This is a genomic window from Variovorax davisae, from assembly GCF_030316845.1.
Classification (GTDB): Bacteria; Pseudomonadota; Gammaproteobacteria; order Burkholderiales; family Burkholderiaceae_C; genus Variovorax; species Variovorax davisae.
Genome location: NZ_JASZYS010000021.1, coordinates 56,867 through 111,808 on the forward strand (window position 1 = coordinate 56,867; position 54,942 = coordinate 111,808).

The 54,942-nt window shown below is 67.2% G+C and carries 58 protein-coding genes (2 of these 58 only partly in view); 28 read left to right on the forward strand and 30 right to left on the reverse strand.

Annotated features, from left to right (window positions below; genetic code table 11):
• The 4 genes in view from QTI33_RS32540 to QTI33_RS32555 are tightly spaced (at most 22 nt apart) and all read left to right on the forward strand, a layout consistent with a single transcriptional unit that may run on beyond the window.
• On the forward strand, positions 1-576 hold the 3' portion of the coding sequence (locus tag QTI33_RS32540) for a maleate cis-trans isomerase family protein (RefSeq protein WP_286510713.1). The gene continues 204 nt to the left of window position 1, outside the view; 576 of the gene's 780 nt are visible here — the last part of the coding sequence; the start codon falls outside the window, past its left edge; its stop codon occupies positions 574-576.
• On the forward strand, positions 573-1,403 hold the full coding sequence (locus tag QTI33_RS32545; protein WP_286510714.1) for an alpha/beta fold hydrolase: 831 nt from the start codon (positions 573-575) through the stop codon (positions 1,401-1,403). The genes QTI33_RS32540 and QTI33_RS32545 overlap by 4 nt, the downstream gene beginning before the upstream one ends.
• A 22-nt stretch (positions 1,404-1,425) precedes the next feature.
• Complete coding sequence (locus tag QTI33_RS32550; protein ID WP_286510716.1) at positions 1,426-2,493, forward strand: 2,5-dihydroxypyridine 5,6-dioxygenase NicX family protein; 1,068 nt, start codon at positions 1,426-1,428, stop codon at positions 2,491-2,493.
• Complete coding sequence (locus QTI33_RS32555) at positions 2,486-3,103, forward strand: isochorismatase family protein (protein ID WP_286510718.1); 618 nt, start codon at positions 2,486-2,488, stop codon at positions 3,101-3,103. The genes QTI33_RS32550 and QTI33_RS32555 overlap by 8 nt, the downstream gene beginning before the upstream one ends.
• Positions 3,104-3,115: 12 nt before the next feature.
• On the opposite strand, the gene QTI33_RS32560 is transcribed toward QTI33_RS32555, so the two are convergent.
• Complete coding sequence (locus QTI33_RS32560; protein ID WP_286510719.1) at positions 3,116-3,802, reverse strand: TetR/AcrR family transcriptional regulator; 687 nt, start codon at positions 3,800-3,802, stop codon at positions 3,116-3,118.
• A 322-nt stretch (positions 3,803-4,124) separates the two neighbouring features.
• Between QTI33_RS32560 and QTI33_RS32565 the strand changes: the two genes are divergently transcribed.
• The 4 genes from QTI33_RS32565 (at position 4,125) to QTI33_RS32580 (ending at position 5,738) form a co-directional block, all read left to right on the forward strand.
• Positions 4,125-4,463, forward strand: coding sequence for a hypothetical protein (locus QTI33_RS32565; protein WP_286510720.1), 339 nt, complete (start codon positions 4,125-4,127; stop codon positions 4,461-4,463).
• Between the two features lie 62 nt (positions 4,464-4,525).
• Entirely contained in the window at positions 4,526-4,840 is a 315-nt protein-coding gene (locus QTI33_RS32570; RefSeq protein ID WP_286510721.1) for an ArsR/SmtB family transcription factor, read from the forward strand.
• A 2-nt stretch (positions 4,841-4,842) separates the two neighbouring features.
• The gene (locus tag QTI33_RS32575; RefSeq protein ID WP_286510722.1) at positions 4,843-5,307 is read left to right on the forward strand and encodes an SRPBCC family protein; all 465 of its coding nucleotides are present in this window, start codon (positions 4,843-4,845) and stop codon (positions 5,305-5,307) included.
• Positions 5,308-5,321: 14 nt separating this feature from the next.
• Positions 5,322-5,738, forward strand: a complete 417-nt coding sequence (locus QTI33_RS32580) for a GFA family protein (RefSeq protein ID WP_286510723.1) — start codon at positions 5,322-5,324, stop codon at positions 5,736-5,738.
• 68 nt (positions 5,739-5,806) lie between these two features.
• On the opposite strand, the gene QTI33_RS32585 is transcribed toward QTI33_RS32580, so the two are convergent.
• Positions 5,807-6,628 carry an alpha/beta fold hydrolase gene (locus QTI33_RS32585; protein ID WP_286510724.1) on the reverse strand — a complete coding sequence of 274 codons (822 nt, stop codon included), beginning with the start codon at positions 6,626-6,628 and terminating at the stop codon, positions 5,807-5,809.
• A 223-nt stretch (positions 6,629-6,851) separates the two neighbouring features.
• Between QTI33_RS32585 and QTI33_RS32590 the strand changes: the two genes are divergently transcribed.
• Positions 6,852-7,487 (forward strand): FABP family protein, encoded by a 636-nt coding sequence (locus QTI33_RS32590; RefSeq protein WP_286510726.1) that lies wholly within the window; start codon positions 6,852-6,854, stop codon positions 7,485-7,487.
• Between the two features lie 91 nt (positions 7,488-7,578).
• Positions 7,579-9,039, forward strand: a complete 1,461-nt coding sequence (locus QTI33_RS32595) for a flavin-containing monooxygenase (protein ID WP_286510727.1) — start codon at positions 7,579-7,581, stop codon at positions 9,037-9,039.
• 15 nt (positions 9,040-9,054) lie between these two features.
• Here QTI33_RS32595 and QTI33_RS32600 read toward each other — a convergent pair whose 3' ends face one another.
• Positions 9,055-9,318, reverse strand: a complete 264-nt coding sequence (locus tag QTI33_RS32600) for a hypothetical protein (RefSeq protein WP_286510728.1) — start codon at positions 9,316-9,318, stop codon at positions 9,055-9,057.
• Between the two features lie 149 nt (positions 9,319-9,467).
• On the opposite strand from QTI33_RS32600, the gene QTI33_RS32605 reads away from it, so the two are divergent.
• Positions 9,468-10,787, forward strand: coding sequence for a lytic murein transglycosylase (locus QTI33_RS32605; RefSeq protein WP_286510729.1), 1,320 nt, complete (start codon positions 9,468-9,470; stop codon positions 10,785-10,787).
• Between the two features lie 26 nt (positions 10,788-10,813).
• Here the strand turns inward: QTI33_RS32605 and QTI33_RS32610 are convergent, their stop codons facing one another.
• Entirely contained in the window at positions 10,814-12,259 is a 1,446-nt protein-coding gene (locus tag QTI33_RS32610) for a trypsin-like peptidase domain-containing protein (protein ID WP_286510730.1), read from the reverse strand.
• Between the two features lie 562 nt (positions 12,260-12,821).
• Between QTI33_RS32610 and QTI33_RS32615 the strand changes: the two genes are divergently transcribed.
• The 3 genes from QTI33_RS32615 to QTI33_RS32625 all read left to right on the forward strand — a co-directional run bounded on the left by QTI33_RS32615 (position 12,822) and on the right by QTI33_RS32625 (position 14,195).
• Complete coding sequence (locus QTI33_RS32615; protein WP_286510731.1) at positions 12,822-13,022, forward strand: hypothetical protein; 201 nt, start codon at positions 12,822-12,824, stop codon at positions 13,020-13,022.
• A gap of 241 nt (positions 13,023-13,263) precedes the next feature.
• Positions 13,264-13,791: a helix-turn-helix domain-containing protein gene (locus QTI33_RS32620; protein WP_286510732.1), complete on the forward strand. Its 528-nt coding sequence runs from the start codon at positions 13,264-13,266 to the stop codon at positions 13,789-13,791.
• Entirely contained in the window at positions 13,788-14,195 is a 408-nt protein-coding gene (locus QTI33_RS32625) for a VOC family protein (protein ID WP_286510734.1), read from the forward strand. The genes QTI33_RS32620 and QTI33_RS32625 overlap by 4 nt, the downstream gene beginning before the upstream one ends.
• A gap of 89 nt (positions 14,196-14,284) precedes the next feature.
• Here the strand turns inward: QTI33_RS32625 and QTI33_RS32630 are convergent, their stop codons facing one another.
• The 4 genes from QTI33_RS32630 to QTI33_RS32645 form a co-directional block, all read right to left on the reverse strand.
• The gene (locus QTI33_RS32630; RefSeq protein WP_286510735.1) at positions 14,285-14,845 is read right to left on the reverse strand and encodes a hypothetical protein; all 561 of its coding nucleotides are present in this window, start codon (positions 14,843-14,845) and stop codon (positions 14,285-14,287) included.
• A 211-nt stretch (positions 14,846-15,056) separates the two neighbouring features.
• A complete protein-coding gene (locus tag QTI33_RS32635; RefSeq protein ID WP_286510736.1) occupies positions 15,057-16,091 on the reverse strand; it encodes an NAD(P)H-quinone oxidoreductase in 1,035 nt (344 codons plus the stop codon).
• 10 nt (positions 16,092-16,101) lie between these two features.
• Complete coding sequence (locus QTI33_RS32640; RefSeq protein ID WP_286510737.1) at positions 16,102-17,091, reverse strand: Bug family tripartite tricarboxylate transporter substrate binding protein; 990 nt, start codon at positions 17,089-17,091, stop codon at positions 16,102-16,104.
• A 36-nt stretch (positions 17,092-17,127) separates the two neighbouring features.
• Complete coding sequence (locus QTI33_RS32645; protein ID WP_286510738.1) at positions 17,128-18,564, reverse strand: NAD-dependent succinate-semialdehyde dehydrogenase; 1,437 nt, start codon at positions 18,562-18,564, stop codon at positions 17,128-17,130.
• Between the two features lie 112 nt (positions 18,565-18,676).
• On the opposite strand from QTI33_RS32645, the gene QTI33_RS32650 reads away from it, so the two are divergent.
• A complete protein-coding gene (locus QTI33_RS32650; protein WP_286510739.1) occupies positions 18,677-19,648 on the forward strand; it encodes a LysR family transcriptional regulator in 972 nt (323 codons plus the stop codon).
• Positions 19,649-19,769: 121 nt separating this feature from the next.
• On the opposite strand, the gene QTI33_RS32655 is transcribed toward QTI33_RS32650, so the two are convergent.
• From QTI33_RS32655 to QTI33_RS32710, 12 genes are all read right to left on the reverse strand, one after another.
• Entirely contained in the window at positions 19,770-21,881 is a 2,112-nt protein-coding gene (locus QTI33_RS32655; protein ID WP_286510740.1) for an ATP-binding protein, read from the reverse strand.
• Positions 21,878-22,255, reverse strand: coding sequence for a response regulator (locus tag QTI33_RS32660; protein WP_286510741.1), 378 nt, complete (start codon positions 22,253-22,255; stop codon positions 21,878-21,880). Before QTI33_RS32660 ends, QTI33_RS32655 begins: the two co-directional genes overlap by 4 nt.
• A gap of 249 nt (positions 22,256-22,504) precedes the next feature.
• The gene (locus tag QTI33_RS32665) at positions 22,505-23,086 is read right to left on the reverse strand and encodes a DUF5990 family protein (RefSeq protein ID WP_286510742.1); all 582 of its coding nucleotides are present in this window, start codon (positions 23,084-23,086) and stop codon (positions 22,505-22,507) included.
• Positions 23,087-23,099: 13 nt separating this feature from the next.
• Complete coding sequence (locus QTI33_RS32670; RefSeq protein WP_286510744.1) at positions 23,100-23,819, reverse strand: ABC transporter ATP-binding protein; 720 nt, start codon at positions 23,817-23,819, stop codon at positions 23,100-23,102.
• Positions 23,812-24,567 (reverse strand): ABC transporter ATP-binding protein, encoded by a 756-nt coding sequence (locus QTI33_RS32675; protein WP_286510745.1) that lies wholly within the window; start codon positions 24,565-24,567, stop codon positions 23,812-23,814. Before QTI33_RS32675 ends, QTI33_RS32670 begins: the two co-directional genes overlap by 8 nt.
• Complete coding sequence (locus QTI33_RS32680) at positions 24,564-25,526, reverse strand: branched-chain amino acid ABC transporter permease (RefSeq protein WP_286510746.1); 963 nt, start codon at positions 25,524-25,526, stop codon at positions 24,564-24,566. Before QTI33_RS32680 ends, QTI33_RS32675 begins: the two co-directional genes overlap by 4 nt.
• Entirely contained in the window at positions 25,523-26,383 is an 861-nt protein-coding gene (locus tag QTI33_RS32685; protein WP_286510747.1) for a branched-chain amino acid ABC transporter permease, read from the reverse strand. The genes QTI33_RS32680 and QTI33_RS32685 overlap by 4 nt, the downstream gene beginning before the upstream one ends.
• Positions 26,384-26,420: 37 nt before the next feature.
• Complete coding sequence (locus QTI33_RS32690) at positions 26,421-27,614, reverse strand: ABC transporter substrate-binding protein (protein ID WP_286510749.1); 1,194 nt, start codon at positions 27,612-27,614, stop codon at positions 26,421-26,423.
• A gap of 49 nt (positions 27,615-27,663) precedes the next feature.
• A complete protein-coding gene (locus tag QTI33_RS32695) occupies positions 27,664-28,896 on the reverse strand; it encodes an NAD(P)/FAD-dependent oxidoreductase (protein ID WP_286510750.1) in 1,233 nt (410 codons plus the stop codon).
• On the reverse strand, positions 28,896-29,219 hold the full coding sequence (locus tag QTI33_RS32700; RefSeq protein ID WP_286510751.1) for a 2Fe-2S iron-sulfur cluster-binding protein: 324 nt from the start codon (positions 29,217-29,219) through the stop codon (positions 28,896-28,898). Before QTI33_RS32700 ends, QTI33_RS32695 begins: the two co-directional genes overlap by 1 nt.
• 11 nt (positions 29,220-29,230) lie before the next feature.
• Positions 29,231-30,670, reverse strand: a complete 1,440-nt coding sequence (locus QTI33_RS32705) for a glutamine synthetase family protein (protein ID WP_286510752.1) — start codon at positions 30,668-30,670, stop codon at positions 29,231-29,233.
• A gap of 13 nt (positions 30,671-30,683) precedes the next feature.
• Complete coding sequence (locus tag QTI33_RS32710) at positions 30,684-32,009, reverse strand: aromatic ring-hydroxylating dioxygenase subunit alpha (protein ID WP_286510753.1); 1,326 nt, start codon at positions 32,007-32,009, stop codon at positions 30,684-30,686.
• Positions 32,010-32,295: 286 nt separating this feature from the next.
• On the opposite strand from QTI33_RS32710, the gene QTI33_RS32715 reads away from it, so the two are divergent.
• Both QTI33_RS32715 and QTI33_RS32720 read left to right on the forward strand, forming a co-directional pair.
• Entirely contained in the window at positions 32,296-33,030 is a 735-nt protein-coding gene (locus tag QTI33_RS32715) for a GntR family transcriptional regulator (protein WP_286510754.1), read from the forward strand.
• A 118-nt stretch (positions 33,031-33,148) separates the two neighbouring features.
• On the forward strand, positions 33,149-34,144 hold the full coding sequence (locus QTI33_RS32720; RefSeq protein WP_286510755.1) for a 2-hydroxyacid dehydrogenase: 996 nt from the start codon (positions 33,149-33,151) through the stop codon (positions 34,142-34,144).
• A gap of 118 nt (positions 34,145-34,262) precedes the next feature.
• On the opposite strand, the gene QTI33_RS32725 is transcribed toward QTI33_RS32720, so the two are convergent.
• From QTI33_RS32725 to QTI33_RS32740, 4 genes are all read right to left on the reverse strand, one after another.
• Positions 34,263-35,231: a quinone oxidoreductase family protein gene (locus tag QTI33_RS32725; RefSeq protein WP_286510756.1), complete on the reverse strand. Its 969-nt coding sequence runs from the start codon at positions 35,229-35,231 to the stop codon at positions 34,263-34,265.
• 54 nt (positions 35,232-35,285) lie between these two features.
• On the reverse strand, positions 35,286-35,852 hold the full coding sequence (locus tag QTI33_RS32730) for a TetR/AcrR family transcriptional regulator (RefSeq protein ID WP_286510757.1): 567 nt from the start codon (positions 35,850-35,852) through the stop codon (positions 35,286-35,288).
• 137 nt (positions 35,853-35,989) lie between these two features.
• Positions 35,990-36,601, reverse strand: a complete 612-nt coding sequence (locus tag QTI33_RS32735; protein WP_286510758.1) for a LysE family translocator — start codon at positions 36,599-36,601, stop codon at positions 35,990-35,992.
• Between the two features lie 4 nt (positions 36,602-36,605).
• Entirely contained in the window at positions 36,606-37,199 is a 594-nt protein-coding gene (locus QTI33_RS32740; RefSeq protein ID WP_286510783.1) for an NUDIX hydrolase, read from the reverse strand.
• Between the two features lie 91 nt (positions 37,200-37,290).
• On the opposite strand from QTI33_RS32740, the gene QTI33_RS32745 reads away from it, so the two are divergent.
• Positions 37,291-38,061: a DeoR/GlpR family DNA-binding transcription regulator gene (locus QTI33_RS32745; protein WP_286510759.1), complete on the forward strand. Its 771-nt coding sequence runs from the start codon at positions 37,291-37,293 to the stop codon at positions 38,059-38,061.
• 56 nt (positions 38,062-38,117) lie between these two features.
• On the opposite strand, the gene QTI33_RS32750 is transcribed toward QTI33_RS32745, so the two are convergent.
• The gene (locus QTI33_RS32750) at positions 38,118-39,173 is read right to left on the reverse strand and encodes an AraC family transcriptional regulator (protein WP_286510760.1); all 1,056 of its coding nucleotides are present in this window, start codon (positions 39,171-39,173) and stop codon (positions 38,118-38,120) included.
• 174 nt (positions 39,174-39,347) lie between these two features.
• Here QTI33_RS32750 and QTI33_RS32755 point away from each other — a divergent pair, with 174 nt between their 5' ends.
• On the forward strand, positions 39,348-40,889 hold the full coding sequence (locus QTI33_RS32755; RefSeq protein ID WP_286510761.1) for an arylsulfatase: 1,542 nt from the start codon (positions 39,348-39,350) through the stop codon (positions 40,887-40,889).
• A gap of 129 nt (positions 40,890-41,018) precedes the next feature.
• On the opposite strand, the gene QTI33_RS32760 is transcribed toward QTI33_RS32755, so the two are convergent.
• Positions 41,019-41,468 (reverse strand): VOC family protein, encoded by a 450-nt coding sequence (locus QTI33_RS32760; protein WP_286510762.1) that lies wholly within the window; start codon positions 41,466-41,468, stop codon positions 41,019-41,021.
• A 206-nt stretch (positions 41,469-41,674) separates the two neighbouring features.
• Here QTI33_RS32760 and pdxR point away from each other — a divergent pair, with 206 nt between their 5' ends.
• Together pdxR and QTI33_RS32770 are read left to right on the forward strand one after the other, a co-directional pair.
• A complete protein-coding gene (pdxR, locus tag QTI33_RS32765; protein ID WP_286510763.1) occupies positions 41,675-43,117 on the forward strand; it encodes a MocR-like pyridoxine biosynthesis transcription factor PdxR in 1,443 nt (480 codons plus the stop codon).
• 366 nt (positions 43,118-43,483) lie between these two features.
• Positions 43,484-43,732, forward strand: coding sequence for a hypothetical protein (locus tag QTI33_RS32770; protein WP_286510765.1), 249 nt, complete (start codon positions 43,484-43,486; stop codon positions 43,730-43,732).
• A gap of 202 nt (positions 43,733-43,934) precedes the next feature.
• Here QTI33_RS32770 and QTI33_RS32775 read toward each other — a convergent pair whose 3' ends face one another.
• From QTI33_RS32775 to QTI33_RS32785, 3 genes are all read right to left on the reverse strand, one after another.
• Complete coding sequence (locus tag QTI33_RS32775) at positions 43,935-45,725, reverse strand: arylsulfatase (protein ID WP_286510766.1); 1,791 nt, start codon at positions 45,723-45,725, stop codon at positions 43,935-43,937.
• 441 nt (positions 45,726-46,166) lie between these two features.
• On the reverse strand, positions 46,167-46,727 hold the full coding sequence (locus QTI33_RS32780) for a GNAT family N-acetyltransferase (protein ID WP_286510767.1): 561 nt from the start codon (positions 46,725-46,727) through the stop codon (positions 46,167-46,169).
• Positions 46,728-46,810: 83 nt separating this feature from the next.
• Positions 46,811-47,035 carry a hypothetical protein gene (locus QTI33_RS32785; RefSeq protein WP_286510768.1) on the reverse strand — a complete coding sequence of 75 codons (225 nt, stop codon included), beginning with the start codon at positions 47,033-47,035 and terminating at the stop codon, positions 46,811-46,813.
• Between the two features lie 488 nt (positions 47,036-47,523).
• On the opposite strand from QTI33_RS32785, the gene QTI33_RS32790 reads away from it, so the two are divergent.
• Positions 47,524-49,515, forward strand: a complete 1,992-nt coding sequence (locus QTI33_RS32790) for a Kelch repeat-containing protein (RefSeq protein WP_286510769.1) — start codon at positions 47,524-47,526, stop codon at positions 49,513-49,515.
• A 69-nt stretch (positions 49,516-49,584) separates the two neighbouring features.
• On the opposite strand, the gene QTI33_RS32795 is transcribed toward QTI33_RS32790, so the two are convergent.
• On the reverse strand, positions 49,585-50,100 hold the full coding sequence (locus QTI33_RS32795; RefSeq protein WP_286510770.1) for a YidB family protein: 516 nt from the start codon (positions 50,098-50,100) through the stop codon (positions 49,585-49,587).
• A 278-nt stretch (positions 50,101-50,378) separates the two neighbouring features.
• On the opposite strand from QTI33_RS32795, the gene QTI33_RS32800 reads away from it, so the two are divergent.
• The 6 genes from QTI33_RS32800 to QTI33_RS32825 form a co-directional block, all read left to right on the forward strand.
• Positions 50,379-50,588 carry a hypothetical protein gene (locus QTI33_RS32800; RefSeq protein ID WP_286510771.1) on the forward strand — a complete coding sequence of 70 codons (210 nt, stop codon included), beginning with the start codon at positions 50,379-50,381 and terminating at the stop codon, positions 50,586-50,588.
• Positions 50,589-50,714: 126 nt separating this feature from the next.
• Complete coding sequence (locus tag QTI33_RS32805) at positions 50,715-51,608, forward strand: LysR family transcriptional regulator (protein ID WP_286510784.1); 894 nt, start codon at positions 50,715-50,717, stop codon at positions 51,606-51,608.
• 128 nt (positions 51,609-51,736) lie between these two features.
• Positions 51,737-52,753, forward strand: coding sequence for a Bug family tripartite tricarboxylate transporter substrate binding protein (locus QTI33_RS32810; RefSeq protein ID WP_444814920.1), 1,017 nt, complete (start codon positions 51,737-51,739; stop codon positions 52,751-52,753).
• Between the two features lie 124 nt (positions 52,754-52,877).
• Positions 52,878-53,567 carry an RraA family protein gene (locus tag QTI33_RS32815; RefSeq protein WP_286510772.1) on the forward strand — a complete coding sequence of 230 codons (690 nt, stop codon included), beginning with the start codon at positions 52,878-52,880 and terminating at the stop codon, positions 53,565-53,567.
• Complete coding sequence (locus QTI33_RS32820) at positions 53,564-54,493, forward strand: NAD(P)-dependent oxidoreductase (protein WP_286510773.1); 930 nt, start codon at positions 53,564-53,566, stop codon at positions 54,491-54,493. The genes QTI33_RS32815 and QTI33_RS32820 overlap by 4 nt, the downstream gene beginning before the upstream one ends.
• Before the next feature lie 31 nt (positions 54,494-54,524).
• A protein-coding gene (locus tag QTI33_RS32825; protein ID WP_286510774.1) for a Bug family tripartite tricarboxylate transporter substrate binding protein crosses the window boundary here: on the forward strand, positions 54,525-54,942 show its 5' portion. The gene runs 113 nt beyond the window's last position; only the first 418 of its 531 coding nucleotides appear in the window; the start codon lies at positions 54,525-54,527; its stop codon lies off the right edge, out of view.

Here is a 54,942-nt window from a genome sequence, read left to right on the forward strand (position 1 = left end):
AGCGACGCCCGCGTCGACGTGCTCGGCTATGCCTGCCTGGTGGCCATCATGGCGATGGGCCGCGGCTACCACAGGCAGTCCGAGTCGCGTTTGCGGGCGGCCACCGAAAGCAACCTGGGCGCTGCGCCGGTGGTCACCAGCGCGGGCGCCCTGGTCGATGCGCTCCGCGTGATCGGCGCCAGGCGCATCGCGCTGGTGGCGCCCTACATGGTGCCGCTCACGAAGATGGTGGTCGACTACATCGAGCACGAGGGCTTCGAGGTGGTCGACTGGCGCGCGCTCGAGATCCCCGACAACCTCGAGGTCGGCCGGCACGATCCGCGCGAGCTGCCTGGCATCGTCGCCGGCATGAACACCGACGGGGTCGACGCGATCGTGCTGTCGGCCTGCGTGCAGATGCCGTCGCTCGCGGCCATCGCACAGGTCGAGGCCGCGACCGGCAAGCCGGTCGTGACGGCTGCGGTCGCGACCACCTTCGCGATGCTCGGCGCGCTCGGCCTGGAGCAGGTGGTGCCCGGTGCGGGGGCCTTGTTGTCCGGCGCCTACTCGACAGTGCGCGAGGGAGGCCTGCGGTGAGCGGAAGCACCTTCCTCCACGGCGCCCACGTGCATGCCAACGGCATCCGCCAGCACTACCTGCGCTACGGCGGCACGCAGGGCGAGCGCGCCGGCCGCGATGCCGTCGTGCTGCTGCCCGGCATCACCAGCCCCGCCGTCACCTGGGGCTTCGTGGCCGAGCGCTTCGGGCGCCACTTCGATACCTACGTCCTCGACATCCGCGGGCGCGGCCTGAGCGAGGCGTCGGCGGCGCTCGACTACGGGCTCGATGCCCAGGCCGCCGACGCGATCGCGTTCGCCCAGGCCCTCGGGCTGCGCCGCTATGCCTTCGTCGGCCATTCGATGGGCGGGCGCATCGGCCTTCGCGCGGCCGGCCGGCGGCCGGACGGACTCACGCGCCTGGTCGCGGTCGATCCGCCCGTGTCGGGGCCGGGCCGGCGGCCCTATCCGGCCCAGCTGCCGTGGTACGTGGATTCGATCCGGCTCGCGCGCCAGGGCATCTCGCTCGAACAGATGCGCGGGTTCTGCCCGACCTGGAGCGAAGCGCAGCTGCGCCTGCGCGCCCAGTGGCTGCACACCTGCGACGAGCGCGCGATCGTCGCCAGCTTCAACGACTTCCAGTCCGACGACATCCATGCCGACCTGCCGCGCATCGCGGTGCCGCTGCTGCTCATGACCGCCGAGCGCGGCGACGTGGTGCGCGAAGCGGAGGTCGACGAGCTGCGCGCGCTGGCGCCGTCGCTGCGCGAAGTGCGCGTGGCCGGCGCCGGCCACATGATCCCGTGGGACAACGAAGACGGCTTCCACCGCGCCTTCGGCGACTTCCTCGGCCATCCCCTCGACTGAACCGCACACCCAAGGAGAAACCATGGCAGTCAGCGACACCGACCTGATCCGCGCCTGGACCCAGGTCCTCGCGCTTTCCAAGCTGCGTGCCGGCGACGCCGTCACCGTGCTCACCAGCGACCACACGCATCCGCAGACGCTGCGCTGCGCGATCACCGCCGCCACCATGCTCGGCGCCTGCGTCAGCCGGCTCGACCTGCCGCCGGTCAACGGCGAGAAATCGCTGAGCCGCGACACGCTGGCCTACCTCGGCACCACGCCGCTCACCGGCAACCGGGCCGCCATCGCGGCGCTCAAGGCCAGCGACCTGGTGCTCGACCTGATGACCCTGTTGTTCTCGCCCGAGCAGCACGAGATCCTGGCGGGCGGCACCAGGATTCTGCTGGCCGTCGAGCCGCCCGAGGTGCTGCTGCGCATGGTGCCGACGATGGCCGACTACCACCGCGTGCAGGCCGGCGTGGCGCTGCTCGAGGGCCGCAAGGAAATGCGCGTGACCTCGCCCGGCGGCACCGACCTGCGCTGCCCGCTCGGCGACTACCCGGTGACGGCCGAATACGGCTTCGTCGACCGCCCTGGGCGCTGGGACCACTGGCCCAGCGGCTTCGCCTTCACCTGGCCCAACGAGGGCGGGGCGCAGGGGCGCATCGTGCTCGCCAAGGGCGACGTGCTGCTGCCGATGAAGTCCTATGTCGGCGAAGCCATCGAGCTCACGGTCGAGCACGGCTTCGTGACCCGCATCGAAGGCGGCGCCGAGGCCGAGCTGCTCGGCGAGTACATCGAATCCTTCGCCGACCCCGAGGCCTATGCCATCTCGCACATCGGCTGGGGACTGCAGAAGCGGGCCTACTGGTCGACCCTCGGCCTCTACGACCGCGAAGCCACGCTGGGCATGGACGCCCGCGCGGTCAGCGGCAACTTCCTGTTCTCGCTCGGCCCGAACAACGAGGCCGGCGGCAGCCGCACCACGGCCTGCCACATCGACATCCCGATGCGCCGCTGCGACGTCTTCGTCGACGCGCTGCAGGTGGTGCGCGACGGCAAGGTGGTCGAGGAACTGATGGCCGCCGGGGAGGGCGCCGCGCATGCATGACGAATCGCAGGTCTATCGGCGCCAGGGCTTCGGCGCCGGGCTCGGCGTGCGGCCGCCCGTCGGCCTGCTGATCGTCGACTTCGTCAACGGCTTCGCGGACCCGGCGCTGTTCGGCGGCGGCAACATCGCACCGGCGATCGCGCGCACCGTGCCGCTGCTGGCGCTGGCGCGCGAGCGCGGTTGGCCGGTGGCGCACAGCCGCATCGTCTACGCCGACGACGACGGCGACGCCAACATCTTCAGCCAGAAGGTGCCGGGCATGCTGGGCCTGAAGGGGCATTCGCCGGCAAGCGCGATCGTGGCCGAACTCGCGCCGCGTGCCGGCGAGCTGGTGGTGCGCAAGAACGTGCCGTCGGCCTTTTTCGGCACCACGCTGGCGCCCTGGCTGACGCAGCGCGGCGTGCGGACCCTGCTGGTGGCGGGCTGCGTCACCAGCGGCTGCGTGCGCGCCAGCGTGGTGGATGCGATGTGCTGGGGCTTCGCGCCGGTCGTGCTGTCCGATTGCGTGGGCGACCGCGCGATCGCGCCGCACGATGCGAGCCTGTTCGACATCGGGCAGAAGTACGGCGACGTGATGCGCCTGGCCGAACTGCGTGAGCGGCTTTCCTAGCCGCACCGGCGTTCAGCGCGCCTCGAAGCCGCCGACCACGAAGCGGGTCACCTGGTCGATCAGCGCCTCGGTGTCCTCGGGGTCGTACAGGCCCTTGGGCGTCATCTCCTCCATCCGGTGGGTGTCGGAGAAGGCATAGAGGTAGGTGCCGATCATCAGGGTCACGCGCCAGTAGGCATCGAGCTCGCCCAGCTTCGGCAGTGCCTCGCGCAGCACCTCGACATAGCGCCGGGTCGAACCGCCGTAGGCGTCGGTGCGCAGCTTGTACGAGATCTCCGGCGGCTCGGTGTGCAGCCGGGCCTGCAAGCGCAGGAAGGCCCGCCCCTGCGGCGTGCCGCGCAGCGTCAGCGTCGGCAGCAGGAAGGCGCGCACGATGCCGCGCACGTTCGGCTTGCCGGCCGCGCGCATCGCCTCCAGGTTCTCGAGGCGCTGCTGCGAGATCACCTGGCCGCGGCGCAGGAAGACTTCCTCGAACAGTCCGAACTTCGAGCCGAAGTAATAGCTGATCAGGGCCTGCGTCACCTTGGCGCGGGTGGCGACTTCGCGCAGCGTGGTGCCGGCGAAGCCGAGGTTCGCGAACATCTCTTCGGCCGCATCGAGGATCTCGTCGCGCACGACGCTCGCGCCTTCCGGACGCCCGGGTCCCTTGTGCTTGATCGCCGCTTGCTTGGCTTTGGCGGGCCTGTCCGCTGTCTTCATGTTTGATTGCTTAATTAATTCGAAGGTGATGATACCGAGGGCGCCGGGGCGGCGAAGCGCGATGGCGCGCGAGCGCCACGGCAGTCTGGCAATTTTTACGTAGACAGTCGCCGGCCCGCTGCCTAGACTTCCCTTCAATCCCTGCCCATGAACGCCCCCACCATGTTCCCGCACCTGTCGATCCCTAGCCTTCGCACCTTCGTTGCCTTCGGGCGGCGCGGTCGAATCATGTGGGGCAGCTAGCCCGCTTCAGTTCGACAAGCGCCCCTCTCAAAGGCAACGAGTTCAGCTCGTTGCCTTTTTTCATTCCTGGACCTGAATCATGTTCAAACCCGATGCGTTGAAATGGTGGTTGGAATCCGTTCTCGCCGTGCTGGTGTGCTGCACCGGCCTGGCCGGCTGCGACCTTGCCCCCAGCGTCCTCTTCGTGGCCGATGGAAGCCCGCTGCGCCTGCTGCAGTTGACCGACGCCCATGACGGCTGCCCGGCGCCGCGGCGGGTCTGCTTCCTGGCCACCTGGGATGGGCAGACGACCCGTGGCTGCTGGGTGCGCGAAGCGGGCAGCGTCCGGATCTCCCTGCCGCACGAAGAGCAGAGCGTGCCGGTGGCCAGCTTCCGGCCGACCGCTTACGCCGAGTTCCGGCGCGCGTCGCTGGATTAGGCGGTGGGCTTGACATGCAGGTGTTTGCCTGCATATTATGGCCCGACGCACACACACGACGAATGGACGCTGACAAGGTTTTCAAGGCACTGGGCGACCCGACGCGCAGAAAGCTGCTCGACCTGCTCTACGAGAAAAACGGGCAGACGCTGGGCGAACTCTGCGAGCACCTGGACATGGCGCGGCAATCCGCCGCGCAGCACATCGGGCTGCTGGAGGCGGCCAACCTGGTGAGCACCGTGTGGCGTGGCCGGGAGAAGCTGCATTTCATCAACCCGGTGCCGCTGCACGAGGTCTACGAGCGATGGGTGCGGAAATTCGAACGCCAGCGGCTCAGCCTGCTGCACGACCTGAAGAAGGAACTCGAAGGAGACTGACCATGAGCAAAGAGAAGACCAGCTTCGTCTACGTGACCTACATCCGCTCGACGCCGGAAAAGGTGTTCGAGGCCATCACCCGCCCTGAGATCGCCCGGCGCTACTGGGGCCACGAGAACGTCTCCGACTGGAAGCCCGGTTCGACCTGGGAGCACGTGCGCGCCAACGCGCAGCGCACGGTCAACGTGCTGGGCAAGGTGGTCGAGGTCGTGCCGCCGACGCGCCTGGTCGTCACCTGGGCGAGCCCCGCCCAGGCCGACGATCCGGCCAGCTACAGCCGGGTGCGCTTCGACGTCGAGGCCTACCAGGAGATGGTGCGGCTGACCGTCACCCACGACGAACTCGAGGCCGGCAGCGGGATGGCCAAGGGCATCCAGCAGGGCTGGCCGATCGTGCTGTCCAGCCTGAAGTCCCTGCTGGAGACGGGGCAGGGCATCGATGTCTTCGCCAAGCCGCTGGCGGCCTGAACCGGGCGACGACGATGACACAGCCCTACACCGGCGGCTGCGCATGCGGCGCGATCCGCTACGCCACCCGCCACGCGCCGATCTTCCAGAACCACTGCCAGTGCCGCGACTGCCAGCGGCGCAGCGGCACCGGGCACGGCTCCTACCTGACCTTTCCCGCGCGGGCCGAGATGTCGATCACCGGCGAGGCGAGGCTGTGGGAGGTGGCGGGCGACAGCGGCAGCATGAAGCTCCACGCCTTCTGCCCGGTCTGCGGAACGCCGGTCTACCTGCGCTTTGCCGCGATGCCGGACCTGATCGCGGTCCCAGCGGGCAGCCTGGACGAGCCCGGCCGCTTCGCGCCGCAGGTGCTCACCTACGGCGTGCGCGGGGCAGCGTGGGATGCCATCGACCCTTCGCTCCAGGCTTTCGAGCGGATGCCGACCGGTTAGCCGACGCGTCAGGGCAGCCTGCCGCGCCGCGCATGCGCGCGCAGGCCGCCGCCCGACCCGCGCCGGCCTCAGCCCTTGAAGAACGCCAGCAGATCGGGGTTGATCACGTCCGCGTTGGTCGCGCACATGCCGTGCGGATAGCCGGCGTAGACCTTCAGCGTCGCGTTCTGGATCAGCTTGACCGTCAGTTCGCTCGAGATGCCGATCGGCACCACCTGGTCGTCGTCGCCGTGCATCACGAGGGTCGGCACGTCGATCTTCTTCAGGTCTTCGGTGAAGTCGGTCTCGGAGAAGGCCTTGATGCCCTCGTAGTGGGCCTGGATCGAGCCCATCATGCCCTGCTGCCACCAGTGATCGCGGATGCCTTCGGAGATCTTGGCGCCGGGCCGGTTGAAGCCGTAGAAGGGCAGCGTGAAGTCCTTGAAGAACTGGGCCCGGTTGCCGGCCACGGCGGCGCGGATGCCGTCGAGTACCTCCATCGGAACGCCGTCGGGGTTCGACGCCGTCTTCGCCATGTGCGGCGGCACCGCGCTGATCAGCACCGCCTTGGCGACGCGCCGGCTGCCGTGGCGGGCGATGTAGCGGGCGACTTCGCCGCCGCCGGTCGAGTGGCCGACGTGGATCGCCTGCTGCAGGTCCAGGTGCGCGGTCAGCGCCGCCAGGTCGTCGGCATAGTGGTCCATGTCGTGGCCGGCCGAGCCCTGGCTCGAGCGGCCATGGCCCCGGCGGTCGTGGGCGATCACCCGGAAGCCCTGCTGCAGGAAGAACAGCATCTGGCCGTCCCAGTCGTCCGCGCTCAGCGGCCAGCCGTGCGAGAACACGATGGGTTGGCCCTGGCCCCAGTCCTTGTAGAAGATCTGCGTGCCGTCCTGGGTCGTGATGATGCTCATGGGTCGATGTCCTTTGGGAGGTTTGAATGGAAAAGCTGGCTCGCAGCGGCCGAGGTGCAGCAAGCACTGTGGCCGGGCCGGTCGTCGCCGTCTTGTCGGAATGCGTGCATTCCTGAACATTCGTGCTCGGCCGGACGACCGGATGGCCTGAAGCAAGTTCCGTGCGTCGGCCGGTGCGGGCCCTTGCTACATTTGGCGGGCTTCACTCTTCCCACTGTGCCCCATGTCCGAATTCCCATCCGATATCTACACCGAGCCTTCCGACCTGGACGGCCACACGCTCGCCAACCTCGGGCCCCTGCGCAGGATGGCGGGGCTGTGGCGCGGCGAGAAGGGCGTCGACGTCAAGCCCAAGGCCCAGGGGCCGAAGACCCAGGTCTACGTCGAGCACTACGAGCTGCAGCCGATCGATCCCCAGACCAACGGCCCGCAGGTGCTGTACGGGCTGCGCTACCACACCTACATCCACAAGCCCGGCCTGACCAAGATGTACCACGACCAGGTCGGCTACTGGCTGTGGGAGCCCGCCACCGGCACCGTCATGCACACGCTGGCGATTCCGCGCGGGCAGATCGCCATGGCGAGCGGCAAGGTGGCGGCCGACGCCGACCGCTTCGAGCTCGTGGCCACCCACGGCAGCCTGGTGAACGGCATCGTGTCGAACCCGTTCATCGAGCATGCCTTCACCACGCTGGAGTGGCGCATCGAGGTCGCCTTCCATGCCGACGGCAGCTGGTCGTACGACCAGGACACCGTGATGCAGATCCAGGGGCGGTCCGAACCCTTCCACCACACGGACCGCAACACGCTCACGAAGACCGGCGAGCCCTCGCCGAATCCGCTCGCCGTGCCGGCGTGACGACCGCCGCGGTCGACCCCGGGTAAGCGAGGCTGCCCCGGCCCGGACGTCGACGCACAATCGGCGGCCCAAGCCACAAGGAGCCAGCGCCATGAGCGACGAGTTCGTCGACGTGCTGGTGGTCGGCGCCGGCATCTCGGGCATCGGCGCCGCCTGCCACCTGCAGAAGCTCTGTAAGGAGCGCAGCTTCGCCATCGTCGAGGCCCGCGCTTCGCTGGGCGGCACCTGGGACCTGTTCCGCTATCCCGGGGTGCGTTCGGATTCCGACATGCACACGCTCGGCTATTCGTTCCGGCCCTGGACCGACCCCAAGGCCATCGCCGATGGGCCGACGATCCTGAACTACCTGCGCGAGACGGCGCGCGAACACGGGCTCGATGCCAAGATCCGCTACGGCCTCCAGGTCGTGCGCGCCGACTGGTCCTCGCCGCAGGCGCAGTGGACGGTCGAGCTGCGGCGCACGGACGGTGGCGGCAGCGCGCGCATGCGCTGCGGCTTCCTGTTCATGTGCAGCGGCTACTACGACTACGCGGCCGGCCACCAGCCCGACTTTCCGGGGCGCGAGCGCTTCGGCGGGCGGTGGGTCCATCCGCAGCACTGGCCCGCCGACCTCGACTGCGCGGGCAAGAAAGTCGTTGTCATCGGCAGCGGCGCCACCGCCGTGACGCTGGTGCCGGCGCTGGCCGACAAGGCGGCGCACGTGACGATGCTGCAGCGCTCGCCGACCTGGATGGTGGCCCGTCCGTCGATCGATCCCCTCGGCATGCGCTTGCGGCGGCGCCTGCCCTTGCGGCTGGCGCTGCAGCTCACGCGCTGGAAGAACGTGCTGCTGGGCATGTACGTGTTCCGGCTCAGCCGGCGCAACCCGCAGCGCATGCGCCAGCTGCTGCTGGGGGGCGTTCGCCATGCGCTCGGTCCCCAGGCCGACATCGCCACCCATTTCACGCCGCGCTACAACCCCTGGGAGCAGCGCCTGTGTCTGGTGCCGGACGGCGATTTCTTCCGCGCCATCAACGCCGGTCGCGCCTCGGTCGTGACCGATCACATCGCGTCGCTGACCGAAACCGGGATCGCCTTGCGCTCGGGCGCCACGCTCCACGCCGACGTCATCGTCAGCGCCACCGGCCTGCAGCTCGCCATGCTCGGCCACGCGGCGCTGTACGTCGACGGCGAGCGGGTGGAGCCTGCGCGCACGGTCAACTACAAGGGCCTGATGTACAGCGGCGTGCCGAACATGGCCAATACCTTCGGCTACACCAATGCCTCGTGGACGCTCAAGGCCGACCTGAGCGCGCAGTATGTGTGCCGGCTGCTCAACCACATGCGCAAGACCGGTGCGCGCATCTGCCGGCCCCCGGCCGATCCGGACACGGAGCTGCTGCCGTGGGTGGACTTTTCATCGGGCTACTTCCAGCGCGCCGCCGAGCAGATGCCCAAGCAGGGCTCGGCCAAGCCCTGGAAGCTCAACCAGAACTACCTGAGCGACCTGGTCGCCATGCGCTTCGGCGCGGTCGACGACGGGGTGCTGCAGTTCACCTACGGGGCGCGCTGAGCGCGAGGAGACGCCTCAGGCGCTCGAGCGCTCGGCCGCGCGGCGCAACTGGTCGAGCTGGGCCGCTTCCTCGGCGTCGCGCAGGCTCTTCGCCGCCCTGGCGGCCGCGTATTGCACGTACAGCACCTCGATGGCCTCGGTCCAGCGCTGCACGCGCGCCTTGTGCTCGGCGTCGGCCTCGTGGTCGCGCGGATGGGTGTCCGGATGCCCTTCGGGGAACGCGGGCACGGTGACCCCTGCCCGGCGAAGGATGGCTTCTTTTTGGTCTATGGTGAGCATGTCTGTCTCCAGCAAACATTGTTCCAACCCAGGGCGTCATAACTGGCGATGACGGCTATTTCGACGGGGTCGTTGTCTCTCTCAGATGGGGGTGCGGCGGCGATTCCGCAAGGTCGCGCCGCACGCCCGCGCAGGTGAAAATGACCCGAATGCACCGACACCCTCTCCCTCCGCTGCGCCTTCGAAGCCTGGCCGCCATGGCGCTGGCGGCTGCCTTCCTGGCGGGTTGCGCCTCCACGCCGCCACCCGCAGCGCCCGCGCCTGTCCAGCCTGCTCCGACCCCCCGGCCGCCGGCGCCGGCTCCCGCGGCCAAGCCCGCCGGTGCCGGGGCGGACGAACTGGCGCTCCAACAAGGCTTCACGCGCTGGGTCGCGGATTTCCGCAACAGCGCGCGCGCCGCCGGCGTCGGCGATGCGACCTTGCAGGCCGCCTTCGGCGATGTGCAGTACCTGCCACGCGTCGTCGAGCTGGACCGCAGCCAGCCCGAGTTCACGCGCACCGTCTGGGACTACCTCGACAACACCGTGACCGTCCAGCGCGTCGCGCTCGGCAAGGACAAGCTGATGCAGGTCCGCGTCGAGGCCGACGCGGCGGCTGCACGCTACGGCGTCCCGGCCGCGGTGGTCGTCGCGATCTGGGGCATGGAGAGCAACTTCGGCGGCAACTACGGCAGCACGCCGACCATCGACGCCCTGGCGACGCTGGGCTTCGAAGGCCGTCGCGAGGACTGGGCACGGCGCGAATTGCTGGCGGCGCTGAAGATCCTCGAGCGCGGCGACATCGACCGCGCGCACATGATCGGCTCCTGGGCCGGCGCCATGGGCCAGACCCAATTCCTGCCGTCGAACTTCCTGGCCTACGCGGTGGACGCCGACGGCGACGGCCGGCGCGACATCTGGGGCAGCATGGCCGACGTCACGGCCTCGACCGCGAACTTCCTGGCCCGTTCGGGCTGGCAGGCGGGCCAGCCCTGGGGCGTCGAGGTGCAGCTGCCGGCCGGCTTCGACTTCGGCCGCGCCGACAGCAGCGTGCGCCAGTCCAGCGCCCAGTGGGCGGCCGAGGGCGTGCGCAGCATGGACGGCCGGGCGCTGCCGGCCTTCGCCGACGGCATGGTCCTGCTGCCCGCGGGTGCGCGTGGGCCGGCGTTCCTGGTGGGGCCCAATTTCCGCGCCATCCTGCGCTACAACAACTCGACCAGCTACGCCCTGGCCGTCGGCCTGCTGTCGCAGCGCCTGACCGACGGGCCGGGCGTGCAGGCGCCCTGGCCGCGCGACCTGGCGGCGCTCTCGCGCAGCCAGCTGATGGAGCTGCAGAGCGCGCTGAACCAGCGCGGCTTCGCCAGCGGCACGCCCGACGGCATGATGGGGCCGGCCACCCGCGAAGGCATTCGCCAGTACCAGCGCAGCATCGGCCAGCCCGCTGACGGCTATCCCAGCGCGGCCCTGCTGGAGCGCCTGCGAGCGCCGTGACGGCGGCCTGAAAGCCGGGTGGGTCCTCACGGCGCATTGAGCACTGGCACATAGGCCAGCCGGCGATCGCGCAGCACCAGCAGCGCGACCATCCGGCCCGGCGCGGTGGCGGCCAGCTTGATCCTGAAGTCCTCGATCCGGTCGAGCCGGGTGTCGTTGACGGCGACGATGATGTCGCCGGCGCGGATGCCCTCGCTGCGCGCCAGCCCGGTGGCCTCGCGCACCATCAGGCCACCGTCGCTGCCCAGATGCAGCCGCTGCGCCGCCGACAGTTCGCCCAGGCTCAGGCCGAGGCCGTCGTTCCAGTCGGGCGGGGATCCGGCCTGTGCGGCGAGCCGGGGTCCGACGTCCTCGGACAGCGTCACCGAGACCGCGCGTTTCGCGCCATGCCGCCAGAGCTCGACACGGACCCGCCGGCCCGGCGGGGCGTCGACGATCTGCTGCAGCAGCGTGGTGAAGTGAGAGATCGTGCGGCCGTCGAAGGCGGTGACGACATCGCCGCGAACCAGCCCGGCCGCGCGGGCGGGGCCATCCGCATCCACCTGCACCACCAGCGCGCCGATCGACTCCTTCAGTCCGAAGGACTGGGCCAGCGCGGGTGTCATCTCCTGCAGCTCGGCGCCCAGGTGCGCACGCCGCACCCGACCCGTGTCCTTGAGCTGCGTCGCGATCTTCATCGCCAGGTTGATCGGCACGGCGAACGACAGGCCCATGTAGCCGCCGCTGCCGCTGTAGATCATCGAGTTGATCCCGACCACTTCGCCGCGGCTGTTGAACAGCGGACTGCCCGAGCTGCCCGGATTGATCGCGACGTCGGTCTGGATGAATGGCACTTCCCCGGCGCCGCCGATGTAGCGGTCGACCGCGCTCACCACCCCGGCGGTGACGCTGCCATGGAACCCGAACGGCGCCCCGATGGCCGCCACCCAGTCGCCCGGCGCCAGACGGGACGAGTCGCCGATGGCCGCGGTCGCGAGGCCCTTGGCGTCGATCTTCAGCAGGCCCACGTCGGTGCGCCGGTCGGTGCCGACCACCCGCGCCTGGAAGCGGCGGCCATCGTCCAGCCGGACCTGCGCCTCGTCGATGGCGGCCAGCACATGGGCGCTGGTCAGGATCAGGCCGTCGCTCGTGAAGATCAGGCCGGAGGCGAGGTCGCGAATCTGGCTGATGCGCACGCTGGCAGGCCGCGGCCGGGCCAGCCGATCGGCGAAATCGTTCTCGGGCGCGAATTCCAGCTCGGCCCCTTCGGGCCGTGCGTCGCGGCCGATCCGCAAGGTGCTCACGTCGACCACGCTGGCGCTGCGGCTGGCGACCAGCGAGGAGAAGGCGGGCGCGGCCTGTGCGGCGATGTCGGGCGGCGGGGCTGGCGCCGGGGCTGCCGGCCGCTCGGGCGCCGACACGCAGGCGCCGAGCAGTCCGACGACGGCGGCAGCGGCGCTGGCACGAAGCCGCCAGCCCACCGGCCGGGGCATTCTCAGAAAGGGGGGAAGACCGCCAGAGTCTTGCGCATCGCTGCCTCCGCAGGTGGAAGAAACTCAATGTAGGCGCATCGCGCCGAGATGGCTTTGCGCCGGATCAAGGCCCTGTCGGCAACGTCAGTCGATGGTCCGGTGGCCGGCACCCGCGGTGAGCATTGGGCGTGGAGCTAGGGTTTACCCTATAATCGAGCCAACGCACTCATCCTGGAGTCCCGAATGTTGAACGTATTGATCTGCCTGGTGGCCGTCGCTGTCGTCGTTGTGTCCGGTTATGTGACCTCGAAGAAGCTCGACGAAATCTGCTGACCTCAGGTCCCTGGTTGTCTCCTCCATCGTCCCTTCGATGGATTGGCCCCCGCGCAGCGATGCGAGGGGGCTTTTTTACGTCCGCGGAGGGAGGGGCCGCGGCGCGCGACGGTTCCCTGGGCGGTTGGATCCGTAATTCTGTGAAATTTGTCACATGAAATAGTAGTACTAAGCAACTACATGTACTACCTTGTAAGTACCTTGGTACTAATATTCAGGCATCGACAGACCCGGACAGACAAGGACCTGCATGAACACGTACCCGACCGTCAGCCAAGCGACCGGCGTTGCCCGCACCCTCAGCAAGCACCTGTCTTGCACCATCGTCGTCTACCGCACGCCCCAGGCCAGGTTCGTGACCGCGCGCACCACCGACCCGGTGGCCGGCAACATCGAAGGCATCTATCGCAACGGCTACTGCACGCCGACGCTGCTGAGCAGCGCGCACTGAAAGAACTCGACTCCCTCGGCTCCACGCAGCCGAACGGTTTATGCCTCCTTCGGGAGGCTTTTTTTTGCCTGCGCGCAGGCTTGGGGCAGTGGCGAATCAGGGAAGGGCAGGGACGAGGTCGGTGGCAGCCGGTCGTGCGCGCCCGTGGATGATCCGGTGACAATGATGGCCCGGCGCGGAGGCGCCACGGAGAACCCGATGCTGATTGTTTTCGCAGTGGCGCTGGTGGAAGAAGGCCTCCATGTCTTCCGCCATGGCTGAACGAATGCCGGTGGGCGGCGCTGGGGACCCAGCCATGCAGGATCCGGAACTGTTGCGCCGGCTGCTGCGGGCGAAGGACCGGATGGACGCTGCATCGCACGAGGAATGGCCTGTCGGACGGCTGGCGCAGGTGGCTGGCGTCTCCGAGGCCCACTTCGCGCGCTCGTTCAAGCAGGCCTTCGGCATCCCGCCGCACCGGTACCTGCTCACGCGGCGCGTCGAACGGGCGATGGCGATGCTCCGCGAAACCGACCTGCCCATCACGGACATCGTCTGGGACACCGGCTGGGCGAGCCTGGGCACCTTCGGGCGCACCTTTCGCGACATCACCGGCCAGACCCCGAGCGCGGTCCGTGCGCGCGCGGAGAAGTCGATGCACGACCTCGGCCGCGTGCCCGTCTGCATCGTCAAGGCCGCGCACCGGCCCGACCTCACGACAGCAGTTTCGGAGAAGCGGCGCCAGGCGACGAGCGGTACAAACGAGCCCGAACAACAGGAGATTCCATGATTCAAGGCGTTGAGGTGGTCGGTTTGTACGTGCGCGATCAAGACGAGGCATTGGCTTTTTATGTCGAGAAGCTCGGGTTCCGAGTCCACACCGACGTGGGCAATGGCGACTACCGCTGGCTCACGGTGCAGCACCCGGACCAACCGTCCTTCCAGCTCGGCTTGTTCACCCCCGGTCCGCCGGTGCTCGATGCGGCGACGGCGCAAGCCGTGCGGGCCATGGTGGCCAAAGGCGCCATGCCGCCGCTGGTGCTGAGTGTGGACGACTGCCGCGCTGCCTACGATCGACTGCTGGCGCGGGGGGTCGAGTTCACGCAGGAACCGGTGGATCGCTACGGCACGGTGGACGCCGGTTTTCGCGATCCGTCCGGGAACGGGTGGAAGATGATCCAGGCGCGCCGATAAGAAGACCGCCTGAACTGGAACCGCTGGTTCCGGGGGACCCACCGCTGGCTGTCCGTTGCCTTTGCGTCACCGCGCATCGCGCCCGCATTTCACACGCTGGCGCCCTTGGCGTTGGCCGACGCTGCACGGGCGATGCTCTGCGCAAACAGCGGCGTTTCCCGGCTGTTGTGGTCGCCGGAGGCGACCTGCCGATCATGCGACGCCTGCTCGAAGCTCAGCCCATGGCCCGCGATGAAGTTCAGGAAGTCCTCCGTGGGGTGCGACAGCACGGAATTGGTGTACTCGGTGCGTCCGTCGCTCAAGCCCTTGGCGCTGAGCTCCCAGATGACCTGCACCCGCGTGCGGCCCGCCGGGGTGAAGACATCGGAGGTGGAAACCATCAGGCAGCGTTGCTTGCCGACCACCTCGCCCACGTAGTGCTGGACAACCAGACCCGTGCCGATCTGCTCGACATTGATGGACATCGGTCGACCATCGTCGGTGCTCGTCGTGCCGCAGGAGATGTGGTCCGGGGGGGCGCAGCGCTGGTACTCGGCTTCAGGGAGGCTGAAGAGCCATTTGCCGATGTCGACCTGCTCGATGGGTACATCGATGATGTGGCTGAACGCCGATTGGGAGAGGATGAGGTCGGTGCGGATGATGTCGGTCATGTGAACTCCAGAAGAAACAGAAGATCGAGGCGAGGTGCCTCGCGGTGTGGGCCACTTGCGTGGCGTCGTTGCCGGGGTCCAATGTCTCGCGCCCGTGTTTCTGCTGGATGCCATCACTCCCAATGCGAGTTTCAGCTGTAGTCGTCCCGATGCCCAGTTCGAAACGCTCACTGACACGTTCGCGTGTCTCAAGACGAGTGGGGGGTGAAGTTCAGGCGGCTTGGCCGCCGACGTTGGAGCCTTGGCGCCCGAGGCTGGCTGCGGCACCGGGAAGCAGGAGGATCTTGCCGACGCTCTCGCCCGATTCCATGCGCCGATGGGCACGAGCGGCATCCGCGAGGGGGAACGTGCTGTCGATGACGGGCCGAATCGCGCCGGTCGCCAGCGCATCGAGCCAACGCTTCGCGAAGCGCTGCGTCATTGCCTGCTTTACTTCCGGAGGTCGCGACTTCATCACCGTGCCGAAGATCTGCAGGTGGCGGTACAGCACTGCGTCCAACGGGAACGAGGCACCTTCGATTCCTCCGAGCAGGCCGACGATCACCATGCGCCCGCCCACGGCCAGCGAGCGTACATTGCGCTCCAGGTAAGGGGCGCCGACGAAGTCGATGACGACGTCGACGCCCTTGCCGTCGGTCCTCTGGTCGACGACCGCCTGGAAGTCCTCGGTGCGGTAGTCGATGACTTCATCGGCCCCGAAGCCCCGGACGGCATCGCGCTTGTCGCCGCCCACGGTGGCGAACACACGCGCGCCGGCAGCGTGCGCGAGTTGGACTGCGGCCGAGCCGACCCCGCCCGCCGCCGCATGAATCAGCACCGACTCGCCAGCCTGCAGGCGGGCCAGATGAAACAGCGCTTCATGCGCGGTGACGAACACCTCGGCGACCGCGCCGGCGTCGACCAGATCGAGGCCTTCCGGGACGCGCATGGCCATGCGGTGATCGATGCGCGAGAACTCGGCGTAGGCGCCGCCGCCCACGATGCCCATGACATGGTCTCCAATGGAATAGCCCAGTACTTCGGATCCCTTCTCAACCACGGTTCCGGCGATTTCCAGGCCCATGATGTCCGAATCGCCGAAGTTGGCGCGCCCGTAGGCTCCCTTGCGATGCGACATGTCGGCACGATTGACCCCGATCGAGGCATTCGCCACCAGAAGGTCGTGGGGCCGGACCTCCGGACGCGCAACCTCACGGATCACGAGCACTTCCGGCCCGCCGAAGTCGTCAAAAACGATAGCTTGCATTTTTTCTCTTTCAGTCCAGAACGATGTTCAGGCCTTTGACAGCCTCGGCCCAGGTCTTGTCCTGCTGCACAAGAAACTGCCGGAATTGTGGGGCGCTTCCCGTGTCGGGCTGCATGCCGAGTTGCTCGAGCCGTTGGCGCAGCGCGGGGTCAGCGAAGGCCTGCGCGGCCGCCTTGTTGAGCTTTTCCACGTTCGCAGGAGAAAGGCCTCGCGGCCCGAAGAAACCAAACCAGCCCTGCACGCCAAAGCCCGGATAGCCTGATTCGGCCACGGTAGGCACCTCGGGCAGCACCGACACACGGCTCGGGCCGGTGATCGCCAATACCTTGATGCGCTTGTTCGCATGGTGGGTCATGGTGGTGGCCAGTGAAGTTTCGAAAGACAGGTGGATATGGTTGGCGAGCAGGTCCTGCATGGCGGGTGCGGCACCCTTGTAAGGGACGTGAACCATGTCGACCTTGGTCGCCTTGGCCAGGATCTCGGCCGTCAGGTGTGGGATCGAACCCGGGCCCACGCTCGCATAGGTGACCTTGCCCGGGTTGGACCTCGCGTACTTGACGAACTCTGGAAAGGTATCGAACGGTGCGCCCGGTCCGGCGATGAGGGCGCCCGGGGTGTTGACCAGGTTGGTGATCGGTGTGAAGTCGCACGCGGGGTCGAACGGCAGTTTGCGGCTCAAGTGGGGGCCGATCGACAGGGCGCTGACCGTCAACACGCCCAGGGTGTAGCCATCCGGAGCCGCCCGTGCGACCGCCTGCGTGCCGATGTTGCCCCCAGCCCCTGCGCGGTTGTCCACCACGACCGGCTGCCCGAGGGCCGTGGCCATGCGATGCGCAAGTTCGCGCGCCACCACATCGGTCACGCCTCCTGCCGGAAACGGGACGACCAACGTGATCGGGCGGCTGGGGTAGCTGTCCTGCGCGAAGGCGTGGCCGCAGAGCGTCCCGACTGCAATGAGCAGCGCAGCCCCAATCCGGGCGCCTCGTTTCGCGAGCTTCATGGTCGTGTCTCCAATTCTTGTTCTGCCGTCATGAAATCAGACCTGGCTGATGAACTTCGTGTTGAGGTAGCTCTGGATGCCTTCGGCGCCGCCTTCCGATCCGTGACCACTGTCCTTGATGCCGCCGAACGGCAGCTCGCAGACGATCATCTGCGCGTGGTTGATGCCGATCATTCCGGCCTCCAGTTCATTGCCTGCACGCAGCGCGGTGCGTGCCGACTCGGTGAAGGCATAGGCCGCCAGCCCGTATGGCAGGCGATTCGCTTCCGCGAGGGCTTCATCGATGGTGTCGAACGGGCACACCACGGCCAGCGGACCGAAGGGCTCTTCGTGCATCACCTTCGCATGCGCCGGCACCTCCGTGAGGATGGTCGGCTGCCAGAACAGCCCCGGACGATCGATGCGCTGGCCACCGGCGCGCACCGTGGCACCACACCAGCGGGCGTCAGCCACGAGCGCCGCGATGGCCTCGAGGCGTCTTTCATTCGACACCGGACCCACTTGCGTGCCGTGATCGAGGCCATCACCGATCTTCAAGGCTTTCGTCTCGGCGACGAACTTGGCGAGGAAGGCCTCGTACACGGGGCGTTGCACCAGGATGCGCGTGGGCGACAGGCAGATCTGCCCCGTACCGCGGAACTTGTTCGCTGCCAGCAGCTTGGCCGCCACGTCCAGGTCCGCGTCGGCAAACACCAGCACCGGCGCATGCCCGCCGAGCTCCAGCGTGATGGGCTTGAGGGCCTGGCCGGCCTGGGCCGCAAGCAAACGCCCGACCGGTACCGAACCGGTGAACGAGACCTTGCGGATCACGGGCGATTCGATGAGGTGGCGTGAAATCAGTTCGGGCACGCCGAACACCACGTTCAACACGCCCTTGGGAAGGCCGGCGTCGTCGAGTGCGCGTGCAATCGCCAAGGCGGTCGAAGGACATTCCTCCCCGGGCTTGATGACGACCGAGCAACCTGCCGCCAGCGCGGCCGCGATCTTGCGGCTTGGCGTGATGGCCGGAAAGTTCCAGGGTGCGAACGCCGCAACCGGCCCGATCGGCTCCTTGTGAACGCGCTGGACCACCTCCGGCCGTCTGGAAGGCACGGTGCGTCCATAGACACGGCGACCCTCTTCAGCGAACCACTCGAAGTAGTCCGCCGAGCTCGCCAATTCGTACTGTGCTTCGTGCAAGGCCTTGCCCTGCTCCAAGGTCAGTTGTCGGGCGATGGCGTCGGCGCGTTCGCGCAGCAGGGCCCCCGTCCGGCGCAGCACCTTGGCCCGGTCGTACGCAGGGGTGCGGCGCCAGAGCGCGAAGCCACGGTCCGCCGCCTGCAGGGCGCGGTCCAGATCGTCCTGCCGCGCATGGGGCACGTGGCCGATGACCTCGCCCGTGGCCGGGTTGAGCACCGCCGACTGGTCGCGGCCCGTGCCCTCGATCCACTCGCCGTCGATGAAGAGAAACAGATCGTCGTACTGCACAGACACGGGGTCTCCTTTGCCTCGTATGCTTAAATTCATGATGTCAGGGGATCGTAGGTAGGCGGGTGCCAGTCAGCAATCCCCCGGCTCGCGAAACATCTTTGCAAGGAGCGCAAATATGAGCCAGGCTCGCACCATGGAAAACCTGGAGGTCTTCGTCGACACGGTGCGTGCCGGCTCCTTCTCCGCCGTCGCGCGGCGCAGGGGCGTGGCCGTGTCCTCGGTGGCGCGTCAGATCGATGCGCTTGAAGAGGAACTGAAGGCGTCGCTGTTCACGCGCTCCACCCGCGCCATGCGGCCCACCGACGCCGGCGAGTTGCTCTTCCGGCGCGCCGTCCAGATCCTCAGCGACCTTGCCGACGCGCGCAGCGAGGTCAGTTCGGTCGAGGCTGCGGTCGAAGGCGTGCTGCGCGTGAGTTGCCTGCCCACGTTCGGTAGGCGCTATGTGGTTCCGTGCCTCGCCAAGCTGTTCCAGGCCCATCCGGGCCTGAGCGTGGAGCTGGACCTGACGGAGCGGCTCGCCGACCCGACCACGGAACGACTCGACCTGGCCATCCGCTTCGGCAACCTGCCCGACAGCGCTCTCTTCAGCACCCCGCTCGCCGACCAGGCCTACGTCGTCTGCGCCGCGCCGGACTACCTGCGGCGCCACGGCCCCCTGCAAGGGCTCGATGCCTTGGACAGCCACCGGCTGATCGACAAGCGCCGAAGCCAGAGCCCGCTCGGCTGGCGGGAAGTTCTGGGCGAGGACCTGCTGCAGCACGGAAACTGTGCGTTCGAATCAGACGACTACGACGCCCAGAGGCAAGCGGCCGTCGACGGCATCGGCATTGCCCGGCTCCCGGATTGGGTGGTCGGGCACGACATCGGCCGCGGGGCGTTGGTGGAACTGCGACCGCAGGGCCTGCCGCCAGCCGAAGTGACCGGTATCCATCTGGTACGAGCGCTGCCACGTCCGAGTGCGCGCCTGAAGGCCTTCGCGACCGCATTGTCCGATTTCGTCGGCCGGCCGGCGAGTTGGCAGAAGGCGATGGACGATTCGCTCCCGTCAGGCCCGGCGCGCCCGCAGGGCCCGGGATGGGCGCGATAGTTTGCACGACTGGCGATGGAGGCATGGGTGCCTGGAGCTGGTTGCGTTCGAGGCCTCGATGCTCGCGACTGAAAGCTGCAGCCTTGTTCCGGGACGAACAGCCAGGCCGCGGGAAGCCACTTCAGCTGCGGCCGAGCGTTCGGGCCAGACTCTCGGCCAGCTCCTGCAGGCCGAGCGGCTTGCGCAGCAGGGCGACGACACCCGCGTCGCGCGCACGCTGCTCGAGCGCCGCCCCCACGTTGCCGCTGACCAGGATCACCGGCAGGTCGGGACGCACCGTGAGCAGTTCCAGCGTGAGCTCGCTGCCGGCCAGACCTGGAAGCATCTCGTCGGTGATGATCGCGTCGAAACGCTGCGGGTCGGCCAGGAAGGCCTCGAGTGCGCGCTCGCTCGAATCGAAGCCGACCGGCTCGTAGCCCAACTCGGCCAGCAGTTCCTCGGCCAACTCGACCAACGGGCGCTCGTCGTCCACCACCATCACGACTTGGCCATTGCCGCGCGGCCAGGCCGGGTCGGGGCGCGCCGGCGCCGCCTCGGACTCGCAGCACACCGGCAGCCACACCGTCACGCGCGTGCCATGGGCGGGCCTGGGCGCGGGCTCGGTTGCGATGTCGATGGCCCCGCCCAGGTCGTTGACGATCCCATGCACCATCGACAGCCCCAGCCCCGTGCCCTCGCCCAGCCTCTTGGTGGTGAAGAAGGGGTCGAAGGCACGCTGCAGCACCTCGGCAGACATGCCCGCGCCGGTGTCGGAGACCACCAAGCGAACGTAGTCGCCGGGCGGCAGCTCGCCGTGCAGCGTCGGCTTGGGCGTCGTCGAGGTGACGCGATCGAGTTCGACCTCGACGGTGCCCGCGTCGCCCAGCGCCTGGGCGGCGTTGGTGCACAGGTTGATCACCACCTGGTGGAGCTGCGTGCCGTCGCCCAGCACGGCCGCGGAACCTGCAACCAACCGTGTGTCGATACGGATTGCATCGGGCAACGTGGGCCGCAGCATGGCCAGCGCCTCGTCCACCACCGCCTGGATGTTCACCGGCACTCGCTCGGCCACCCCGCTGCGGCTGAACTCGAGAATGCGGCGCACCAGCACGCGCGCGCGCGCGCCGGCCTGCATCACGCGGTCGATGTAGCGGCGCATGTCGCTGCCCGGCGCGGCGTGCTGCTGGGCCATTTCACCGAAACCGAGGATCGCGCCGAGGATGTTGTTGAAGTCGTGCGCGATGCCGCCGGCCAGCGTTCCCAGCGACTCCAGCCGCTGGGCCTTCTGCAGGCGTGCCTGCAGCGCCGCCTTCTCGGCCTCTCCGGCTTCCAGGCGCCGCAGTTGGCGCAGCAAGCCGGTGATCGTGACCACCACCAGGGTGGCGAGCAGCAATGTTCGGATGATGGCGCTCTGCATCTCGTCGTACCAGGGCCGCAGCGCGTTGTCCTCGTCGCGTGTGATCGTCAGCGTGAGCGGCCGCTTGCCCACGCCCACGGCGGCAACCAGCTTGGCGCGGCCGTCGACCGGGCTCACGGAGCGGTCTATCAGTGGCGCGCCCTTGAAACTCGTCAGCTCCGGAAAGCGCTGTCCACTGGGAATGCCGGGGTCCTCCGGCTGGCGCACGACCAGCGTGCCGTCGTCGAGCGTGAGCAGCAGCGCGCTGCCTTCGCCCAATTCGATCGCCGAGTAGGCGGCCTGTAGTTCCTGCAAGGTGACGCTGGCGGTGACTACACCGTCGAAGCTGCCGTCGGGCTTGGCCAGCCGACGCGAAACCACCAAGGCAGGGCGCCTGTCAGTGCGCGTGACCACCGGCTCGTTGATGTAGAGGCCTCCCGCCGAACCCTCGCGCTGGCTCAGGAAATACGGCCGGTCCGATACGTCGGCGAGCGGCTCGCCGGTGACGCGCGAGCGGTTCCTCTGCATGCCCTCGCGATCGACGAGCGTCAGTACGCTGACCTGGGACACCCCTGCGACGCGTGCCGCGAGCGCAGCCGAGAGCGCGTCTGGCGGCAACGCCTTGCCCGCGGTTTCCCACCATTCGCCCGTGTCGCGCAGCAGGAGATCCACTGCTTGCAGATTGCGCGTGCCCTGCTCGGCCAGGGCCTTTGCCAGGTTGCCCAGTTCGCGCTCGGTCGCGAACATGATCTGCTGGTGCAGCCGCCAGCCGTCGTAGATCGCCGAGCCAGCGAAGGCCGCCACCAGCACGATGCCCGCCGCGATGATCCGGTGGCGCAGACGCTCGCTCGACGTCATTCGGCGAGCGTGGCCACCACGGCGTCAAGCAGTTCTTCGCGGGTACAGGGCTTGGCAAGGAGCCGGCTCACGCCCAGCGCGCGAGCCACGTCGGAATCGCTGCCAAGGCTGCGCGGGACTTGCGTCGAAATGCCGATGATCGACGAATGCGGATATGCGTCGTGCACCGCGTGCACGGCGCGAGCGGTGTCGCCACCGCGCGATCGGGGGTGTGGCAAGTCGAGAACCACGAGATCGACGGTGGCATCGGCCGCGGCGTCGAACGGGCCGCCATGTCGCATCAGCGATCGGACCTCGTGTCCCTCGCTGGCCAGCCATTCGGAAATCAGGACGCGCATCGCGCCATCTTCCTCGATAACAATGATCTTCGACATGAAATCCGTCCTTGCATCTGCGGGTGCCGTGGTGCAACCGCATGCACTCGATTGAAGCCGATGCGCATGCACGCGCGATTTCAGATCGGCGATGCTTGATTTCATTTGTAATCGGCCGGTAGGCCCCCGTAGGACCGATTGAACTACGCTTGGAACGACACGTCATCGCAAGCCGCCGCCCAGCACCGCGAACATCCCGCTGCACCTGCCTTCGCTGCCGGGCGCGCTGCGCGCATCAAGCCAGATGCTTCACTGCGCCGACCAACCCGGCGGGAGGAGCCGTACGGACGCGAGTGCCGGGGCACCTTTTGACGACTGGCCGGCAATTCGCGCGACCAGCCGCCCGCCCGGAGGAAGCTGCTCGATGTGGTCCCGTCCGAGTCCGCCGAGCGGGACTTTGACCCGTCCGTCCCAAGGCGACTCGACCTGGCCAGCCCTTTTGCCGACGGCCAGATAGACGAAGCGCGCGTCGGGTGGCCCTTGAACCAATGCACCCAGCAGGCGTGGTCGCCCATCCGGGAGACTTCCATCCACCGTCACCTCCAGCTCGAAGGTCACGGCCGACGACGAGGCGCGTGCAGGCGGCAGCAGCGTCGCCTTGCCGGCTGAGCCCTGTTGCAACGCGAGCGTGAGCCCGCGAACCGGTTCCTCCACCACGATACGAAGCGGCAGGTCGTAACGTTCAGCCCGCATGGTGCAACTCCTTCTTCCGCAGCCGGAACCGGCGCTTGCGCATTCTGCCTCGCCCTCGCGGCCCAGGGCCTCGAGGGTCGGCAGCACCGCGCCCGGCGCCCCGACCTCGGTGTGCTGGAAGACCGCGACCGGCTTCATCGGCGCCGACCCTTCAGGCCGGCACCTCGGCCATGCCGACGCCCAGCAGGCCTTCGAGCAGCGAGGCATCGCCGGCCAGCGCCGCGCTCGGGCCGGCATGCACCACCGTGCCGCGCTCGAGCACGATGGCCTGGTGGGTCATCTCAAGCGCCAGCACCGGATGCTGCTCGACCACGATCGACGCCAGCCCCTCGCTCTCGCAGAGGTGGCGGATCGAGCGGGCCAGCTCCTCGACGATGATCGGCGCCAGGCCTTCCATCGGCTCGTCGAGCAGCAGCAGCTTCGGGTTGGTCATGAGCGCGCGGCCGATGGCCAGCATCTGCTGCTCGCCGCCGGACAGCTGGTTGCCGTAGTTGCCGCGCCGCTCGCGCAGCCGCGGAAAGAACTGGTAGACCCGCTGCAGGTTCCAGGCGCCCGGCCGCGCCACCACGGCGAGGTTTTCCTCGACAGTCAGCGACGGGAAAACTTCGCGCTCCTGCGGCACCCAGCCCAGGCCGGCGCGCACGCGCCGGTGGGCGGGCCAGCGCGTGATGTCCGCGCCGCACCAGCGCAGGGTGCCGCGCATCACGCGGGTGTTGCCCATCAGCGTCTCGAGCAGCGTGGTCTTGCCCACGCCGTTGCGTCCCAGGATCGCCAGGCTCTGGCCTTGGGCGAGCGCGAAGCTCAGGCGGTCGAGCACCACGGCGTTGCCGTAGCCGGCGACCACCTGGTCGAAGGCGAGCACTTCAGACATGGGCCGCTCCATGGCCCAGGTAGACCTCGCGCACGCGCGGGTCGCGGCCGATCTCCGCCGGGCTGCCCTCGGTGAGGATCCGGCCGGCGACCAGCACCGAGATCCGGCGCGAAAAACGGAAGACGAGGTTCATGTCGTGTTCGATGAACAGCACGCTGATGTCCTGCGGCAGTTCGGCGATGGCTTCGAAGAGTTCGCCGCTCTCGTCCTCGGGCACGCCGGCGGCGGGCTCGTCGAGCAGCAGGATGCGGGGCTTGGCGGCCATGGCGAGCGCGATCTCGAGCAGCCGCTGCTTGCCGTAGGCCAGCTCGGCCACCGGCACGTCGGCCAGCGCGTCGAGCTTGAGGCGGCCGAGCAGCGCATGCGCTTCGTCGAACGCGGCTTTGTGGCGGTTGAGCGGGCGCCACCAGACCGCCCCCAGGCCTTCGCGTTCGCTGATCGCCAGCACCACCGACAGCAGCGGCGTGAGGCTCGGGAACAGCGTGTTGATCTGGAAGGTGCGCGCCAGCCCGAGGCGGGCGCGCTTGTCGGCGCTGAGCGCGGTGAGTTCGCGCTCGCCCATGTGGATCGTGCCGTGCGTGGGCTTGAAGACGCCCGTCAGCAGGTTGATCAGGGTGGTCTTGCCGGCGCCGTTCGGCCCGATCAGGGCCTGGCGGGCGCCCGGTTCGAGCGTGAGGTTGACGTCGTCGACCGCGCGGAAGGCACCGAACGAGATGCCGAGGCCGCGGGTGCGCAGTACCGCGCTCATGAAGCCCTCCCGGTCTTCACCAGCCGCGACAGCGCCCCCATGATCCCGCCGCGGCCGAGCATGACGGCGGCGATCAGGAAGATGCCGAGCCAGAACATCCAGTACTGCGGGTTGAGATCGGCGAACCCGTCGTGCACCAGCATGTAGACGATCGCGCCGATCATGCCGCCGTACAGCCGGCCGGTGCCGCCGAGCACGAGGATGATCAGCACCTCGGCCGAGCGGTTGAAGCCGATCGATTCGATGCCGACGAACTGCGTGGTCTGGGCCAGCAGCGCGCCGGCGATGCCGGCCACGCCGGCCGACAGCGCATAGGCCAGGCGCAGGCGGGCCTCGACCGGCGAGCCGATCGCCAGCATGCGCTTGCGGCTGTCGTGGATGCCGCGCAGCGTGAGCCCGAAAGGCGAGCGCAGCACCAGCCGCACGCCGAGGAACACCACCAGCACCACGCCGTAGGCATAGGCGAAAGCGGTCTTGCCGAAGAGGTCGAACTCGAACAGGCCCAGCACCGGCGCGATCACCACGCCCTGCAGGCCGTCGGTGCCGCCGGTGATCGACGACAGCCGGTTGGCCAGCTCGGCCAGCAGCATGCACACGCCGATGGTGATCATGAGCCGCGTCAGGTCGGCGCCGCGCACCACCAGGTAGCTCAGCACATAGCCGAGCGCGACGCACAGCAGCAGGGCGAACAGCAGGCCGCTGAAGGGCTCGCTCGAGCCATGCTTGGCCAGGAGGCCGGCGGCGTAGGCGCCGGCACCGAAGAAGGCGGCGTGGCCCACCGTGAGGATGCCCGCGTAGCCGAGCGCCATGTCCAGCGAGACCGCGAACAGGCCGAAGATCATGACCTGGCTCATCAGCGTGAGCTTGTCGGGCAGCAGGAAGAAGCTCGAAGCCAGGGCGAGCCAGAAGAAGACCTCGGCGCCTCTCAGGCGGGCGGGGGTCAACGTGAGCGGCTTCATGCCAGGCCCTTGCGCGGGATGATGCCGTTGGGCCGGGCCAGCAACATGATGATCATGACGACGTAGATGAGGAATGCGCCGGCTTCCGGCAGGTAGTACTTGCCCGCCACGTCGACGATGCCGACCAGCAGCGCGGCCACGAAGGGGCCGGTGATGGTGCCGGCGCCGCCGACGCAGACGACGATCAGGAAATACACGAGGTACTTGAGCGGGAACGAGGGCTCGAGCCCGAGCATGCCGAGGCTCAGCGCGCCGCCGAGCCCCGCCAAGCCGCAGCCCAGCGAGAAGGTCAGGAAGAACAGCCGCTGCACGTGGATGCCGGTGCCGCCGGCGACGCGCTGGTTGTCGACCGCGGCGCGCACCATCGCGCCGTAGCGCGTCTTGCCGAGCACCCCCAGCAGGGCCGCCAGCACGGCCACGCCGCAGAGGATCAGGAACAGGCGGTAGCGCCCCACCTCCAGGCCCAGCAGCGACACCCGGCCGTCCAGCAGCGGCGGCAGCTGGAAGGCCTGCAGGGTCGGGCCGAAGAAATACGTGAACACCGCGACCGACACGAACACGATCCCGATCGACAGCAGCACCTGGTCGAGCGGATGGGCGCGGTAGAGCCGCCGGTAGAAGCAGAACTCCAGCACCGCGCCGACCAGCGCGGCGGCGACGAAGGCCGCCGCCAGCGACGGGAAGAAGCCGACGCCGAAATGGTTCATCAGAACACTCGCGGCGTAGCCGCCGACCATCGCGAACGTGCCGTGCGCGAGGTTGACGAAGTTCATGAGGCCCATCGTGATGGACAGGCCCACCCCGATGAGGAACAGGAGCATGCCGTAGGCCACTCCGTCGAAGATCACGATTCCCATGGATGTCCCGTTGCTGCTGGCGACCGGCCGGGGCCGGTTACTGGCTTTCCTTGGCCGGGTCCTTGACGCGCTCGAACTTGTCGAACTCGACGTTCACCAGTTCGCCTTTCACGCGCTCGGTCTTGCGGATGTAGACCGTCTGCACGATGTCGCGGGTGGCGGGGTCGATCTCGATCGGGCCGCGCGGGCTCTCGAACTTCAGCCCCTTGAGCGCTTCCATGAACTTGTCGCCTGTGAGGTCGCCCTTGGTCTTGGCGAGTGCCAGGTCGATGGCGGCCATGGTGTCGTAGGCCGTGACCGCGAAGTAGCTCGGGCGCAGCTTGGAGCCGAACTCGGCCGCGAAGTCCTTGACGAACTTCTGGTTCTTCGGCGACGCATGGGCGTACGAATAGTGGTGGCTCGTGACCAGGCCCAGCGCCACGTCGCCGGTGGCGTCGAGGTAGCTGTCGTCGGTGGCTTCGCCGGTGGCGTAGAGCTTGATGCCGGCTTCTTCCATGCCGCGCTCCTTCCAGACCTTGAGGAAGGCCGGCGGCATCACGCCCGACGGAAAGAAGAAGAAGACCGCCTGCGGCTTGGCGTCCTTGATGCGCTGTACGTAGGCCGAGAAGTCGGGGTTGTTCATCGGCGTGCGGACCTCGCCCACCACCTTGCCGCCCGCGGCCGTGAAGGCTTTCTTGAAGGCGGTCTCGGCGTCGGTGCCCGAGGCGTAGTCGGCGACCACGGTGTAGGCCTCCTTCACGCCCTGCTTGACCATCCAGCGCGCCATCGGGTCGGTGACCTGCTGCACGGTGAACGACAGCCGCGCCACGTAGGGGGAGCTGCCGGTGATCGCGGAGGAGGCCGCGTTCATCACGAGGGTCGGGATCTTGGCCTGGGTGGCAATCGCCGCGACCGCGTAGGCGTTGGGGCTGAAGTCGAGGCCGGTGAGCACGCTCACCTTGTCGCGCACCACCAGTTCCTGGGCGATGCGCTTGGCGGTGTCGGGCGCCGGGCCGGCGGTGTCTTTCTTGATGATCTCGACCGGGCGGCCGGCGATCTTGCCGCCGTGTTCCTTGAGGTACAGCGCGACGCCGGCGTCGAACTGGCGGCCGTAGTCGGCATAGGGGCCGGAGTAGGTCGCGATCAGGCCGATGCGCAGCGGCTCGTCGGCCGCCTGCGCGGACATGGCACCGAAGGCGCCGAGGCAGGCCAGCGTGAGGGTGGCGAGCGCGTTTCTCTTGTTCATCATCATCGGGGAAGCTCCGTTCAGGGAAGCCGGCGAGCCGGCGGGCAAGGGGTGATCAGGCGACCGTCTTGAGGTCGAAGGAGGGGTCGGCGAGCTGGTCGGCTGCGAGGCGGACACGGGCGCCGATCAGCTTGCGGCTTTGCATGTGCTCGGCCGGCTTGTTCACCGAGTGGGCGGCCACGAGTGTGCCTTGCCGCAGGTAGAACACGCTGAAGCGGTCGCTGGCCATGTCGCCGCGCAGCACCACGTCGTCGCCGGGCGCGGCCAGGCCGGTCATCTGCAGCTTGAGGTCGAACTGGTCGCTCCAGAACCAGGGCACGGCGGTGCAGGGCGCCGCGCGGCCGACCACCAGGGAGGCCAGCGCGCGGGCGCCGTCGTTGGCCGACTGGATCGACTCCAGCCGCATGCGCGCCGGCACGCCCGGCGCGGGCGGCAGCGCCATGCTGGCGACGTCGCCCGCGGCCAGCACCCGCGGCGCTGACGTGCGGCCCAGCATGTCGACGACGATGCCGTTGTCGACCGCGATGCCGGCCTGCTGCGCCAGCTCGGCGTTGGGCAGCACGCCGATGCCGAGCACGACCAGGTCGCAGTCGACGCGCGTGCCGTCGTCGAGCTCGACCGCGGCCACCCGGCCCTGCGCCCCGTGCAGCGCGCGCACGCCGCGGCCGGTCAGGAGCGCCACGCCGCGGCGGCGATGCGCGTCCTCGACATAGGCCGACATCTGCGGCGGGAAGGCCCGTGCCAGCAGGTGCGGCTGGGCCTCGACCACGGTGACCTCGGCGCCGCGCGCGCGCAGCGCCGACGCCACCTCCAGGCCGATGAAGCCGCCGCCGATCACGCAGGCGCGCTCGCTGCGGCCGGCGGCGTCGGCGATGCGCAGCGCATCGTCGAGCGTGCGCAGGTCGAGCACGCCGTCGAGCGTCGCGCCCGGCAGCGCGAAAGGCCGGCAGCGCGCGCCGGTGGCGAGCGCGAGCCAGCCGTAGTCGAGCTCGGCGCCGTCGTCGAGCCGCACATGGCGCGCGCCGGGGTCGAGCGCCGTGGCGCGCCGGCCGAGCACCAGCTCGATGCCGTTCTGGGTGAAAAAATCCGGGCCGCGCAGCGCCAGCTGGTCGACGCTGGTCTTGCCGGTCAGCAGGCCCTTGGACAGGGGCGGGCGCTGGTAGGGCGCGTGGCGCTCGTCGCCGACGATGACGATGCGCTCCTCGAAGCCGAGCTCGCGCGCGCTGGCGGCCAGCTGCACGCCGGCATAGGACGCGCCGACGATCACCAGGGGATGGGCGGCGGGCATCAGCTCTGGGTCTCGGGGATGCGCACGGTCAGGCCGTCCAGCTCGGCGGTCACCGTGAGCTGGCAGCTCAGGCGGCTGCCCGGCCTGCGCTCGGAGGCGACGCCGTCGAGCAGCTCGCTTTCCATCTCGTCGGCGGGCGGCAGGCGGTCGGCGAAGGCCTCGTCGACATAGACGTGGCAGGTGGCGCACGAGCAGGAACCGCCACACTCGGCGTCGATGCCGCGCACGTTGCCGCGGATGGCGTTCTCCATCACGCTGGAACCGGGCTTGGCGTCGACGCTGCGGCTGCTGCCGTCTTTCAGGATGTAGTGGATCGTGGGCATGGCGGGCGGAGTCAGAACATGTCGAAGTACTCGCGGTGTTCCCACTCGCTGACTTCGAGGTTGAAGCGGGCGATCTCCGCTTCCTTGATGTGGCACAGGTAGTCGACGAAGGGCTTGCCCATCTGCGCGTTGAGCATCTCGTCGCCGCGCAGGCAGGCGAGCGCATCGCCGAGCGAGCGCGGCAGCTGCTCGGCCGGCGTTTCATAGGGCGCGTCGGCGGACGGCCCCGGGTCCGTCTTGTTGCGGATGCCATCCAGACCGGAGAACAGCTGCGACGCGAGGTAGAGGTAGGGGTTGGCCGTCGGCTCGCCGACGCGATTCTCGATCCGGGTCGCGTTCTGCCCGGCGCCGCCCAGCACGCGCAGCATCGCGCCGCGGTTGTCGCGGGCCCAGATGGCGCGGTCGGGTGCCAGCGAGAAGGGCCGGTAGCGGCGGTAGCCGTTGATGGTCGGGCTCGCCAGGGCCGCCGCGCCGCAGGCATGCTGCTTCAGGCCGCCGAGGTAGTGCAGGCCGATCTCGCTCAGGTCCTGGCCGGGCTCGGCCGGCATGAAGGCGTTGACCCCGTCGCTGCGGCGGCGCAGCGACTGGTGCAGGTGCCAGCCGCTGGACATCACGTTCGGGATCTTCGGCCGGCACATGAAGGTGGCGTGGTAGCCGGCGCGCTGGCAGATCTGCTTGATGGCGCTGCGCAAGAGCACCATGGTGTCGGCCGGCAGCACGCCGGCGGTCGGGCCGAAGGTCAGCTCGAACTGGCTCGGGCCGAACTCGATCTCGAGCGAGCGCAGCGGCAGGCCCAGCGCCACCAGCTGCGAGCGCAGCAGTTCCATCACGGCGTCGACCCGGTCGTAGCGCAGTTCGGTCAGGTACTGGTGGCCGTGCGACAGCAGCGACACCCGCGGCGGCTCGCCGGGCTGGCCGGAATCGGCCAGGCCCAGGCGCGGGTCTTCGAGCTTGAAGACGTGGAACTCGACCTCCAGGCCGGCGATGAAGTCCAGCCCCAGTTCGCCGAGCTGCTGCACGGCGCGCTGCAGGATCTGGCGCGTGGCATAGGGGCAGGGCCGGCCGTCGGCCATGTAGGCATCGCACAGGACCCAGCCCGAGCGCGGCGCCCAGGGCAGCACCTTGAAGGTGGCGGGGTCGGCCACCACCGTGAAGTCGGCGCCGCCCTGGAAGCCCTCGATGGCGAAGCCGCCACCGGCCGCGAACACCGGGAACACGGTCTTGTGCGAGGTGTCCTTGGCGAGCAGGGTGGAGGTGAGGTTGACGCCGTCCCACAGCGCGGCGCGGGCTTCGCTGGCGACCAGGGTCTTGCCGCGCAAGAGGCCGTGCTGGTCGGGCCAGGCGAAGCGCACCACGTCGACTTCGCCGGCGTCGATGCGGCGCACCAGTTCCTGGGCCTGCTTGTGCTGGTCGTCGGACCAGAGGCCGTGGCGGTCTACAAAGGAGCTCATGGCGTGCGCGTGCTCAGGCTGCGGCCAGGCGGGCCGAGGCCCAGTCCGACTGGAGGCGGCGTTCGCGGTCGGCGCTCTGCCAGTAGCCGTCGGTGTTGCCGGCCTCGCCGATGCCGTCGATCGACGGCGGTCCGGTGAGGGCGCCGGCCTGGGCGGCGTCGATCAGCATCGGCGCCGTTTCGCCGGCCTGCGTGCTCTCGATGGCCCGCACCAGCATCCGGCGGTAGGTGATGATGCCCTTGTCGGTGCTGCCCAGGTGCTCGCGCGTGCGGTCCTGGATCGGGCCCTGCGACTCGACTGCCCACTGGTCGTGCACGTTGATGTCGTCGCCCATGCCGGTGTAGGTCTGGTTCAGCTGCTCGTCGACGCTGTAGCCGTAGTTGTTGCGCTTGTTCTTGCGCGAGGTGTAGTCGGGCAGCTCATAGAGCGCGAGCCGCTGGTCGCGCATCTGCTGCTTGTCGACCGGGCCGGTGAAGCTGGTGAAGATCGCATACCAGTAGCAGTGCGTGTCGTCGACCGGGACGTGCCATTGCGAGATCGTCATCTCGGCGCTCATCGGGATCACGAAGGCCTGCGGGAATACCACGTTGGTCACGCGCACGTGGGTCTGGGTCTCGGAGAGCTGGCGCAGCGCGGTCAGGCGCAGGCCGTAGTCGGTCGGCTCGACGCTGATGTCCGGGCGGTCGTACTCGCGCAGCACCTGGGTGATCGGCATCTCGGAGTCGGCCGAGGCGCCGCGGAACTGCTTGCCGTAGCTCTCGGAGGTGTCGGCATCCTCGAAGAAGCGGTGCAGGTACGAGGCATGGGCCGGGTCGATGCCGACCTCGAGCGCCTGCAGCCAGTTGCATTCGAACAGGCCCTTGAAGGCGAAGGTGTGCGAGTCGGGCGCCACGAAGCAGTCGAACGCGGGGAACGCGGGCGGCTCGCCTTCGCCGATGTAGGCGAACACGGTGCCGGCGCGCTCGACCACCGGATAGGCGGCCTGCTTGATGCGGGTGCAGAGCTTGCTGCCGACCGGCTCGGCCGGGGTTTCCAGGCAGTTGCCCTTGGCGTCGAACAGCCAGCCATGGAAGGGGCAGCGCAGGCCGCCGTGCTCGAGGCGGCCGAAGGCCAGGTCGGCACCGCGGTGCGGGCAATCGCGGTCGAGCATGCCCAGCTGGCCCTGCTCGTCGCGGAACAGGACGAAGTGCTGGCCCATCAGCTGCACCGCCTTGACCGGGCGCGGACCGGCGAGCTCGTCGGCCAGCGCCACCGGCTGCCAGTAGCGGCGCAACAGCGTGCCGGCGGGGGTGCCCCGGCCGACCCGGGTGATGAAATCATTCTGTTCTGCACTGATCATGGGGGTGCTCCGTCGTGGGATACTGTTGGAAACATGCGCTGCATGCAATTGCATACATTGTCTGGGCGGTTTCTGATCCAGGTCAATCTATTTTGATTCGTCCAGGGCATTTCAGGCGCTGAAACAAGGGTTAGCACTGAGTTGTCGGCGCATCTTTGAGGTGCATCTTTCATTTTTGAATGCACTGCATCGGAGATGTATGCAACAAGCGGACCAAGGCGAGCTGATTGTGTGCAGCGATGGCCGATCTCCTTAGAATCGAGGCATTCCTCGTTCCGCCGCTCCCATGGACTCCCAACAAAACCGTGTGCTGGTTCAACTTCGCGACCTGATCCTCAAGGGCGAATTCGTGCCCGGCGAGCGGCTGGCGGAGATCCCGCTGGCGGAGAAGCTCGGCGCCTCGCGCACGCCCGTGCGGCTGGCGCTCACCAGCCTGGAGCACGAGGGCCTGATCGAACAGTCGCCGAGCGGCGGCTACCAGATGCGCCGCTTCACCTCGCAGGAGATCGCCGACGCGATCCGCGTGCGCGGGGTGGTGGAAGGCTTCGCGGCCCGCCTGCTGGCCGAGGACGGCGCTTCGCGCCAGCTGCTGCGCGACCTGCACGACTGCCTCGACGAGGGCGACAAGGCGGTCAACAAGGCCGAGATGGGCCTGGACGACTACGCGGCCTACGTGCAGATGAACGACCGCTTCCACCAGCTGATCATGCAGGGCTGCGGCAATGTCGCGCTCCAGCGCGTGATGGACATGCTCGACGGCCAGCCCTTCGCATCGCCGAGCGCCATGCTGCCGATGCAGTCGTCGATGGAGGAGGGGCACCAGTGGATGAAGCAGGCCCACCGCACCCACCACGCGATGGTGCAGGCGATCGAGCGCGGGCAGGGCTCGCGCGCGCAGGCGCTGGGCGAGGAGCACGTCGAGATCGCGCGCATGAACCTCGACTACGCGCTGGAGCGGCCGGAGCTCGCGGCCGAGCTGATGCCGGGGATGCGGCTGGTGGCGGGCAGGACGCGGCCCTGAACCAGGGCGAGAAACCCTGCCGGCAGGGGCTGGGCCGTCTGGAAGATGCCGATCGATGTCATAGTGCCCGGTCTTGAAGCCACTGTCGTCGGGCGATCGCATCGCGCAAGGAGATCTCATGAAGACAGCCGTGTTCAGCACGCGTAGCTACGACAAGACCCTGCTGACGGCGGCCAATGCCACGGCGGGGCATGAACTGAGCTTCCTCCAAGACAGGTTGACGGCCAGCACGGCGTCGCTGGCCGCCGGCTGCGAGGCCGTCTGTGTCTTCGTGAACGACAACGTCGATGCCGAAGTGCTGGCCCTGCTGGCCGCGCAGGGAACCCGGCTGGTGGCCACCCGTTCCACCGGCTACAACCAGATCGACGCTGCGGCCGCCGCACGGCTGGGCATCGAGGTCGTGCGTGTCACCGACTACTCGCCGCATTCGGTGGCCGAGTTCGCCGTCGGCCTGCTGCTGGCGGTGAACCGCAAGATCGCGCGGGCCAGCGCGCGCACGCGCGACGGCAACTTCGAACTCGACGGCCTGATGGGCTTCGACCTGCACGGCAAGACGGTGGGCGTCATCGGCACCGGCAAGATCGGCACCATCTTCGCGCGCATCATGCTGGGCTTCGGGTGCACGGTGCTGGGCCATGACCAGTACCCCAACCCGGCCTTCGAGGCCATGGGCGGGCGCTATGCGAGCACGATGGACCTGGTGCCCGAGTGCGATGTCGTCTCGCTGCATTGCCCCCTGACGCCCGAGACACGGCACGTCGTGAACGCCGCGTCGCTGGCGCGCGCCAAGCGCGGCGCCATCCTCATCAACACCAGCCGCGGCGGCCTGGTGGACACCGAGGCCGTGATCGCCGCGCTGAAGACCGGGCAACTCGGCGGACTGGCGATCGACGTCTACGAGCAGGAGGCCAGCCTGTTCTTCCAGGACCTGTCGTCGACCATCATCGAGGACGACGTGATCCAGAGGCTGGTGTCGTTCCACAACGTGATCGTGACGGGCCACCAGGGCTTCTTCACCCAAGAGGCCATCGGGCAGATCATGCAGACCACCATCGAGAGCATCAGTGCCTTCGAGGCCGGGGCCGAGCTGGTCAACCGTGTTCCGGTTTCGTGACCACCTTGACAGCGCCGGCGCGACTGCACAGCAGCGTCTGGGCGAGCAGGAAACGGGCATCCCGTTTCACACTCGGGGCATGGCGAAGAACCGAAATCCAGTGCCATTCCCCCACCACTCATGGAATCAGCAGCAGCTTGCCGGTGGTGGCGCGGCTCTCCATGTCGGCATGTGCCTTCGCCGCATCCGACAACGGATACTCACCGCCGATTCGAATCCGGAGTTGGCCGGTCACGATCCAATCGAACAGTCGAGCCGAGCGCGCACGCAGCAGCTCAGGGGTTGGAACGTGATGCATGAACGAGGGATAGCCGAGCTTGATGCTTTTCGGCAGACTCATGATGTCGATCGGGCCAGGGCCACCGAGGACAGGGCCATACCAAGCGAACGTTCCTGATGACCGCAGCGAGTCGAGAGATCCCTGGAAAGTCATCGGGCCGGAGCCGTCATAGACCACGTGCACACCTTGACCGCCAGCCAGGCGGGTCGCTTCCTCCGCGAAGCGGCCTTGGCTGTCCACGATCACGTGATCGGCGCCTGCTTCTTTCGCCACGGCCACCTTGTCTGGCGACGAGACACGGCCAATCACTCTCCCACCCCTGAGCCTGATGATCTGCGTCAGCAGCAGGCCGAGTCCGCCGGCTGCTGCATGAACCAAGGCAATATCGCCAGGCTGTACCGGGTAGAAGTCTGTCGCGAAGTGGCTGGCCGTGAGGCCTTGCATCATCACGGCCGCCGCAGTCCGGTCATCGACCGCATCGGGCAACGGCACGAGCGATGCGGCCGGGATCAGCAACTCCTCGGCATAGCTTCCGGGTGCGTACATCCAAGCAACCCGCTGGCCCACAAGCAGTCCGTCGACACCTTCACCGATGGCCAGCACGCGGCCGGCACCTTCGACCCCGAGGGCCCTCGGAAGTGGCATTTCCGACCAGAAGTTGCCTTGCCTGACACCGATGTCCATGAAATTGACGCCGGCGGCTGCCACTCTCACAAGCACCTGACCCGCACTCAATACCGGCAGCGGTCGGTCGATCGACTGCATCACGTTCGTCCCACCCGGACGGATCATCACCACTGTTTTCATCGATGGATTCCTTTATTGACTAATCGTTCAACAATAGGTCAAAAAAAAGCAGCCCTATCTCAAGGCCCGCAAGGCCAGGCGCGAAATCGCGCGCAGCTCCGGCTCTCCGGCGCCGGCTCGCGCAGCGATGCGTATGGCTGCCACGGTCGCCAACAGGAATGCTGCTGCATGGTTCGGATCGAGGTCGGCCGCCAAGTCTTCCTCGGCCTGGGCCCGCCGGATCGTCGATGCCAGGACGGCGCGCAGGGGTGTTCCGACCGCCTCGCGGATCTTCGTCAAATCCTCCCGGTCGTCACCAAACTCGCTGATCGAGTTCACGCCAAGGCAAGGTTGGTGAGCCTCAGCGACCACGCGCTTCATCATGCACTCGACGCCACTGAGTGCCTTCGTGCCCCGCTGAAGCGCTTCGATGTGGCTCCTGGTTTCAGCCGTGGCGTAGCGCTCCAATGCTGCGCAATAGAGCGGCCACTTCCCGCCGAACGTGTTGTAGAGGCTCTGCTTTCCGATCTGCATCGCCTCGGCCAGCATGTCTGCAGAGGTTCCCGCGAAGCCGTACTCTCGAAACAGCCCCACTGCTGCATCGAGCGCCTCGTCTGGATCGAACTGCTTGGGTCTCGCCATGACGCAAATCTAACCGTAATTGAATGATCAGTCAATAACAAGCAAACGAAACTCGATAGGGAGGGACGATCGCGGCCAGGTGCCAGCGGCACCTTTGCCATCTGCTTTCCTGGCTGTAGCTCGTCGACACGCGGTAGTCAGCACGAGCGGTCGAACCATGGACAAGTTCGAAACATGAAGGCTGCGGAGATCAAGAGCAGCACGGACAAGGACCTGTTGAGAAGCCTGACCCGCGTTTCGTTCTTCAAGGCTTCGCGCAGCGAAGCACCTGCCGCGGACCACGCGGCCATGGAAACGAAGCACACCAGAAAGTAGATGGCGCAAAACACCAGCAGGCTGTGCGCGGCGCCGTCGTTGGCGAACGCGCCCGTTCCTGCGATGGCGGCCAGCCAGGCTTTCGCATTCATCCACTGCATGGATGCCCCACTCCAGAATGACGAGCGCCCACCGGTGTCGCTGCCGATGCTGCCGTCAGCACGCCAGAGCGTCCAAGCCATGTACAGCAGGAATCCCACGCCAGCCATGGTGACGAGGCTGATCAGCCCTGGAAACCGAGCCAGCACCGTTTGCAGGCCGACTCCCGCCAGGACGAGAAGGGCAGCGAATCCGACCGTCGCACCCGCTACCACGCGCATTCCCCCCAAGAATCCTTCGCGCACCGCCACGGCCAGAACCAGAACGTTCACCGGGCCGGGGGAGATGGAGGCAGCCAGCGCGAATGCGGCCATGGATAGCACTTCGAGCGTCATAGGCTCAGCGTTGCGCCGCTCCGAACACATGCAGCTGGGCGTGCAGCAAGAGCATGACGGTCTTGGCATCCGCGATACGCCCATCGGCCACCCTGGCCAACGCATCGTCGATGCTCAGTTCCAGCACCTCGATGTCTTCCCCGTCCTCGGCCAGTCCACCGCCAGCGCCGATGCGCATCGAACTGTCATAGGGCGCGACGAAGAAGTGCAGGCGCTCGGTGACGGACCCCGGGCTCATGAAGCATTCGAAGATCTTGCGCACCGTCCCGAGCCGGTAGCCCAGTTCTTCCTCGACCTCCGCCCGGATGCGTTGCTCGGGTTCGGCGTCGTCCAGCAAACCCGCTGCCGCCTCGATCAAAAGGTCTTCGCAACCGTTCACGAACGCCGGGTAGCGGAACTGCCGCGTCAGCAGCACCGTGCGGCGCGCGAGGTCATAGGGCAGCAGGGTGGCGCCGTTGCCGCGGTCATAGGTCTCCCGGTTCATGCGCTGCCACTGGCCGTCGCTGCGCAGCCAGTCGAAGCTCGTCGTCTTCAGCGTGTACCAGTTGTCGGAGAGCAGGGTGACTTCGCGCACCCGCACGCGGTGTTGCAGTTTCATGGCGCCGATCATATGAGTAGAATCGTGCAAAACCAAGCAAATTCGTGCAGGCAAGTTTCCGTTCAGTGCGAAGAACCCCGAAAGACATGACATGCTGACAAGCCAGCGCAAGCAACACATCCTTTCATTGCTCCGTCGCGAAGGCAGCATCGTCGCGAAGGATCTCGGCGCCCAACTGGGCTTGTCGGAGGATTCGATCCGGCGCGATCTGCGCGAGCTGGCGGCGCAAGGCCTGCTCAAGCGCGTGCACGGCGGTGCCTTGCCCGTGGCAGCGGCCGAAGGCGATTTCGCGCGGCGCATGCAACTCGTGCCGGATGAAAAGGTGGCGATAGGACGCGCCGCGGCGGGGCTGGTCGTCGGCGGGCAAGTGGTTTTCATCGATGGCGGCACGACCGCTGTGCAACTGGCGCGGCACCTGCCCATGAACCTGCGCGCGACGGTCGTCACCCACAGCCCGTCGGTGGCGGTCGAACTGGTCTCTCACGCAGACATCGAGGTCGTCGTGCTGGGCGGTCGCCTGTTCAAGCATTCGGTCGTCACGGTGGGGGCGGCCACGATGGAAGCCATCTCCCGCATTCGCGCCGACACCTACTTCATGGGCGTCACCGGCGTGCAGGCAGAGGCTGGGCTCACCACGGGCGACATGGAGGAGGCGCAGGTCAAGCGCGCACTGATGGATGCGTCAGCCGAAACCGTGGTGCTGGCTTCTTCCGAAAAGCTTGGTGCAGTCTCGGCCTGGCAGGTTCATCCGCTCAAGCGCGCAGGACGCATCGTGCATTCGACGCAGGCGTCGAGAAAAATGATCGAGCCATTGCGCAAGGCCGGCGTGGGGCTGGTTCGCGCGGACGGCGACGCGCATTGAGCTTGCCCTCGGCATGGATTCTTTCGCTGGACTGCGCACCGGGTTCTTCGACGAGGTCACGCGGAAGCATTCGATCTGATTCTCGCGCGCCATGCCGCTGGCGGCATGTCGGTCCAACGCCGGAATGCGCGGTTGAACGCACTCGCGTCGGCATAGTCGAGCGACGACGCAAGCTCCGCAGTGGTCATGTCGGTGTCGGTGAGGAGTTGCCGAGCGACTTCATACCGCACCGCCTCCACCAGCGCCCTGAAAGTCGTTCCCCGTGCTGCCAGCTTCCGGTGCAGCGTGCGCCGCGTCGTCGCAAGCAGGTCGCAAACCAGCGTCTCGTTGACGCGCCCGTTCGCCACCATTCTGCGCAGCGCTTCGCTCACATGGCTGACTACATCGTCTGGCGCAATCGCTTCCTGCTCTAGCAGTTGTCGTTGCAGCAGACCGTGCTGCACGGCATCCGAGCCCACTGGCGGCTGAGCCAGCCATTGCTTCTTGAATCTCAGTTCGGTTCGATCGGCGCCGAACTGCAACCGGCACCCGAACAGCTGCTTGTAGGGGCGAATGTCCGACGGCTCGGCATGCGCAAACGACACCTCGACCGGGCTCCAACGCGGTCCGCAGATGGTCTTCAGAATGTTGAACTCGAATGCCGTGACGAGGTCGTAGGCCTGCGCAGTGCCGGGCATGTCGCGCAGGTAGATCGCGTAGCCCAGCGATGCATGGGTACCGTCTACCGAGTGCGTTGGCACCCCTCCGCGGGTCTGCAGGTGCAGGTGGGCAATCAGACTGTCCAACGCGGACTGGACGGTCGCCGATCTTTGAATGAGTTCGCCGAGCGTTCCCAGTGATGATGCCGTAGCGTGCTGGCCTGCAAGCAGACCAAAGTGCCTGCGTCCCGTGACGGTGGCGCAATGCTGGAGCAACCGCCCGGCCGTCCGATAGGAGATGCGAGTCTCCGAGTGGTCGAAAGTGCTGACAGACAAGCCCATCGCGACGAGCACTGGCGCAAGCTCTACGTCGTGCTCGCGTAGCACAGCCGGTATGCCCGCCAGCGCGGCCACGCGCACCGTGCCCGAATCGTCCGGCCGCTCGTCTGGTTGACGACGGGTGGTCTGGCGCATGAAACCCATCCTTCCGAGCCATTGAAGCGGGCTCATGGTCTCGGTGGTGGCCCAAAATGTCAAGAACAATGGCTCGGGTTCTGGTTATGTTCGGGCGATCCGAGGGGTTGGCTCGATCTTAGAAAGGGCATGGCCTCAGGCGTCACGTGGATCCGCATTTGATCTGGAGAACGCATGGCCATCAAACCACCGAACATCGTCATGATCATGGCCGACGACGTCGGCATCTGGAACCTGAGCTGCTACCACCGCGGCATGATGGGTGGCAGCACGCCCAACATCGACCGCATCGCGAAAGAGGGTGCGCTCTTCACGGACTACTACGGGCAGCAATCGTGCACCGCCGGTCGCGCGGCCTTCATCCTCGGCCAGACGCCCTTCCGCACAGGTCTCCTGAAAGTCGGCATGCCCGCGGCCAAGCAGGGACTGCAGGACAAGGATCCGACCATCGCCGAACTGCTGAAGCCGCTCGGCTATGCTACCGCGCAGATCGGCAAGAACCACTTGGGCGACCGCAACGAATACCTGCCCACGGTGCACGGCTTCGACGAGTTCTACGGCATCCTCTATCACCTCAATGCGATGGAGGAACCGTACGACGGCGAGTATCCGAAGATGGCCGGATTCCACGAGCAGTTCGGTCCGCGCAACATCATCGAGACCTACGCCACCGACGTCGACGACCCCACCGAGGAGCCGCGCTGGGGCCGCGTCGGCAAGCAGAAGATCATCGATGCCGGCCCGCTGCCGCCCGGCGCGGGCATGGACCCGGCGGCGAAGTTCAGTATGGAGGATGTCGATGCCGAACTCGTGCGCCGCTCGGTCGACTTCATCGATCGTTCGGTAAAGGCGGGCAAGCCTTTCTTCCTCTGGCACAACTCCACGCGCTGCCACGTCTGGACCCATCTTTCTCCCAAGTGGAAGGACAAGAGCGGCTTCGGCCTCTATGCGGACGCCATGATGGAGTTGGACTGGATCGTCGGCGAGATCCTCCAGAAGCTCGATGACGAGGGCATCGCCGACAACACCATCGTGATGTTCACCAGCGACAACGGCGCCGAGATCTTCAGTTGGCCCGACGGCGGCAACCATCCCTTCCGCGGCGAGAAGGGAACCGTCTTCGAGGGCGGCTTTCGCGTGCCGATGGTGGCCAAGTGGCCCGGCGTACTCCCGCCTGGCACGATCATCAACGACATCATGGCGGCGGAGGACTGGCTGCCCACGCTGGTCGCCGCCGCCGGAGAGCCGCAGGTCAAGGAGAAGCTGCTGACCGGCTACAAGGCGGGCGAGAAGACTTTCAAGAACCACCTCGACGGCTACAACTTCATGCCCTATTTCAAGGGCGAAATCCCTGCGCCGCGCCACGAGTTCTTCTACTTCAGCGACAACGCCGACCTGATGGCGGTGCGCTACAACGCTTGGAAGGTCAGCTTCAAGACGATCGAGGGCAATCTTTTCAACGGCAAGCCTGAGACGACCAATGTGCCGCTCGTGACCAACCTGCGACAAGATCCGTGGGAGCGTTACCAGGACGAGAGCCTGCTGTATGGCCGCTGGTGGGGCGAGAAGCTCTGGACGATGATTCCCGCAGTGGGCATCGTGGGGCAGTTTCTTGGCACCTTCAAGGACTATCCGCCGAGCCAGGTGTCGGGATCTCTCAGTGTCGAGAAGGCACTCCAGATGCTGCAGACGGGGAGCCGGGGCAGCGGGACTTGAAGCTGGGCCGTGCCACACCACCTGGTGCTTCGCTGGCAGCCGTGAAGCACGGCCTCGCCGAAGAAGTCCTTCGGGTCCTTGCCGGTCTTGGCCCGGATATGGGTGATGTGCGCCTCGAAGGTCATGGGCTCATCCGAACGCGATCGACTCCCCGTTGACACCCCAGCACACGCCGAAGCGATCGGTGAGCATGCCGAAGGTCTTGGCCCAGAACGCCGGCGCCAGTGGCATCGTCACCTGACCGCCCTGCGACAGCGCGTGGAAGGCGCCGTGCGCCTGGTCGACGGTGTCGTACTGGATGGCCAGCATTGCGCCCTTCACGCCCTCGTACGGCATGCCTGGTGGCACGTCGCCGGCGAACAGCTTCGCGCCACCGGGCAGCGCCAGGCAGGCATGCATGATGCTGTTGCCGGTGGGGCGCGGGCCGTCGCCGCAACCGTCGGCGCCCGCGGGTGATGCGGGCATGTCGTCGTAACTCATCATCGTTTCGATCTTGGCGCCAAGCGCCTTCTCATAGAAGGCGAAGGCCTCGCGGGTGTTCCCGCCAAAGCTCAGGTAGGGGGTCAGGGTCGTGGACATGGTGTGCTCCGGGGATGGGCCGACATGGCCCGTCGAGTGGGCCCAAGATTACGCGTTCAGGCCGATGAATGAAGTACCAATCCACGCCGACACCTTGGTGCCACTTGATGGGGCCGAACGGCCGGGTCAAACTTGACCTGAAGTGGCCCCAAGGGCCTGCCACATCGGTATGCTGGTCGGCACCAGTTCGGAAAGTGTCTCGGACCATGTTCTTGCAGTTCGATGGCAATGGCGTGCTCTACGCGCAGCTGGCGCGGGCACTCAAGCGTGCAATCCTTCATGGCCAGCTGAAGGCTGGTGCAGCCCTGCCTGCGACGCGCGTGCTGGCCGCGGAGTTGGGGCTGTCGCGCAATACCGTGCTCACAGCCTACGAGATGCTGTGCGCTGAGCAATTGGCGGTGGCCAGAGTCGGCTCCGGCACCTTTGTGGCGACCTCGGCGGTCTTGGGTGACAGGCCGTCGATCAAGGCGCAGGTTCCGGCCCAGACACGCTACGCCGCCCGCTTGCGGGGCTTGCCGGCACTGACGCTTCGCCGCGTCGCTCATCGCCTGCGCTACGACCTGCACTACGGCGAGCCCTTGGTCGACCCGCCACTGGTCACCGCATGGCGGCGCGAGCTGTCACAGGCGGTGGGCGCGAGGGATTGGGGTTACCCGCCAAGCATTGGCCTGCGTGTGCTGCGTCAGGCCATCAGCGAGTATCTCGCGCGGCGGCGCGGCGTCGTGTGCGACGCCGACGACGTGGTGGTCGTCAGCGGGACGCAGCAGGCAGTCTCTCTGCTCGCTCGGGTGCTGATCGACGAAGGGGCGGTCGTCGCGATCGAGGATCCCGGGTACGAACTCGCTCTGCGCGCGTTGCAGGCCCATGGCGCTCGCCTGCTGCCGGTAAAGGTCGACGCCGAGGGTTTGCGGGTTGACGTCCTACCGCGGGGAAGCGGCGTCCGCATGGTCCTGGTGACGCCGTCGCACCAATTCCCATCCGGCGCCGTGATGTCACTGGCGCGGCGGACAGCGTTGCTCGAATACGCTGCTCGACGCGGCTGCTGGGTGGTCGAAGACGACTACGACGGCGAGTTCCGCCATGACGGTGTCGCCATCCCGGCACTCCGATCGCTCGATGTCCACGATCGGGTGATCTACGTCGGCAGCTTCTCGAAGGTGCTGTTCCCGGGGCTGCGCCTTGGCTATGTGGTCTGCCCACGAGGCGTGCGCGATGATCTCATCGCCGCCAAGCTGCACGACGACCTGGGTTGCGGCAGCATCGAGCAGGCAGCACTGGCCGAGCTGATGCAAAGCGGCGCGTTCGATCGTCATTTGCGGCATGCTTCTGCGGAACTGCGCCGCCGACGCGCGACCTTGCTGGACGGCCTGCGCGTGCATTGCAGCACGCATCTGGTGGTCAACGACTCACGCGCCGGCATGCATGTGGTTGGTTGGCTGCCGGGCTGGACTTCGCGCCAGGTCGAAGCGCTGGCCGCGCACGCAGCGGAGCGCGGTTTGGGACTGCATCCGATCGCACCGCACTTCCGGCGTCAGCCCGCACCGCAGGGCCTGCTCCTCGGATACGCCGCACTGTCCGCCAAACAGTTGCGCGCAGCGACGGCACTGCTGGGTGAGTGCCTGGGCAAGATTGCCGACCAAACAGCATAGCGGCACTCACATTGCGTGATCTCACCGCCGCTCAAGTCCGGCCATCCGGCCTCAGCCTCGGCTTCATCACGCTTCGATGAATTCGCGCGTCTTTGCCGGGGCTTGCTCCGGCTGGGCCACGCGACAGGGAGCGCGGCCTGCGGCAGCTTCAGGGTTGGATCGACGCGGGTGAGGAGTTCGGCTGCGACCGCCGTTTCGAGCACGAACTGCGGGGCGGCGAGATGCCTGCGCCGACCGCTGCGAGTGCCGGGCCACAATGGGTCAGGCGATTAGGCAGGCCCCGCGTGCGATGCGTCCCCTCGGCGGAAGACGCAGACGGCGGGGTGCGATTGGGGAGCTCGGACAGCGATCCTGCTCGGCGAGTTGTTGGGCGAGGCCGCGCTTGCCACCGAACGGTCGTCACCGCTGGTCACTCCGCGACTGCTGAACCACGAGATCGTCACGTTGCGTTCGCCGGTCGTCCGGTGCTGCGTGCAGCGCGCGTCGCAGCGCATCGCCGATCCTGAAAGGCGCGCACCCGGCAATCTGCCGGTACGTCACCAAGATGGCGCAGGCGAGCCAGCGCCGAAAACGGCTATTGCCGGCAGCACCTTGCCATTCACCTTTGGATATTGACCGGTGTGCAGCGGTCGTTGCCAGAGTTGCTCGAAGTCGGCCCATCGCGGGGCAAAGTCAAGGCGCACGGTAGTGATGACGCGGCCGACTCGCTCCTGAACGACGAAATCAGCTCGCGCAAGGAGCCCGCCTGCAGGGGGGCGTCGCGCCCCATTTCTGGGGCGGTCGAAGGTCAGCTTGATCCTTGGCTGCGAGGCTGCGCTCAGCCGCCCCCCCCTGAGCCGACGGTCTTCGGCAGCTTGATCGGATCGTAGGGCAGCGGGTTCTTGGGATTCTGCAGGTTGGGGATCATGTCGGTCGACGCGCCGCCCGGGAAGCGCTCGATGTTCGGATACTTGACGATCGACTTGTTGAACTCCACCAGCGGCATGTCGAGCAGCGCAAGGGCCCAGCCATTGTCCATGCCGGCGTAGCGCCCGGGTGACGAGGTCGGATTGCGGGTCGGGACGGCGCCGTTGAACATCATGTCGTACTTCTCGTAGGGGTCCATCGTCAGGTTGTAGAGCGAGGGGACCGCACCCATGTTCAAGCTGGGCCCCATCCACGTGTCCTTCGAGGTGTAGAGCATCTTCCAGGCCATCTTGACGTCGGGCGCTTCCGGGATGAGAGCGATGTCCGCGCGAGCACCTGCGAAGTTCTCGCCGTCGATGTAGATCCACCCGTCACGCGCCGAGTGCTTGGACTTGCCGGTGACATAGGCCGTGTTGTCGATGCCATCGAAGTAGATCGGCTTGCCGTTGTTGTCCTTGATTTCGCCCTTGGCCGGTGGCGTGAGCCCGACCATCGTGGCGGTCGTCGGCCACACGTCCATGTGCGACATCATTTCGTGCAGCACCTGCCCGGCAGGAATCTTGCCCGGTGCCCACATGATGCCGGGGACGCGCCAGCCGGCTTCGAACGCCGAGCCTTTCTCGCCGCGGTACGGATGCGTGCCAGCGTCCGGCCATGCGTCCTGCCACGCGCCGTTGTCGGCTGTGATGATGACGATGGTGTCGGGCGCTTCGGCCCGGATGGTGTCCATGATCCGGCCGATGTTGTAGTCGAGCTCCATCATCGAATCCGAATAGTTGCCGAGGCGCGACTTGCCCGCGAACATCTTGTTCGGGCTCGTGGGCTGGTGCATCTTCATGAAGTTGACGTCCATGAAGAACGGCTTGCCAGACTTCGCGTTCTTCTTGATGTACTCGATCGCCGACTCGGTCTGCCGCATGTCGAAGTCGGCCAGGTTAGCCAGCGTGATCACCGCACCGTTGTCGCCCTTGACCGCCGGCTTGCCGGCCACGCCTTCCCATTCGTAGAGGTTCACGACGCTCTGGTACATCTTCCAGAACTCCTCGTTTCCCTTCGGGAACCATGGGTGGGCGTTCGGAGACAGGTCGCTGTAGCCGTAGACGCCCGGGTAGTAGGCGGCGAACTGCTTCATCTCGTCGAAGCCGTGTTCGATTGGATAGAACTCGGGCTTGTCGCCGAGGTGCCACTTTCCGGAAAAGTACGTGGAGTAGCCGTTCTTCTTGTAGTACTCGGCGATGGTCGGCGTCTCTTTCCTGAGGCCGTTCGGATCACCGGGAACGACGACGACCGACATGGCTGAGCGGATCGGGATGCGGCCGGTCATGAACGAAGCGCGTCCCGCCGTGCAACTCGCCTGGCCGTACCAGTTGGTAAATATCGCGCCTTCCTTGGCCACCCGATCAATGTTGGGCGTCGGGTGCCCCAGAGCGGCGCCTCCGAGGTAAGCCCCGAAGTCGGCCCAACCGGTGTCGTCAGTCATCAGCATGACGACGTTCGGCTTCTTGGCCTGCGCGAGCGCCGACGGCGCCGTGAATGTGAATATCCCGACAAGCGCCATGCTCGCCAGAAGTGAGCAGTGTCCCAGTTTCATATTCCGTCCTCGCTGGAAAGGTATGGCCGTTTTTGGTGCACTCCTCAAGGCGCTCGGATTGAAATCCGGTCCTTTGACCTTCCTGTCTCTCTTGGCGGCTTGCAACGGCATTGACGAGCCGATGTCGGTGATGCCTGGATGCTGAGCGCCAGTGGTGGCGCCAAATCAAGATCCCTCGGATGGAGCGTTGCGCCCGTACTGCGCAGAGACCCCGCACTTGCATGAGAGAGTTGTAACGGAGCAAGTAGTCGCGGCTGCGATGTGAAAGCGCATGCTAGGCCACAGGCAGAGCGCCGCAATATGCCCTTCGCTCTATCTGACCATCGCTGGGACTTGGTGCGATGCCGCAAAGCAGTCGTTGGTCGCCTTCAAGTGCTGGCCGTCAGGCCCAGTTCGACGGCCAATCGCGAAAGCGTGCTTCAGACTGGTCAGAGCCGTTCGCTTGCGAACCCTGGATGTCGCAGATGGGGGCCCAAAGCGGAAGTAGCCGTTTCGCGGAAGCAGACCTTCAAGGAAGACTACGGCTTCATGCTGCGGATTCCAGAAGCTGCGTCAGTGGCTGTTACCCCGAAGCCACCTCTCGCGGCTAAGTCGATACAAGCAGTGTTTTTTTAGCTCGTCCGACAACGCCGGATTCGGATAGTCGAAGTCTGCGTCGGAATTGGTCATGCCAACGCGCTCCATTACCGCGCGCGAGGGAAGATTGACATTTGCCGTGAACGAAACAATCTCTTGGAGTCCTAGTCGGTCGAACCCCACGCGCAGCGCCGCCTTGGCACCTTCCGTGGCATACCCCTTGCCCCAGTGCTCCCGGGCCAGCCGATAGCCGAGTTCCACACATGGCATGAACGCCAACGCACGCCTGGGAACAGTCAGTCCAATGAAGCCGATGAAGTTCCCGGATGCGCGGGTCTCCACTGCCCAATTGCTCCAACCCCGGTCATCGAGTTCGGCGCTCCACCTTTCGATGTCGTTGTCGCTCTCCTCGCGGGCCTGCAGACCTGGGAAGAACCGCATGACGACCGGGTCCATGTTCAGGGCCGCATACGGCGCTCGGTCCGCATCCTTCCACTGCCGAAGATGCAAACGCTCCGTGATGATTTCAATTGCCATCGAGATGGGCTCCAGCCTTGTCGTCTCATGCCCGAATGTTGCCTGAGAGGCTCCTCGGGGCGAACTCCGCGGAATATCCGCTGTCAGTGGAATTTGCCACAACCTGCGAAGGTCATCAGCGACCCAAGGTCCAGACGCTGGCTTGCCTGCCCCTCAGAAAGGCGACCGAGAAAGAGGTACTCGGAAATCGAGCTTGGCCGCCCCAATCCATGCCAGGTCGAAGCGAAAACAACGAGAGAAGAGAACACCAGCATCAGGATGGCTTCAACGGGCGGCACAACGTCTTCGAGATTCTTCCGCAGCGTCACTGAGAGGTCCTTCTGAATGTGTGGTTTTGGCCGATCTAAACCTTTGCCGCACGGAACTCGTACGACCGCTCCCGCTGCTGCACGGCAGGCCCCGGTGAAGGGCAGGGCGGGGCCCAACGCCGTCCGTCGCCGCCCATCGACCTGCGTTGGGTATGTCGTGCGAAGCTGCCTCTCGCGGCTGCGTCGGTAGCTCACCAACGCGGTGAGGAGCGGGCCTTCGAGGCGCAATGAACGCAGGTGCCGATGAACAATGACCGTGCGGTTTCGAGCCTCTCGGCCCCACCAAGGGGCCTTGACTTTGTGGACTCTTCGAGACGGCAATGTTACAGTGTGTTGCAAATTGTGCTTTGTGCGCTGCGTCGATCTCTGCGTGATCGCTTCGTGCCTTGGCCACCCGCTGCGCAATGAGCGCCCGCACGATTTCGCCGCCGCCATTGGCACTGCTTGCGCAACTTCAACGGCCCCCACTCTCACGAATTGTCGGTCACATGAATTTCCAATCCTCTCTGGTTCACACCAGCATGCCGCTCCCCTCCATCCGGCCCCTCTATCGCCGGGTGCTGACTTTGCTCCTGATCGCGATGGCAATGTTGTCCGGATGCGGTGGAGGCTCCGATGGCACGGCTGGCGTCGGATTCGCTCCCGCCGGCCCGCAACCGCCGGCCGGGTTGAGCTACGCCATGACGTCCGCCGTCTACGACGTCGGTCAACCGATCGTGCCAAACCGGCCGAGCGCAAGCGGAGGCGCGGTCGAGCGCTACACCGTGACGCCGCAATTGCCAGTCGGCCTGGTGCTGGACGCCAGCACTGGCGTCATCAGCGGCACGCCCACCGCGGCAAGCGCGTCGGCCCTGCACGTCGTCACCGCAGCGAACGCTGGCGGCAGCGCCACGGCCCGAGTGCAGATCGAGGTGCAAAGCACGCCCGCTGCGCCGGCCGGGCTGACCTACCGCGAAACCACGGTGATCTATGTCGTGGGTGACGCGATAGCCGTCAACGCCCCAACCAGCAGTGGCGGTCCGATCACCAGCTACCGCATCGCGCCTGCTCTGCCTGCGGGCCTGTTGTTCGACACGCAAACCGGATCGATCAGCGGCACAGCGAGCTCTGTCGCGCCGGATACGGCCTACACCATCACCGGCAGCAACACGGCGGGAACTTCCACTGTCACGCTGCGCATAGCGGTGCAGGCCTCGCTGATCGCTCCGGCCAGCGTGACCTACACGACGCCCAAGGCTCTCTACGTCGCGGCCGAAGCCATCGCCCCCAATACGCCGCAGGTGACCGGCGGCGCAGCCTCGGCGTTCTCGGTGACGCCAGCGCTGCCCGCCGGCCTGAGCCTCAACGCCCTGACCGGTGCGATCACAGGCACGCCAACCGCCATCCAGTCGCAGCGCACGTACACGATCACAGCCAGCAACGCAGCGGGATCCGCGCAAGCGCCCGTTCAAATCGCCGTCACCGGACGGGGGAGCTGGGCCTCGAAAACGGCGCTCCCCTCGGGACGTCACTATGTCCCCGTCGTGCGCTTGCTGAGCGGCAAGGCGCTGGCCATCGGCGGGTTCACGAGCGGCGGCGCGACTGCCTCGGTCATCGCGTACGACCCGACCACGGACACGTGGTCGGCAGCCGCATCCATGCTGGTTGCTCGATCCGACGCCTCGGCCACCGTGCTGGCGGATGGTCGGGTGTTGGTCGCAGGAGGCGAAGCGTCAGGGCTGACGGGCCTGGCGTCGGCCGAGATCTATGACCCTGCGACTGACACCTGGCAGGCAGCCGCAAGCATGGCCGTGGCTCGAAACCGGCACACGGCCACACTGCTGCCCAACGGGAAGGTCCTGGTCATTGGTGGCTACAACGCCTCCCCCACTCTCACCTTCTCGCAAGGGGCCGAACTGTACGACCCGTCTACCAACACCTGGTCGGCCATGGTTACGCAGTTGTCATCCCCGCGTGGACAACACGCGGCGGAACTGTTGCCCGGCGGCGGCGAAATACTCGTCATCGGTGGCGTCAACAGCTCCGGCTTCGTGACCTCCGCCGAGCGGTTCCCAGTCAACGACAGCGGAGCCACAACGCCGGTGGCCGGCGCTGTTCCGGGTGGCAACGTCTACATCTCCGCTCGACTTGCCGATGGCAGCGTACTCGCGGTGGGAGACGGCAGCACAACCGCGGTGCGATTCAATCCAGCCACCGCGACCTGGACGACGAGTGTCGTGGACAGCACTCGCTTGCTACCGACGATGACTGCCTTGGCCGACGGCCGCGTGCTCCTGGCGGGTGGTACAGGAGGCGGTGGCGTTCGGTTGGCGACTGCACTGATCTACAACCCCGACTTCAACGCCTGGACAACGGCGGCTTCGATGTCAACGGCGCGCAGCGCGGCGTCCGCTGTCTTGTTGAACGACGGCTCCGTCCTCACGGTCGGTGGCGTCGCCACAGTCGGCGAGATTGACGCCGTCGAGCGCTACTCGCCGTAGGCGTGAGCGGCAAACGCCGCAACGGCTGCAATTCGACGCGCGTTGAACTCGACACCGGTCGGCGGCTGTCTATCGGAACTCTCGCAGGTAGTCGTCAACGCTTGACGAAAGCTGGTTCTGCTCGGGCACCTGGCCGCCCGGGGTGAAATGGTCGACCACGTCGGGCAGCAGTTCAGACAGCCCCGAGCGGGTCTCGTCGTCGCCAAGGCCTGCCTGCTGCGCGATCTGGTGCAGCTGATCGCGGCCGAAGATGTCGTCGATCGCATTCGGCGGCAAGGCCTGGTTCGCGCCCGTGCCCACCCATGACTCGGCTTGGCTCCCGTAGCCTTTCTGCGTGAACTGTTCGAGCAGGCCGCCGAGGCCGCCCATGCCGGCGAGACCGCCAAGGCCACCCACTCCACTCCCGCCACCGGCAGGACCGGCACCCAGACCGCCCGCGTGACCGCGTTGGCTCAGCAAGTTGAGGACCACCGGCAGCAGGGCCATCAGGACCGGGCTGATGCCGCCGCCGCGCGAGCCGTCGCTGCGGCGTCCGCCGAGTGCATTGCCGGCGAGTCCGCCGAGAATTTGCGTCAAGAGGCCCATGATGATCTCCTTGGTTGATGGCGCGCCCGCGGGCGCGCCGGGATGGCGCGTCGAACGACGCCAGTATCAGGCCATGGGCGCGCCGCGGGTGGAGGACGAAGCCTCGTGCAGGCACCAGCGCCAGCCTGCGCCGTCGACTCTCTTCTGGCGTCAGGGCCTACAACGCTTGGGCTAAACGCCGGCTACCTACGCACGCTCGCTCCATCCACTGACGTGTGCTGACGCGAAGTCCTCTACTCTGACGGCGATTGATCTTTCAATGAAGCACGGAGAACAGCATGGCAGCGAATGCACGGGTCAAGGGAAAAGTCGAATACCGGGCAGGCGATGGACCGTTGATCTCCATTCCGCAAGGCCTGCTCGAAGTGCAACTGGGCGCGGACAGTGCGGTTCTGAGTTGGGGCGAAGGTCCGGCCGCCCAGACAGCGGCGATCCCCCTCGACGAATACCAGCGTTACCTGGACAAGGGACTGATCGAGGAGGACTGATTTCGTGTAGCCCAGCAGGTCTCGCGGCTGACGCTTCTGCCCAATGGCGACAGAACCGCACCGACAGCCGATGCATTAAAGTCTTCCGCGCGGTCACTCCCGACCCGCCGGAGCCTCATTCTGGATCTGCGCGACCTTCAGTATTTCGAAGTCATTGCCGAGCTCGAGCACATGGGGCGCGCGGCCGAGCGTCTGCACCGCACGCAGCCCGCGCTGACGAGCTGCGTGCGGCGGCTGGAGGAGGCCTGTGGCGCGGCGCTGTTCGAGAAGACGGGGCGTGGCATCCGGCTCACCGCGGCCGGCAAGGCCCTCCTCAAGTGGGCGCAGCGCACGCGTTTCGACGTCGAGAGCGCGCGCCGCGAGATCGGCGACATCGGCCGCGGCCTGACCGGGAACATCAAGGTCGGTATCGTGCCGACGGCCGCGCAGTTTCTCTTGCCGCCCGCCGCCCGCGACCTGATGCGCGAGGCGCCCGGCGTCACCTTGCGGACCACGGTGGCGCTGGTCGACGTCCTGAAGCCGCTGCTTCGCACCGGGGACATCGACCTGATGGTCGGCACCGAAGTCCCCGCGGAAGCCGGGTTCGCGTCCCAATACCTGGCCGAAGACGTGATCGTGGTGGCCGCCGCCGAGTCGCACCCGATCTTCGACAAGCCCAAGCCCGGCTTGAAGGACCTGGCAAGCCATCGATGGGTGCTGCAGCCGCCCGGCGCGCCGACCCGGGACTGGCTCGACCAGACCTTCGATCGGAACCGCCTTCCCCGGCCCCTGGTGCAGGTCGAAAGCACCATGCTGCTGATGCTTCCCAGCCTGATCGGCGAGACGGGACTGCTGAGCTTCATCTCGCGCCTGCACCTGCAGGCCGGGCGATCCGGCGCCGCGCTGCGCGAAGTGAGGCTGCCTGCCACGACCATGCGCCGCCGCATGGTCGTGACGTACCGGGACAGCGGCTACATCTCCCCTGCGGCGCAGCGCCTGATTGCCCTGCTGGCGAAATACGCCGTCGCGCCGACGGCTTGATACCCCAAGCCAGATCTATCGATCTTCAAAAACTATCGATTGGACTGAATGGGCGGCGCGGCCAATACTCGCCTCCACTGAACGCACCGCTCGCAATCAGGCGAAGCGGGCCGAACTGGAGACAAGACATGCAACACCGCGCTTCCCCCGCCACGGCTTCGCGCCGTCTCACCGGGGTCGCCGTCGCCACCGCCCTCACTGCCGCAGCGATGCTCCTGGCGCATTCGCCGGCGTCGGCGCAGGCGGCTTATCCCTCGCGGGCCATCAAGCTCATCGTCCCGTTTCCCGCCGGTGGCGGCACCGACCTGATCGCGCGTGAAGTCGCCAACAAGGTCGCCGTCTCCAATGGCTGGTCGATCATCATCGACAACAAGCCGGGCTCCGGTGGCAACCTCGGCGTGGATGCGGCGGCGAAGTCGGCGCCCGACGGCTACACGCTCGTCCTGGGTCAGACCAGCAACCTGGCGATCAATCCCACGCTGTACCCCAAGCTGCCCTACAACCCGGAGAAAGACCTGACCCCGGTCGTCGCGGTGGCCAGCGCGCCCCTGGCCCTGGTGGTGGCGGCAGACTCGCCCTACAAGACCGTCGCCGACGTGGTGGCCGCGGCCAAAGCCAAGCCCGGAATGCTCAACTACGCCAGTTCCGGAAGCGGCACGGTCGCGCACCTCGCGACGGAACTGCTGCAGAAGACCGCGGCCGTGAAGTTCACGCACGTGCCCTACAAGGGCGCCGCGCAGGGCTCGACCGACTTGATCGGTGGCCAGATCCAGATGTACATGTCCTCGGTGCCGACCCTGATCGGGTACGTCAAGAACGGCAAGATGCGCATCCTTGCGGTCACCTCGGCCCAGCGCACCGCCGACCTGCCGGCGGTGCCCACCGTGGCCGAGTCGGGCTTCAAGGGCTTCGAGGCCGTGACCTGGTTCGGCATCGCGGGCCCCGCCGGCTTGCCCAAGGACGTGGTCGCCAAGCTGAACGGTGCCTTCAACAAGGCGCTGCAGGACCCGGAAGTCAAGAAGAAGCTCGCCAGCCAGGGCACCGATGCCTTGGGTGGAACCCCCGAGCAATTCGCCAAGCTGATCCATGACGACATCGGCCGCTGGGGCCCGATCGTCAAGGAGTCCGGCGCCAAGGTCGACTGACCGCCCCCACCGACCCGTGACGCAGCGCTGACGGCAGGCACGGTGCCCTGCCTGGGCGCAGCCATGCCCGCGCCATGCCGCTTGCCGGTTTCGGCACCCCGTCCTCACCACCTGAAAGAAGCCCATGTCCTCCCTTCTCCCTGACATCATTCGCGACTTCGAACGCGTGCCGGCCCCGGTCGTGGCGCAGGCCGCCGAGCTGCAGCCGGCCATCCTGGCCGACGTGGCCGGCCGCCGCGGCGCCCTCGACGGCCGCATCAAGGCGCTCAGGCCGCGCATGAAGCTCGCCGGCACGGCCCTGACCGTCGAAGTGCGTCCGGGCGACAACCTGATGATCCACGCCGCCATCGCGATGGCGAAGCCAGGCGACGTGCTGGTGATCGACGGCAAGGGCGACCTGAGTTCCGCCCTGATGGGCACGATCATGATGACGGCCTGCAAGCAGCTGGGCATTGCCGGCGTGGTCATCGATGGCGCCTGCCGCGACAGTCTCGAGATCGACGAGATGGACTATCCGGTGTTCTCGGCCGGCACCAACCCGAACGGCCCGACCAAGAACATCGGCGGGCGCATCGGCCACCCGGTGTCGGTCGGCGGCGTCACGGTGCGTGCCGGCGACTTCGTGATCGGCGACGGCGACGGCGTCGTGGTCGTCGAGCGCGAGAAGATCGAAGCGCTGCTGCCGCTGGCGGCCAAGAAGGTCAAGGACGAGGCGGCGCGCATCGCCGCCATCAAGACCGGCGACACCGCCGCCAAGTGGCTCGATGCCGCGCTGCGCACGGCCGGCGTGCTGAAGGAAGGGGAGACGCTGTGAGCACCATCCTCGTCACCGGTGCCGACCTCGCACCGCAAGCGCTGGCACTGCTGAAGGATCACGACGTGGTCTTTGCCGGCAAGACGCCGACCGAAGACGACATCGTCGCACTGAGCCGCCAGCACGACCCGGTCGCCATCATCGTGCGCTACAGCAAGGTCGGCGCCGCCGCGATGGACGCGGCGCCTGCGCTGCGGGTCATTTCCAAGCACGGCAGCGGCACCGACACGATCGACAAGGTCGCGGCCAAGGCGCGGGGGATCGACGTCGTCGCTGCGGTGGGCGCGAACGCCGCGGCCGTGGCCGAACAGGCCCTGGCGCTGCTCCTGGCCTGTGCCAAATCCGTGGTGTCGCTCGATGCACGCATGCATGAAGGCCATTGGGACAAGGCGACGCACAAGAGCGTCGAGCTGGCCGGCCGGACGGTGGGCTTGATCGGCCTCGGCGCCATCGGCCTGCGCTTCGCCCGGATGGCCGATGCGCTGGACATGCGCGTCATCGGCTTCGACCCCTACGCGAAGAACCTGCCTGCGTACGTTGCCGCCGTGGACCTGGAAACGATCTGGCGCGATTCGGATGCCATCTCGCTGCACTGCCCGTTGACCGATGACAACCGCGGGCTGCTGAACGCCGACACCTTGGCGAAGTGCAAGCGTGGCGTGATCGTCGTCAACACGGCGCGCGGTGGCCTCATCGACGAGCACGCGCTGTTGGCCGCTGTTCGATCGGGCCAGGTGATGAGCGCCGGCCTCGACAGCTTCGCCGTCGAGCCGATGACGGCCGGCCACCCGTTCCAGGGCGAGAGCGGCCTGGTGCTGAGTCCGCACATCGGCGGAGTCACCGGCGACGCCTACGTGAACATGGGCGTCGCTGCGGCCCGCAATGCGCTCGAAGTGCTCGGCCGGCAGGCCACCGCCGCAGCCTGAAGTCCGCGGACCCGAACGACAGGAGACACCCATGACCCCGAAGACCTTTCGCCCCGGCCTGTCCTGGAGAGTCGCGTTCGGAGCGCTCGCCGTGCTCGCCGCCACGACGCCCCTCGGCACCAACGCACAAGCCGCTTACCCGAACAAGCCGATCAGGATCATCGTTCCGTACCCGCCCGGCGGCGCAGTGGACGTGGTCACGCGCAAGATGGCACAGAAGCTCACCGAACAGATGGGCCAGAGCGACCTGCTGGCCGTCAGCGGCGACAAGCGACTGGTCGCGCTGCCGGCCGTACCCACCTTCGCCGAAGCCGGCGTGAAGGATTTCAGCGTCGTCAACTGGACCGGCCTCTGGGCCCCGAAGGGCACACCTGCGCCGGTGCTCGCGCGGCTCCAGCAGGAGATCGCGACGGCCATGGCCACGCCGGACATGAAGGCGTTTGCGGAAG

Coding starts and splice junctions, on each gene's coding strand:
- QTI33_RS32680 (WP_286510746.1), bottom strand. CDS start 25,526: ATGAAGCCGCTCACGTTGACCCCCGCCCGCCTGAGAGGCGCCGAGGTC.
- QTI33_RS32795 (WP_286510770.1), bottom strand. CDS start 50,100: ATGGGCCTCTTGACGCAAATTCTCGGCGGACTCGCCGGCAATGCACTC.
- QTI33_RS32755 (WP_286510761.1), top strand. CDS start 39,348: ATGGCCATCAAACCACCGAACATCGTCATGATCATGGCCGACGACGTC.
- QTI33_RS32790 (WP_286510769.1), top strand. CDS start 47,524: ATGAATTTCCAATCCTCTCTGGTTCACACCAGCATGCCGCTCCCCTCC.
- QTI33_RS32615 (WP_286510731.1), top strand. CDS start 12,822: ATGAACACGTACCCGACCGTCAGCCAAGCGACCGGCGTTGCCCGCACC.
- QTI33_RS32565 (WP_286510720.1), top strand. CDS start 4,125: ATGTTCAAACCCGATGCGTTGAAATGGTGGTTGGAATCCGTTCTCGCC.
- QTI33_RS32665 (WP_286510742.1), bottom strand. CDS start 23,086: ATGAAGCCGGTCGCGGTCTTCCAGCACACCGAGGTCGGGGCGCCGGGC.
- QTI33_RS32580 (WP_286510723.1), top strand. CDS start 5,322: ATGACACAGCCCTACACCGGCGGCTGCGCATGCGGCGCGATCCGCTAC.
- QTI33_RS32705 (WP_286510752.1), bottom strand. CDS start 30,670: ATGAGCTCCTTTGTAGACCGCCACGGCCTCTGGTCCGACGACCAGCAC.
- QTI33_RS32675 (WP_286510745.1), bottom strand. CDS start 24,567: ATGAGCGCGGTACTGCGCACCCGCGGCCTCGGCATCTCGTTCGGTGCC.
- QTI33_RS32605 (WP_286510729.1), top strand. CDS start 9,468: ATGCACCGACACCCTCTCCCTCCGCTGCGCCTTCGAAGCCTGGCCGCC.
- QTI33_RS32810 (WP_444814920.1), top strand. CDS start 51,737: ATGCAACACCGCGCTTCCCCCGCCACGGCTTCGCGCCGTCTCACCGGG.
- QTI33_RS32725 (WP_286510756.1), bottom strand. CDS start 35,231: ATGAAAACAGTGGTGATGATCCGTCCGGGTGGGACGAACGTGATGCAG.
- QTI33_RS32585 (WP_286510724.1), bottom strand. CDS start 6,628: ATGAGCATCATCACGACCCAGGACGGCACGCAGATCTTCTACAAGGAC.
- QTI33_RS32595 (WP_286510727.1), top strand. CDS start 7,579: ATGAGCGACGAGTTCGTCGACGTGCTGGTGGTCGGCGCCGGCATCTCG.
- QTI33_RS32760 (WP_286510762.1), bottom strand. CDS start 41,468: ATGTCCACGACCCTGACCCCCTACCTGAGCTTTGGCGGGAACACCCGC.
- QTI33_RS32745 (WP_286510759.1), top strand. CDS start 37,291: ATGCTGACAAGCCAGCGCAAGCAACACATCCTTTCATTGCTCCGTCGC.
- QTI33_RS32650 (WP_286510739.1), top strand. CDS start 18,677: ATGAGCCAGGCTCGCACCATGGAAAACCTGGAGGTCTTCGTCGACACG.
- QTI33_RS32730 (WP_286510757.1), bottom strand. CDS start 35,852: ATGGCGAGACCCAAGCAGTTCGATCCAGACGAGGCGCTCGATGCAGCA.
- QTI33_RS32720 (WP_286510755.1), top strand. CDS start 33,149: ATGAAGACAGCCGTGTTCAGCACGCGTAGCTACGACAAGACCCTGCTG.
- QTI33_RS32775 (WP_286510766.1), bottom strand. CDS start 45,725: ATGCCGTTGCAAGCCGCCAAGAGAGACAGGAAGGTCAAAGGACCGGAT.
- QTI33_RS32640 (WP_286510737.1), bottom strand. CDS start 17,091: ATGAAGCTCGCGAAACGAGGCGCCCGGATTGGGGCTGCGCTGCTCATT.
- QTI33_RS32630 (WP_286510735.1), bottom strand. CDS start 14,845: ATGACCGACATCATCCGCACCGACCTCATCCTCTCCCAATCGGCGTTC.
- QTI33_RS32780 (WP_286510767.1), bottom strand. CDS start 46,727: ATGGCAATTGAAATCATCACGGAGCGTTTGCATCTTCGGCAGTGGAAG.
- QTI33_RS32635 (WP_286510736.1), bottom strand. CDS start 16,091: ATGCAAGCTATCGTTTTTGACGACTTCGGCGGGCCGGAAGTGCTCGTG.
- QTI33_RS32815 (WP_286510772.1), top strand. CDS start 52,878: ATGTCCTCCCTTCTCCCTGACATCATTCGCGACTTCGAACGCGTGCCG.
- QTI33_RS32555 (WP_286510718.1), top strand. CDS start 2,486: ATGCATGACGAATCGCAGGTCTATCGGCGCCAGGGCTTCGGCGCCGGG.
- QTI33_RS32575 (WP_286510722.1), top strand. CDS start 4,843: ATGAGCAAAGAGAAGACCAGCTTCGTCTACGTGACCTACATCCGCTCG.
- QTI33_RS32700 (WP_286510751.1), bottom strand. CDS start 29,219: ATGCCCACGATCCACTACATCCTGAAAGACGGCAGCAGCCGCAGCGTC.
- QTI33_RS32550 (WP_286510716.1), top strand. CDS start 1,426: ATGGCAGTCAGCGACACCGACCTGATCCGCGCCTGGACCCAGGTCCTC.
- QTI33_RS32690 (WP_286510749.1), bottom strand. CDS start 27,614: ATGATGATGAACAAGAGAAACGCGCTCGCCACCCTCACGCTGGCCTGC.
- QTI33_RS32685 (WP_286510747.1), bottom strand. CDS start 26,383: ATGGGAATCGTGATCTTCGACGGAGTGGCCTACGGCATGCTCCTGTTC.
- QTI33_RS32735 (WP_286510758.1), bottom strand. CDS start 36,601: ATGACGCTCGAAGTGCTATCCATGGCCGCATTCGCGCTGGCTGCCTCC.
- QTI33_RS32570 (WP_286510721.1), top strand. CDS start 4,526: ATGGACGCTGACAAGGTTTTCAAGGCACTGGGCGACCCGACGCGCAGA.
- QTI33_RS32750 (WP_286510760.1), bottom strand. CDS start 39,173: ATGCGCCAGACCACCCGTCGTCAACCAGACGAGCGGCCGGACGATTCG.
- QTI33_RS32590 (WP_286510726.1), top strand. CDS start 6,852: ATGTCCGAATTCCCATCCGATATCTACACCGAGCCTTCCGACCTGGAC.
- QTI33_RS32715 (WP_286510754.1), top strand. CDS start 32,296: ATGGACTCCCAACAAAACCGTGTGCTGGTTCAACTTCGCGACCTGATC.
- QTI33_RS32740 (WP_286510783.1), bottom strand. CDS start 37,199: ATGAAACTGCAACACCGCGTGCGGGTGCGCGAAGTCACCCTGCTCTCC.
- QTI33_RS32660 (WP_286510741.1), bottom strand. CDS start 22,255: ATGTCGAAGATCATTGTTATCGAGGAAGATGGCGCGATGCGCGTCCTG.
- QTI33_RS32610 (WP_286510730.1), bottom strand. CDS start 12,259: ATGCCCCGGCCGGTGGGCTGGCGGCTTCGTGCCAGCGCCGCTGCCGCC.
- QTI33_RS32800 (WP_286510771.1), top strand. CDS start 50,379: ATGGCAGCGAATGCACGGGTCAAGGGAAAAGTCGAATACCGGGCAGGC.
- QTI33_RS32560 (WP_286510719.1), bottom strand. CDS start 3,802: ATGAAGACAGCGGACAGGCCCGCCAAAGCCAAGCAAGCGGCGATCAAG.
- pdxR (WP_286510763.1), top strand. CDS start 41,675: ATGTTCTTGCAGTTCGATGGCAATGGCGTGCTCTACGCGCAGCTGGCG.
- QTI33_RS32625 (WP_286510734.1), top strand. CDS start 13,788: ATGATTCAAGGCGTTGAGGTGGTCGGTTTGTACGTGCGCGATCAAGAC.
- QTI33_RS32695 (WP_286510750.1), bottom strand. CDS start 28,896: ATGCCCGCCGCCCATCCCCTGGTGATCGTCGGCGCGTCCTATGCCGGC.
- QTI33_RS32600 (WP_286510728.1), bottom strand. CDS start 9,318: ATGCTCACCATAGACCAAAAAGAAGCCATCCTTCGCCGGGCAGGGGTC.
- QTI33_RS32620 (WP_286510732.1), top strand. CDS start 13,264: ATGTCTTCCGCCATGGCTGAACGAATGCCGGTGGGCGGCGCTGGGGAC.
- QTI33_RS32710 (WP_286510753.1), bottom strand. CDS start 32,009: ATGATCAGTGCAGAACAGAATGATTTCATCACCCGGGTCGGCCGGGGC.
- QTI33_RS32670 (WP_286510744.1), bottom strand. CDS start 23,819: ATGTCTGAAGTGCTCGCCTTCGACCAGGTGGTCGCCGGCTACGGCAAC.
- QTI33_RS32655 (WP_286510740.1), bottom strand. CDS start 21,881: ATGACGTCGAGCGAGCGTCTGCGCCACCGGATCATCGCGGCGGGCATC.